Raw genomic sequence first — 56,865 nt, forward strand, 5'->3', positions numbered from 1 at the left:
GCAGTAATGTATGGAGCGGACTGATACTAATAGGCCGAGGGCTTGACCTAAAGAATTAGGTGTAACCTCGATGAAGAATAGCGATTGCGAGTAAGATTGTTCAGTTTTGAAGGTGTAAAGATGAAAATCTGACACTTTCAGTTGTGAATATAGAAGGTATAGCGCGGTAGCGCTCAGTAAAGTTTTCTTTGCATACTTTCTTGTTCACAAGAAAGTATGCACCATTAGCTCAGTTGGTAGAGCAACTGACTCTTAATCAGTGGGTCCACGGTTCGAGCCCGTGATGGTGTACCAGGAAAGACGCTTGTGAGGTCAGAGATGACCTCACAGGTGAGACTTTCAAAGAGCACAAACCGAAGGTCTTGCTGTTATGGCCCGTTGGTCAAGCGGCTAAGACGGCGGCCTCTCACGCCGCAAACGGGAGTTCGATTCTCCCACGGGTCACCAAAATAACAGTTGACAAGACGTGAGGAATGTGTTAAAATCGAATAGCTTTCAGGATAAGAAGGTAAAGTGCGGAGCACTCATTGAAGTTTTCTTTGCTTACTTTCTTGTTCACAAGAAAGTAAGTGCGTGTTAATGGTGATGAGGGTACACCTGTTCCCATTCCGAACACAGTAGTTAAGCTCATTTACGGTGACAATACTTGGCTGGCGACGGCCCGGGAAGATAACTCAACGCGCACACAATTAAGACTCAGGACTTTGGTTCTGAGTCTTTTTTGCTTTTTTCACATAAAAATAGATGAACGGCATCGCATCATGATGCCGTTCGGAAAAGAAATGAAGAATGAAAATTGAAATCCGCAAATAAAGCATTTCACGGATTCCCCTTTATTATATCCTGTGCTATGGACAAAATATGTCCATTTCGCGCAAAATATGCACAGCCTGTGGAAAAATCAGCGTTCATCCAGATATTGCGCGGTACGCGCCATGACGCGGTGGAGGGTCTCAAGATCATGCAGTGTATCGGCGGTTTCGAGCGAATGATCTGCGTTTTCTACAAGAAAAAGCGGTAGTTCGAGCCGCCTGCATTCGTTTTTTACGACCTCGGTGCGCGCCCAGGGGTCTGCGGTACCGTGGAAAACCAGACCTTCGCGTCTGAAATACGCAAATGAGTTCTCGACCGGCGTGTAGTAGACCTGCTGCGGAGAGAGAGAAAACCGGGCGGCGCAGACCGCCGCAACTGCCGTTCCGAGACTTTTAGAGATAAACAGGAGCTGTCTGTGCTGATCGGGCGCAATTCCGGACAGCTGTTCGGCCGCGGCGCGGCTGCAAAGCTCAATCGCTTGCTGGATCCTCTCCGGCTTACCGCGCAGACCGGTCGGCAGCGGCGGATAGCTGACTGTGCAGACCTCGTATCCGCGCTCACGCGCCAGCTTCGCGCTGTGGTACAGCAGCGGTCTGTCGATCTGGTAGCCAACGCCCGGGAACAGGACGGCAAGTTTCTCTGACATGCAAATTCCTTCTTTCTGCTGAAAAGTATAGCACAATGCATAAGATTTTGACAGGATTTTTTACAGTTACATTTCTGAACACCGCTTGCACACAGGTGCAGTTTCGCCTATGATAAAGAAAAGGATGGCGGACACGGGGATCGTCCGCCGATAGCTGTCGAAAGGCGAAGGAGGAGAACAGCATGAAAAACATCTGTAAACGGACGCTTTGCGCAGTGCTCGCGCTTGGTATGGCGCTGCTCCCGGCAGGAGCGACCAACTGGGGTCTCTGGTACGGAAACGGCCTTCATCAGCCCCCGAACGGCGAGGATACCGTGCAGACGCTCGCAAAGTACGGCGCCTATTATATGGGGAGCGCGGACGAGAAAACGCTGTATCTTACGTTTGACTGCGGCTACGAGAACGGAAATACTGCCAAAATACTGGATACCCTCAAAAAGCAGCACGTTCCCGGCGCGTTCTTCGTCGTGGGCGATTACCTCAAGACCGCTCCGGCACTTGTCAGGCGCATGGGCGACGAGGGCCATCTCGTCGGCAACCATACGAACAATCATCCTAACATGAGCAAGGTGGGGAAGGAGCGCTTCACCTCCGAGCTGACGGCGGTCAGCTCGCAGTACAGGCAGCTGACCGGACGCCGCATCGCGCCGTTCTATCGTCCGCCGGAGGGTTCGTATACCTATGATAATCTCAGCTGGGCACAGTCGCTCGGCTACCACACGACGCTGTGGAGCGTCGCGTATGCAGACTGGGACCCGGCGTCGCAGCCGTCCTATGCTTCCGCGAAGCAGACCATCCGTGCGCGCGCGCACAACGGAGCCATCATCCTGCTGCACGCGGTCTCCTCGACTAATGCGGCAATCCTGAACGACCTCATTTCCGGCTGGAAAGCCGAGGGCTACACCTTCAAGGCGCTGAGCGCTCTGCCCGGCATCAAAAACCCGACCGTCAACGCCCTGCCGAACGATGCGGCGTTCGCTGTCGGGGAAAAAAGGGCGGCATTTACTGCGTTTCTGATCGACGATGCAAACTATATCAAGCTGCGCGATGCCGCAGCGGCCCTCTCGGGCACGGAGAAGGCGTTTGCGGTCGCGTATGACGCGGCGTCGGACAGCGTACAGCTGTCGCGCGGCGGCGCATACGAGGCGCTGGGGACCGAGCTTTCGGGTATGCGCGATGCGGCGGTCGTGCAGGCCGGCGCAGGCTCTCAGAGCATTACCCTTGACGGGGAGGCGCTGACGCTGAAAAGCTATCTGATCGACGACGCGAACTATGTCAAGCTGCGTGATCTGGCGCAGGCGCTCGACTGCGGCGTAGCCTACGATAACGCGACGCGCGCGGTCGTGCTCGACCCGGCAGCAAAATACGATACGGAATAAATCCGATAAATATTACAGAACGAAATACAAAAATACAGCCTCGGCAGAAATGTCGAGGCTGAAATTTTATCTATTTTTATTCGGCCGCTGCGGCATCGGGAGAGACCGGCGCGGTCTCGTCCGTCTGCGTACTGTCTGCGGTCTGCTGCTCTTCGGTCGGCTCTACGACCGTGATGTCGCAGTACTGGTAGGCCGTCGAGCCGTCCGTGCGCGTCACGCGGCAGGTCAGACAGGTCTGGCCGGGCTGGTATGTGCGGAAGGTGCAGTAGAAGGTCTTTCCGTTCGGGGAGACCTGCGGCACGGCTTCCGCGATGGACGGGTCGTCTACGATCCATTCCACGCTCTCGATCTCGTCGGTATAGCTCTGGTCGGTCATGACCGTGCTCTGGGTCGCCTTGTCGAAATAAAACTCGCTGCCGGAAAAAATCTGGCGCAGGACGATAACGCCGTCCTGCGTGATGTCGATCTTCGTCGGCACGGCGGTCGTTTCGGTGTTCGCGGGGAGCGTGATGTTGGTGCGGTCGAGAATCGCGTTTTCGTGCTGCTCCACCAGATCAAACACCGCGGTATCGGTATATTTGCCCCATTTGACGGTCAGCTCGACCGTGCCGGTGGAGACCTGTTCGCCGAGGGGGTCGCCCGGGATGGAGACGCTGCCGTCATCCGGGTTAAAGCGCAGCAGGGAGCGGCGACTGACCGACCATTCAAGCTCGTTTTCCGGGATGGCATCGCCGGTCGCGCGGTCGTAGGCGGACACATAGGTAACGAGCGGACAGCTGCGTGCGGCGAGCACGCGGTGGTGCACGGTCAGGACAACGCCCGCCTCGGCGTCCTCCGTGTCGGTATCGGTGTCCGCCCACGGATTGGAAAAGCTGTCCTCCCCGGTCTGCGCCTCGATCTCGGCAGAGGCTGTCTCGTCGGGGACGTTTTCGATCTTCGGCTGCGTGCCCCATGCGATGAGCGCCGCAGAGCACAGCACGAGAGCAAAAGCGGCCGCAAACGTTTCATGGCGGTGCTTCGCGAGGAGGAGCAGCAGCGGAGACTTGCCTGCTTTTTTCGCGGCGTCCCGGGCAGCGGAGCGTGCCGCCGCCTTTTCGCAGGCTGCGGCCTTCTTTTCGACGCTCGCGAGCGCGGCCTGCACGAGCCTTGCGGCGGTCTGTGCGTCGAGCTCGGTCAGTTCCGCATCGAGGCACAGAAAATGCCGCAGAAAAGGCAGAAGGGATACGCCCCGCAGCGACGGGTCGGCGGTCTCTCTCCCGCGAACGCCGCGCTCTATGGCGCTCTGCGCGCCGCCGAGGCGCGTTTTTACCGCGCTTTCGGAAATGGCAAGAGCGGCTGCGATCTCGCTGATGCTCATTTCGAGATAATAGTACATCAGCACGCATTCGCGCTGTACATCGGGCAGGGCGGCAGTGAGCGCGGCGGCGAGACAGCGGTTCTCCTCGCTGTCGAGCGCCTTGTCCGGCAGGACCTGCATCGGGCCGTCGATAAACGGCGCGGAGTCGGCCTGCTCGGGCGCGGCGTTCCTTGCCGCGGCGCGGCACAGCCTTGCGGCGGTGCTCACCGTCCGGAGCGGGAAATCCTCGTCGTTTTTCAGTTCAGAAAGGCCGTTCAGCACCTCGCAGAAGATTTTCCGTTCGGTATCCTGTGCGCGGCGCTCGTCCTTCAGCATTTTCAGGCAGTAGAAATAGAGACGCGGCTGTATCGCGCGGAGCAGTTCGCTCTGCGCCTCGGCATCTCCCCTGCGACAGCGCGCGAGCAGCAGGCGCGTGTCCTCGTTCAGCATAGTAAATCTCCCCTTGGGTTAAGGGCGGCACCGCAAAATGATATGGTGCTGCCTCAGCATTCTTTTTCATTTTACAGTATAGTTTACGCGCAAACCGTTGTCAATTTACAGGATGGAAAGTTCACAAAAAAATTATAAACTCTCGCCTGCCGGTGACGGTGAGCGAGAGTTTATAGATAACGCGCGGTTTTTATGCGTTTTCCGCGAGGGTGATGAGGCTCGGCGTGCAGACCGTGCTCTGCTCAGGCTTGCGCTCGTAGACGAGGTGCTCGAACAGCAGCCGCATGGCGAGCCGTCCCTGCTCGGCCGCGTCGCAGCTGACCGCACAGGCGACCGCGCCGCTGCGGAGGAGCGCGGCGATCTCCGGGCTGTTCTCGAAGCACAGCAGCGCGGGACGAGCGGCCGGATTTGCATCATGAATCGCGCGGCAGACCTCGGGCACGCAGCCGCAGAGGATGACGAGCGCATCGAGTCCGGGACAGCGGCTGAGCAGGGCACGGGTGTTCATGTAGGCGAGCTTGGGGGAGGGCTTGGTCTCGGCGGCCACTGCGAGCGGCAGATTTTCATCGAGCGCGTCCGCGAGCGACTGCTCCTGCGGCGTGACGCCGCCCGGGGTGCGCAGTACGCCGACCCTGCCGCTGCCGCCGAGCAGAAGCCTGAGCATTCGCGCCGCCGTGCGGCCTGCCTGCTGCACATCCTGCTCGATGCGGCACAGGCACGGCACGTTTTCCGGCGCGCTGTGGACAAGAATGAGCGGAATATCCGCATCGTGCAGGGCGCAGAGCGCGGTTTTCACCGCCTCATCATCCGCCGTGCAGGCGATGACGCCGGCCGCTCCGCTCTCGCGGAATTCCCGCAGACAGGCGGCCTGCTGCTCTGTGTCAGCGGCCTCGGTCTCGCGCAGGTCGAGCGCGATGTTGAAGCTCGCGAAATCCTGCCGCACGCGCTCGATGCCGTGCCGCAGCGCGGCGGAAGCTGCTGTGTGCGCCAGCAGAATGCCGACGGTCAGCTTCTTTTTCTGGTAATTGAGCGCCTTTGCGAGCGGGTTGGACTCGTAGCCATATTGTTCGAGCAGGGCGCGGATCTGCTCACGCTTCGCCTCGCTCACGCCCGGACGGTCGTGAATGACCTTGTCGACCGTGGATTTATGTACGCCCGCCATATCGGCGATCTGTTTGAGTGTCACTGACATAATCGTTCCTCCGTTGCTGAGAGACCGGTTTTCTTTCTCTATTATCGCGCTTTTTCGCGGTCTGCGCAAGAGAAAATTCGAAAAACGCCAGAAAAGCACCGCCCGCAGGCGGGCTGTCTGCGGGCGGTGCGGAAATTATGAGCGGGGATAGCGGAGCGTTTCCGCAATGTTTTCCTGATGCACCTTCGCCGGGCGGAAATGCAGCAGGCTGAAATTCAGATTGATGAGCGAGCCGAGACCGAGCGCGGAGATGACCGTGCCGATGCCGAACTGGCCGCCGAGCAGAAAGCCGGAGACCGTTACCAGAATATCCGCACAGATACGGCAGACACCGGCGGAGCGGCCGGTCTTTCTCGCGAGCGCGACCATCAGCGCATCGCGCGGCCCTGCGCCGAGCGCACTGCGCATATACATCCATGTGCCGAGCGCGAGCAGCTCCAGTCCTGCGAGCAGCATCGCGATGCCGCCGGGGAGCGAATGCAGCTGCGGCACCCAGTCGAGTGCGAGCATCGCGTCGATGCACACGCCGCAGCCGATGATGTTGACGATCGTGCCGACGCCGAAGCTCTCGCCGAGCAGGACAGCCAGACCGATCGCGGCGGCGCCCGCGATGACCGTGGCGAGGCCGTAGGAGATCGGCAGGACGAGCGTCAAGCCCTGCTGGAGCACGCTCCACGGCTCTAGACCGACGTTTGCCTGAAGCATGAGCACGATGCCGAGCGAGCTGACGGCGATCCCGGCTGCGAGCTGGAGCAGGCGGCGCACGTAATCACGCAGCATGGCGTCACCTCCTCATTCTTCCGGGACTTCGCTCTTGAGCTGCGCGAGATGACGGTAAATGCTCGCCTGCGAGCAGGAAAGCGCCGCGGCGACGTCCTTTACCGCGCCCTTGAGCAGGAAGATGCCGCCTTCCTTGAGAGAGGCGACGATCTTGAGGCGCTCCTCGGGCGTCAGACGGTCGGCGCTCACGCCGAGACGGGACAGCTCGTTTGCAACGGCGTCCTCAGCCACATCGCCGATGGAGTTATGAAAGCTCTCGGGCGAGACTGCGGGGGGACACGCCGGCTTGTCCGAAAACTGCGACTCGTCGATCTGCACATGCGCCTCGACGAAGCGGTCGGGGTGGCACAGCTTGAGGATAGCGTCGCTCGCTTCGCGGTATTTGGAATCGTCGAAATTGATGCACAGCATGCCGATGAGCTTACCGTTCTGCTTGATGAACATGGTCGAGGAGCGGAGGACCTTGCCCTTTGCGGACATGCCGCAGTAGTGCAGGCGGTAGTCCTGCGTCTCGTAGCTCCTGTCCATCAGAATCTTGAGCGCGACGTTGGTCAGCGGCGCACCGACATCGCGCCCGCTGATGTGGTTGTTGGCGATGGCGATGATGGAACGGTTTTTGTCGGTCATGTCGTGCAGCGCGACCTCATAGTCCGGTCCGAGGGTCAGACCGAGGAACTCGGTTACCTTGATATACTGCTGCAGCAGTGGATTTGCCATGTGATCTCACCTCATTTTTGAAATGGAAAACGACGTGTGTGTGTTTTTCTTCCGGTAGAAGTGTTACTTATATTATATAATACCGCTCAGAGCTTGTCAAAAGAAGGTGAAAAGGAATTTATCACAATTAAAAAAATACTCAGTTGTGAGAATGCACAAAACATATGGAAATAGGACACAAAAACGGGGATTTGTTTGTGGTCATTCATACAAAGTGCACAATAATGCGTTGACAAAAGGTTTTAAGTGTGATAAAGTTTATGACATGAAAAGGAGGCTGATGGAAATGAAGCAGATCATCAGTACGGAAAAGGCACCGGCAGCGATCGGCCCCTATGCACAGGGTGTTGCAGCAGGTAAGCTGATTATCACGTCCGGCCAGCTTCCGCTTGATCCCGCCACGGGCGCTTTCCCGGAGGGTATTAAAGAGCAGACCCGCCAGTCGCTGACCAACGTCAAGGCCATCCTCGAAGAGGGCGGCGCAGACATGAAGGACGTCATCAAGACGACCGTGTTCCTCAGCGACATGAACAACTTCGGCGCGATGAACGAGGTATATGCTGAGTTCTTCGGCGAGGGCGGCTATCCGTCCCGTTCGGCTGTTGAAGTTGCGCGCCTGCCCAAGGATGCTCTGGTAGAGATCGAGGTCATTGCGGTAGCACCGTAATGACGCAGCGCGAAACCCCGTTATAACCCTTTTTTACAGACAAGGTGCTGTCCGCCAGGCGGAGAGGAAACAATAAAAAGCCTCTTCGACGACCGGGGTGCCTCCAAAACACAAACGGCAACAACGCCAAAAAAATGGAGGTAATTTATTATGAGCAAGCAGTATCCGCTGAACGTACCCGCACCCCATCATTTTACTTACGCAGTCCGTGATCTTCCGGAAGTAACCGTTGAGCAGCGTGAGCGCGCTCTTCAGGCTACTCATTACAACGAGTTCGCATTCCCGTCCGGCATGCTGACCGTTGATATGCTGTCCGACTCCGGTACCACTGCAATGACCAATCATCAGTGGGCAAGCCTGTTCCTCGGCGACGAGGCTTACGGCCGCAACACCGGTTATTACGTTCTGCTCGACACCTTCCGCGACATCTTCGAGCGCGGCGGCGAGAAGAACTGGAAGAAGATCATCGACCTCGTTCGCACCGATTGCCGCGACGTTGAGAAGATGATGGACGAAGTTTATCTCTGCGAGTACGAAGGCGGCCTGTTCAATGGCGGCGCAGCTCAGATGGAGCGCCCGAACGCATTTATCATCCAGCAGGGCCGTGCAGCTGAGTCCGTTTTGATGGAAATCGTTCGCAACATCCTTGCTAAGCGTCACCCGGGCAAGAAGTTCACCATTCCGTCGAATGGTCACTTCGACACCACCGAAGGCAACATCAAGCAGATGGGTTCCATTCCGCGTAACCTGTACAACAAGACCCTGCTGTGGGAAGTACCGGAAGGCGGCCGTTACGAGAAGAACCCGTTCAAGGGCAACATGGATATCGAGAAGCTGGAGCAGCTGATTCAGGGCGTAGGTCCGGAGAACGTTCCGCTGATCTTCACCTGCATCACCAACAACCCGGTTTGCGGCCAGGCCGTTTCCATGGGCAACCTGAAGGAAATCAACCGCGTTGCGCATAAGTACAACATCCCGCTGGTATTCGATACCGCTCGCTGGGCTGAGAACGCTTACTTCATCAAGATGAATGAGGAAGGCTATGCCGACAAGTCCATCGCTGAGATCGCTACCGAGATGTTCTCCTACTGCGACGCATTCACCATGTCCGCTAAGAAGGACGGCCACGCTAACATGGGCGGCATGCTCGCATTCCGCGATAAGGGCCTGTTCTGGAAGAACTTCTCCGACTTCAACGAAGACGGCACCGTTAAGACCGACGTTGGCGTTCTGCTGAAGGTTAAGCAGATCTCCTGCTACGGCAACGATTCCTACGGCGGCATGTCCGGCCGTGACATCATGGCTCTGGCAGTTGGCCTGTACGAGTCCTGCGACTTTAACTACATGAACGAGCGTGTTGCTCAGTGTAACTACCTGGCAGAAGGCTTCTACGACGCTGGCGTTAAGGGCGTTGTACTGCCGGCAGGCGGCCACGCTGTATACATCAACATGGATGAGTTCTTCGACGGCAAGCGCGGCCACGACACCTTCGCTGGTGAGGGCTTCAGCCTTGAGCTGATCCGCCGCTACGGCATCCGTGTATCCGAGCTGGGCGACTACTCCATGGAGTATGACCTGAAGACTCCGGAGCAGCAGGCTGAAGTATGTAACGTAGTTCGCTTCGCAATCGACCGCAGCCGTCTGACCAAGGAGCACCTCGACTACGTTATCGCAGCTGTTAAGGCTCTGTACGAGGATCGTGAGAACATCCCGAACATGCGTATTGTCTGGGGCCACAATCTGCCGATGCGTCACTTCCACGCATTCCTGGAGCCGTACCCGAACGAGGAGAAGTAATTTCATCCGTTCTCACGGCATAGCATAAAAAGAGAGAGGCACCGTGACCTTCGCGGCGCGGTGCCTTTTCCGTAACAATACGGACGTAACCTGCGTCGCGCGGAAAGAGCGCAGGACTCATGCACAAGTAGATACTGACTCGCAGAGGGTTCTGTGAGAAAGGCAAGACCGGCAGCGTCCGCGGAAAACTAAACAGTTTCTGCGGACGCTGCTTTTTTCTTTCAGCATCAGCAAAACATTTTACGCAATGACCCGGTATGTTCGAGATTTAGAGAACAGTTACACAAAAGAGGGGTGTAAAATATGAGTAAAGATACGAACACGGTAGAAAAACGAGATGGCTTCCAAAGTAAGTGGGGATTTATTTTAGCTTGTATCGGTTCTGCCGTCGGCATGGGCAATATCTGGCGTTTCCCGATCATGGTTCAGCAGTACGGAGGCATGACCTTCCTGCTGCCGTATTTCCTTTTCGTTATCCTGATCGGCTCTTCCGGTGTTATTGAAGAGTTCGCGCTCGGCCGCCGCGCAAAGGCAGGCCCGGTAGGCGCGTTCGGCATGTGCACCAAGGAGCGGACCGGCAGCGACAAGGCTGGCAAGGCCATCGGCGCTATCCCGATCATCGGCGCGCTGATGCTCGCGATCGGCTACACGGTCGTTCTCGGCTGGATCTTTAAGTACGCATTCCTGTCGATCACCGGCGGCCTGTACAGCCTCGGCACCGACATGGGCGCGATCGGCGGTACGTTCGGCGTGACCGCACCGGAGGCTGAGACCCTCGGCGAAGCCCTCAAGGCAATGGCGTCGGCCGGCTTCTTCGGCATCGGCAACGGCGTATGGCAGATCATCGCTCTGGTCGTTTCTCTCGCAATCATGGTAATGGGCATCGCAGGCGGCATTGAGAAGGCAAACAAGATCATGATGCCGGTTCTGTTCGGCCTGTTCCTCGTACTGGCAGTCTACATCGCGACCCTCCCGGGCGCACAGGAAGGCTACAAGTACATCCTGACGATCAATCCGGCTGGTCTTGCAGACCCGAAGGTATGGGTATTTGCATTCGGCCAGGCGTTCTTCTCCCTGTCTGTTGCAGGCAACGGCTCGGTTATTTACGGTTCCTATCTGCCGGAAGGCGAGGATATCCCGGGCTCCGCTCGCAACGTAGCAGTCTTCGACACCATCGCAGCGCTGCTCGCAGCACTCGTTATCGTTCCGTCGATGGCAGCGGTTCTCGGCGCTGGCATCAGCGAAGTTCATGGCGGCCCTGGCCTGATGTTCGTTTACCTCGTAAACGTATTCAACGCAATGCCCGGCGGCCGTATCATCGGCGTGGTATTCTTCATCTGCGTTCTGTTCGCAGGCGTTTCCTCGATCGTCAACCTGTATGAGGCTCCGATCGCGTTCCTGCAGGAGCAGTTCAAGTTTAATCGCGCAGCAGCCGTTGGCACCATCGGCGTCATCGGCCTGATCGTTTCGATCTCCATTCAGCCGTGGACCTCTCAGTGGATGGACGTTGTATCCATTTACATCTGCCCGCTGGGCGCAGCTCTCGCAGGCGTCATGTTCTTCTGGGTACTCAGCAAGAAGTCCGCTCTCGAGGAAGTCAACAACGGCGCAAAGAAGCCGATCGGTTCCTGGTTCTACCCGCTTGGCAAGTACGTCTACATTCCGCTTTCCCTCGCGGCTCTTGTACTTGGCATCATCTACGGCGGTATCGGCTGATACACAACAACACGACACCTCCTACCTGCCCCTTTCAGTAAGCGGAATATCCTGCCCGGATCCTTCCGCAAGTCTCCGGCAAGGCCCCCTTTCTATCGTGGAAGGGGGGTTTTGCTTTCTGGAGGAGGGGAGGAAGCATGAAAAAGCCTTAAACCTGTTGACGAAAAGGGATATAAAAGGTATCATATAATGGATGTCACGGGGGAACCCTGTGAAAGAGCATAAAAAAGAGGAGTAGTAATCACTATGGGGAAAATCGTTAAAAGTCTGCCGTTCAAGCTGCTGCTTGGCGTGATCGTCGGCATTCTGCTCGGTCTCGTGGCGAACGAGGCGGTCATGAATGTCGTCGTTACCATCAAGCAGGTGCTCGGCCAGATCATCACCTTCTGCGTGCCGCTGATCGTCATCGGCTTCATCGCGCCGTCCATCACCAAGCTCGGCCACAACGCTTCGCGCATGCTGGTCGTGGCGCTCGTTCTGGCGTACTGTTCGTCGGTCGGCGCGGCGCTCGTTTCTGCTGCGGCAGGCTATGCCATCATTCCGCACCTGTCCATCGTTTCGCAGGTCGAGGGTCTGAAGGAGCTGCCCGAGGTGCTGTTCCAGCTCGAGATCCCGGCGATCATGAACGTCATGAGCGCGCTCGCGCTGTCGCTGATGGTCGGTCTTGCGATCACCTGGACCAAATCCAAGCGCCTGGAGGCGCTGCTCGACGAAATCCAGAACGTCGTTCTGGCCATCGTCTCCAAGATCATCATCCCGCTGCTGCCGTTCTTCATCGCCTCCACCTTCTGCGGTCTGGCATATGAGGGAACGATCACCAAGCAGTTCCCGGTGTTCCTCAAGGTCATCGTGATCGTCATGATCGGTCACTATCTGTGGATGCTGCTGCTGTACGCGCTCGCCGGCGCATACTCGGGCAAAAACCCGATCGAGGTCGTGCGGCACTACGGCCCGGCATACATCACCGCGGTCGGCACGATGTCCTCTGCGGCGACGCTTGCCGTCGCGCTGCGCTGCGCGAAGAAGTCCACTGTCCTGCGCAGGGACATGGTCGACTTCGGCATCCCGCTGTTCGCGAACATCCATCTGTGCGGCTCGGTCCTGACCGAGGTGTTCTTCGTCATGACGGTCTCGCAGATCCTTTACGGCAAGATTCCGTCGGTCGGCACGATGGTCCTGTTCTGCATGCTGCTCGGCATTTTCGCCATCGGCGCGCCCGGCGTTCCGGGCGGCACGGTCATGGCGTCGCTCGGCCTCATCACCGGCATCCTGCTGTTTGACGGCACGGGCACCGCGCTCATGCTGACCATCTTCGCGCTTCAGGACAGCTTCGGCACCGCCTGCAACGTCACCGGCGACGGCGCGCTGACGCTCATCCTCACCGGCTACGCGGATCGCCACAAGATCGCCGTGGCCGAAAGCACGGCCGAGGAATAAGGCTGTTTCAAATTTTAAATGTCCGCCTGCTGTGCAGGCGGACATTTTTGTTATGTTCCCGTTAAGATTTCTTGTGGGAAGTCACAAAAAAATTGAAACTATTTTATTACAAATGACGCTTGTAATTTGCTTCATATGAATTTGTAGTATAGTTAAGCAAAGGGTAGAAAAACCAGGCGCTTTTTATTTTTCAGTGTTTCGTGCACGTGCACGGAACGAAAAATGTTAAAATTGAGGCGACTTTGCACAATGAATTTTGTTTGCCTCGGGAACGTGTGTGGGTTTATAATAAAATTATGTCAAACCCTACACTAAAAATGCTCGAAAGGCTGATAAGACGACAAAAATGACAAACTTGGAATTGATCGCAAAGCTCGCAGGCGTGTCACGCGGCACAGTAGACCGCGTGCTCCACAATCGTGGTCAGGTCAGACCGGAGACCGAAGAAAAGGTTCGGGCGGTCATGCAGGAGCTGGATTTCCAGCCAAATGCGCTCGGACGGGCCTTCTACCTGTCACGAAAGAAAAACAAGATCGGCATTCTGGTCGCGTTCCGCGAACCGGATTTCCAGAAGCAGGTCATGCAGGGTGTGAACGAAGGCGTCGTTTACGCACAGCAGCATGGCGTGGAGGTGCTGATCGAATACGCGCATCCCGATGATACGGAGGGCTACCTCGCCTCGCTCCGGCGGCTGCTGGACGGAGGCGTTCGCGGACTCGCCATTCGAGGCGTCCTCTCCGACGAGATCGACCGGTGCCTCCGGGAGATTTCGCGGGAGCAGATGCAGATCGTTGTCTACAACGAGGATATCCGCGACAAAGGTCTGCGCGACTGCTTCGTCGGGCAGGACTCCTGCCGGGCAGGCGCCTGCGCCGCCTGTCTGATGGAACAGATCGCGGGGCCGGGCGGCGAGATGCTGCTCGTGGGCGTCGACGCTCGGCACGTTTCGAGCGAGGAACGCTTGAATGGATTTGCGGAGTACTTCCGTAAGCGAGGTACCGACGTATCTCATGTGATCTACGGCAAGGGCAGCCACGAGCTGACTTACCGGCAGACGCGCGACATGATCGCCGCGAGAGAGCACATCTCGGGCATCTTCGTCAGCGGCGCCGGTCTCAGCGGCGCCGCGCACGCCGTCGATGACGCCGGACTGACCGGCAGGATCAAAGTAGTAGGTTTTGACATAACCGAGTCCAATATGAGTTTTCTGAAAAAGGGCACCGTGCAGTTCCTCATCGATCAGGGACCGTACATGCAGGGCTACCGCTCTGTGCAGCTGCTCACGGAAGCAATCTTCCGCGACACGCCCGTAGAGACCTCGTTCGTGGACACCGGCATTCAAATCAAAAATCCGTACAACTGCTGAGCAATCGCCCGGCAGAAGTCAAAACCGCACTGTTCTATAAGGCGAAGAAACCGGAAAACGGTTCGCGCCGCGCGCCGAGATGATACCCCTCGGCTGCGCGGCCGGCTCTCCGGCCCTTCGCAGCATGGAACGGTGCGGTTTTTTCATACGGATTATTGAGATAACGTCCGTTCCGTATCTGCGGTGAACGGTGCGGGCAAAAAATTCTCACTTCACCTGAGGGGTGTGGTTGAAAGGAGAAAAGTCTATGAAAAAAATTATCCGCAGCACGAATGACCTCCTGCTGGCAGTGCTGATGGGCGGCCTGTCCATCTTCCTGCTGCTGAGCAAGAAGATCATCACCGGCGTGGAGAACGGTCTGGCGGCGGCTATCGGCCTCGGCAAGCGCACCAACAACATCCTTCAGGGCGCATTCTTCGCGCTGACCAAGGTCATCCCGATGGACCTCGCGATCGAGGATATGAAGAAGAACAACTATAACTCCTACTTCAAGAAGGCCGGTCAGAAGATCGTCGACATGAACAACCAGGCGGTCGATCTCGGCGTTCAGGCGTCCGTCAAGGTCGAGATCCCGGCTGCATGGGCGGACGCGACCGACGAGCCGGTTGCAGAGCCGAAGAACATGACCCCGTTCGTCCGCGACATCGTCATGCCGCTCGACAAGCAGCAGGGCGACAAGCTCCCGGTCTCCGTATTCCAGAAGTACGGCGTGCTCGACGGCACGTGGGAGAACGGCACCTCGGTCTACTCCAAGCGCGGCGTTGCGACCAAGGTTCCGAAGTGGAACCCCGACGCCTGCATCCAGTGCAACCGCTGCTCGATGTGCTGCCCGCACGCGGCAATCCGTCCGGTCCTGCTGACCGACGAGGAGAAGGCCGGTGTTCCGGATTCCTTCGTTACCGCTCCGGCAAAGGGCCTCGGCAAGGACGCGCCGAAGTACAATTTCCGCATGCAGCTTTCGCCGTATGACTGCCTCGGCTGCGGCGTGTGCCTGACCGCGTGCCCGGCAAAGGACGCGCTGACGTGGGCGCCGTTCGAGGAGATGAAGTCCGAGCAGCCGCTGTTCGACGACGTTGCCATGAACGAAAGCTACCTCAAGAAGGACGTCATCAGCGACAAGAGCGTCAAGAATGTTCAGTTCGCAAAGCCCTACTTCCAGTTCTCCGCTGCCTGCGCAGGCTGCGCCGAGACGACCTATATCAAGCTGCTCAGCCAGCTGTTCGGCGACCGCATGTACGTCGGCAACGCAGCAGGCTGCTCGTCCGCGATCAGCGGCGGCGCACCGATCCTGCCGTACTGCCGCGACTGCAAGGGTCACGGCCCGGCGTGGGAGCACTCGCTGTTCGAGGACAACGCAGAGTTCGCGTTCGGCTTCTATCACGCACAGGACGCCATCCGCAAGGAGCTGCTCATCCGCATCGAGGCGCTGAAGAACGCAGGCGTTGCGGCTGAGGAAGCAGCAGCATACCTCGCAGACTGGAACGACCGCGAGAAGTCCCGCGAAGTCTCCGACGCGCTCATCGCAGCGCTCGAGAAGGCTGAGCAGACCGACGAGGTCAAGTACATCCTCGACAACCGCGAATTCCTCGCGAAGAAGTCGGTCTGGGCGGTCGGCGGCGACGGCTGGGCCTACGACATCGGCTTCGGCGGCATCGACCACGTCATGGCGCAGAATCAGGACGTCAACCTGCTCGTGCTCGACACCGAGGTCTACTCCAACACCGGCGGCCAGTCCTCCAAGGCAACCCCGACTTCCGCTACCGCAAAGTTCGCGGCATCCGGTAAAAAGGTCGCAAAGAAGGATCTCGGCGCGATCCTGATGCAGTACGGGTACGTTTACGTTGCACAGGTCGCGATGGGCGCAGACCAGGCGCAGACCCTCAAGGCGCTGCGCGAGGCCGAGTCCTACGACGGCCCGTCCATCGTCATCTGCTACTGCCCGTGCCTTGAGCAGCATATCAAGGCCGGCATGGGCACTTCTCAGGACGAGATGAAGAAGGCGGTCGAGTGCGGCTACTGGCATCTGTACCGCTACGACCCGCGCCGCATCGCGGAAGGCAAAAACCCGTTCCAGCTCGACTCCAAGGAGCCGGACACCGACAAGGTCATGGACTTCCTGATGGGCGAGAACCGCTTCGCTTCCCTCAAGAACAACTTCCCGGACAAGGCCGACGCCCTGTACGCGAAGGAGGTCGAGGACGTCAAGGCCCGCTACGAGCGCTACAAAAAGCTCGCGGAGGACTAATCTGTTACAAAAAGCCCGCAAGCCGTAAAATGTTCTCTCTCTGAAACATTATATCCCTGTTTATGTCTCGCGCTGTGCGTTCCTGCCGATTTTGCGCAGCGCGGGACAGAACATCAATGTATATCCCTATTCATAGCCTGATTCAATGATAATCTTCCTTTCTGTAAATAATTTTTCAATGTCTGACGGCTGCGGCTTTCTGTATAAAAGCGATGCACTCCTCTGTCATACCGGCAGAGGAGTGTTATCCTGTCTTGACATATCGCCGTGTCCGTGGTACGGTTGAGGCGGAAAACAAATCCGAACAAGGAGGAAAAACGATGGATTACAGAAGATTTGGCGACACGCTGCTCGTCCGCATCGACCGCGGCGAGGAAATCCTCGAGCAGGTCAAGACGGTCGCGCTCAAGGAAAACATTCAGCTTGCGAGTGTGCAGGCGCTCGGTGCGCTCGGCAGCTTTACTGTCGGCGTGTACAAGATCGATGAGAAGAAGTATTACGCCAATTCGTTCGAGGGCAGCTTTGAAATTGTCTCGCTGACCGGCACGATCGACACGATGAACGGCGAATTTTACACCCATCTGCATCTGAGCGCCGGAAACGACAGGGGCGAGGTGTTCGGCGGTCATCTGAACCGTGCGGAGGTCAGCGCGACCTGCGAGATGGTCATCCGTCTGATCGACGGCAGGATCGACCGTCAGTACGACGATGTGACCGGACTGAACCTGTTTAAGTTCCTGTAAGAGCCTGATATGATAAAAAACCTCCCGCTTTTTCGTGAAACGGGAGGTTTTCTGCTGCCTGAATTTTATTTTTCAGCGAGCTCTGCTTTGACTTTCTGAGCGACCTTGCGGTATTCCGGGCAGGCGAGGCCGTATTTGTCGGCCAGACGGACGACCTGATAGATGAGTCCGTCGACCTCGGAGTTTTTTCCGGCTTCAATGTCGCGCTGCATCGAGGTGGATGCGGACTCGGCGAGATCGTCGAGAATTTTCAGATGGGACTGCATGAGCGGCGCGTCCGGCTTGTCATCCAGCTCGATGCCCATCGCGCGCGCAAGCTCGAGAATTTCACCGACGAGGCGGATGAAGCACTCGCGGATTTCGCCCGGCTTCTGCATCGCGCCGGCCTTCACGTGATAATACTGACCGCAGGCCGCCATGGGGGAGACGTGCGAGAACTTGAGCAGGGTGTCCTTCTCGACAAAGGGGGAGTAAAGCGTGTCGATACCGGCGGCGGTGAGGTCGGCGGCGACCTGACAGAGCACCGGATTGTCCGTGCGGTGGTCGGGCGTGCCGAAGATCATGCGGAAGATCGAGCCGTGACGCTGGATCACGCCGGGAGCGGCGAGATTGGACGAGATGTAGATGCAGCCGTCGGTCACGAGCAGACCGGGGAGCTGCGCCTGCATCGTGCGTCCCGTGCCGTAGATGTTGAGAATGGGGATGACAACGGTTTTTTCGCCGGCCGCGCTGCGGATAAATGGGATGGTATCGTCGAGCGAATAACCCTTGACGCAGACAAAGATCACATCGGGCGAGGGAGCGCCCTGCGCCTTCGCGGCGAGGAAGCCGTCCATGTCGAAGGCCTTCACCGGAACGGTCCAGGTTTCGCCGTCGCTCTGCTCGAAGCGCAGGCCTTTTTCCTGCATGGCGGCGAGATGCGCACCGCGCGCGATGAGCGTTACATCCGCACTGTTTTTTGCCAGAAAAGCACCGAGCGGAGCGCCTGTCCCGTCCGCACCGATGACCATATAGCGAAGAGTCATATTCTTTCCTCCTTGAAGCTCTTTGTGCAATAATTGTACCATGAAATTCATGGAAATGCAACGATAGGCCGCGTATTCGTCGGAGAAAAGTTCGAAAATGATGCACGGAATGCACGGCGGAAAATTCCCGTTCCGCCCTTTTCTTTTTTGCAGCTGCGTGGTAAAATACTATCAGCCGAAAATGGCGGAGGAGGGCTTGCTTTTGAAATGGCTTCAGCATTTGCGCACGGTGCAGCATCACCGGTTTCTGGTCCTGCGGCACTGCTGGCGCGTCGGCCTGTACCGTCAGGGGCTCACGCATGACCTGAGCAAATTCAGTCCGGTCGAGTTTGCAGCGGGGGCACGGTATTATCAGGGAAACCGCAGTCCGAACGAGATCGAGCGGCGCGAAAAGGGATACAGCGCCGCATGGCTGCACCACAAGGGCCGCAACCGTCATCATCTGGAATACTGGATCGACTATGCGGCGGACGGCTCGGGCATGTGCGGCATGAAAATGCCGTTGAAATACGTGCTGGAAATGTTCTGCGACCGCGTGGCCGCGAGCAAGACCTATCGAGGCGCGGCCTACCGCGACAGCGACCCCTATGACTATTACGCGCGGTCGGTCGATCACTACATCATCCATCCCGAAACCGCGCAAACGCTCGAGTATCTGCTGCGCGTCCTGCGCGACGAGGGCGAGGACAGGGCGTTCGCGGAGGCGCGGAGAATGCTCCGGGAGCAAAAGAAAAACAGATGAAAAGAGCCGTTTTCATGAGGAAAACGGCTCGCAGCTTGCCGAAAACGCCAGCTTTTCGACAGCAAAGCCGCCCGGCAGAATCGAATGCCGGGCGGCTGTGTTTTTACTCGATCGGGATGGAAACGTCGCCGATGGTGACGGAAGCGATGTCATCCAGCGGGATAACGGTATCAAACGTGCCTTGACGGGTGCAGACGGTCTTGCCGTCATGCGGGTCCATGCTGCCGCCGAAGTCCGAGAAGTCGAGCACGGTGCCGTCGGTTTTAGTGATCAGCAGCTTCGCGGCGTAGGATTCCCATGTGCTGCACACACCGGCCGGTTCGCGGCCGTTCTCCTGCGGAATCTCTTCGCCGTTCTCGTCGTACAGCGTGTCGAACGTCGCTTCGCCGTCCACCGTGTACACCACATGGTAGCCGATGGGCGAGAGAACGATGGTATCGACAGCGGCGCTCCGTCCGTTCACATCGATATTTTGACCCGCAGGCAGCTCAACCGCGCTGTTGTCGGCTTCCAGCTTGAACTTGAGGCGCCATGCGCCCTTGGCGATAGTTGTCGGCTCGCCGTTTTCACTGTTCAGCACGCACAGGTCGCCGAGCGTGATCTTAACCGTGCCGCCAGTCTGCACCGCATCGTTGTACGACATGGTTTCGACATACTGGATGGCGTTGTCGCTCGGATTTTCGTCATAGAAGTAGCTGCTGCCGGACGCACCGTCTACGCCGCGCCCGATGGTGCTGTCCGAACGCTTCCAGTACAGGTCATACAGACCGGTATCCGGGTTTTTCGTGCAGTCGAACGCGCTGCCGTCGTCTTTTTCCAAGGTGTAGGAAATGAGGTAGTTATATCCGTCGAACAGGATCGCGTCCGCGGTGACGGTCACGCCGTTCGAGGTGTCGCTCGCGCCGATGGGACGGCCGATCTGGTCGATGATCTCGGTGTCCGCCGTCGGGCCGAACACACCGGCAAAGACCTCGCTCGCTGATTTCAGCACGCCGGACGCGCCCGCGCCGATGCTGAGCACGAGGGCCGCCGCGACGCCGACCGCCGCGATGCGCGGGAAACGGCGGACACGGCGGGGCGCAGGCTGCTCTGCGCGCTCCATCAGCCGCTCGACCATGCGGTTTTTCGCTTCTTCCGAGAAATGCAGCTCGTCCAGCGCATTTTTATACTCTCTGTTATCGTTATACTCTTTGTTCATAAAACTCGCCTCCAAGTGTTTGCCGCAGGCTTTTCCGGCCGCGGCTGAGATGGGCGGAGACCGCGGCCTCGCTCCTGCCGAGCAGGGCGGCGACCTCGCGCACGGAATAGCCTTCGTAGTAGTACAGGTACACTGCTTCGCGGTATTTTTCGGGCAGCGCCATCACGGCGTCGAGCACGGCGGAGTCGGGCGGCTCGGGAGCGGCGGCCTCCGCGACCGCCTCCAGTCCCACGCACCGCCGGTGAGCGGCGCGGAGCGCATCCTTGCAGGCGTTCGCCGCCGTGCGGAGAATCCAGGCCTTTTCGTGCTCGGGCGAGTCAAAGACCATGCCGCCGGTCAGCAGCTTGAGGAAAACGGTCTGACAGATGTCCTCCGCGTCCTGCGTGGATTTCAGATAGGTGTAGGACAGACGCAGGATCATGTCGGAATAGGTCTGCACCAGACGTTCCGCCTCCGTCCTGTCGATTGGTTTCATTTTGGGGTTTCAGCTCCTTTCAGCAACGTTGCTTTCACCTGTAATACGAATGAGGGGCGCGATTTCTGACAGTTATTTTCGTTGACTTTTGATTTTTCGGACGATATAATAACAGTGTAAACGAGTAGCACAACTGCGTAAATCCAGTTTTCGTGCGGCTCGTTTTATTTTTTTGTTTTTTGAGCGTGCAGCATTCCGCGTAAGTCCAGCTTGACAAAAGCAGCTTATTCGGGGAGCAGCACGCTCTTTTTGTGCAAGAAAAAGGAGGAATTCATAAAAATGACGGAAAACAACAGAATGAAGGAGATGCCGGTAAACCGGCTGATGATGCGGATGGGGCTGCCGATGATCCTGTCCATGGCGCTGCAGGCGGTATACAACATCGTGGACAGCGCGTTCGTCGGAAATATGCGCGAGGGAGGCGAGGCGGCGCTCAACGCGATGACGCTGGCCTTTCCGGTGCAGATGCTCATGGTGGCGCTCGCCATCGGAACTGGCGTGGGCGTGAACGCGCTGCTCGCGCGCACGCTCGGGCAGGGAAACCGCGAAAAGGCGGCAAAGGTTGCCGGGAACGGTCTGTTCCTCGGCGCGGTCATTTATCTCATCTGTCTGCTGTTCGGCCTGGCAGGGGCAGGGGCGTATATCGCGTCGCAGACAGCGGACGCGCAGGTCATCGGCATGACGCACGACTACCTGTTCATCTGCTGCACATTCTCGTTCGGCGTTGTCTTTTTCTCGCTGTTCGAGAAGCTGCTTCAGGCAACAGGGCGTTCGCTGTACTCGACCATCGGCCAGATCACGGGCGCGGTCATCAATATCGTGCTCGACCCGGTTATGATCTACGGTCTCGGTCCGGTGCCGGAGCTGGGCGTCAGGGGCGCGGCGTGGGCGACCGTTATCGGTCAGGTCGCGTCAGCGGTGCTGCTTTTCGTATTCCATCTGCGCCTCAACCGCGAGTTTGACCGCGGCATCCGACAGCTGAAGCCGAAGACCGCAGTCATCCGGGATATTTACACCATCGGCCTGCCGGCGATCATCGCGCAGGCGCTCATGTCGGTCATGGTGTATGCGATGAATCTGATTTTGAAATTCGACGCCGCCGCCCAGACCGCCTACGGCCTGTTCTACAAGGTGCAGCAGTTCGTGCTGTTCCTCGCGTTCGGCCTGCGTGACGCGATCACGCCGATCGTCGCCTACGGCTGCGGCATGGGCAGCCGGAAGCGCGTCGAGGACGGCATCAGATACGGTCTGTTCTACACGGCTGTGCTCATGGCGGCCGGATTTGCGCTGACCGAGCTGTTCCCGGGCGCGTTCGCCTCGCTGTTCAATGCGGGTCAGTCGAGGGCGTATTTTATCGGCGCGATGCGCGTGATCTCGCTCAGCTTTGTGTTCGCCGGTATCAACATAGCGCTTCAGGGCGTTTATCAGGCGCTTGGCGGCGGCATGGAGTCGCTCGTGCTCTCGCTGCTGCGTCAGTTCGTCATCGTCCTGCCGCTCGCGTATGCGTTCTCTCTGGTGGTGCGCAGCGGCTTGGCCGGTGTTTCGCTCATCTGGTGGGCGATCCCGATCGCGGAGGCGCTGTCGTGCGCGGCAGGCTGCGTGCTCCTGAGGCGTATCCGGCGGAAAAATTTCTCTTGACATTCACGGCAGGCTGCGTATAATGATTACCAAAGATAATTATCTAGGGTAATCACTGGAGGGACATACATGACCATTGCGATGATAAAATCGCTGCTCGATGCGTGCTATCAGGCCAAGCGCATCCGCGACCTGCTGCCGCCGCTGCCGAAGGGCGTCGCGCCGGCATATATTCACTATCTGGACGTTATCGACCAGCTCGAACGGCAGGGCGTGCGCGTCAGGGTCTCCGACATCGGAGACACGCTCGACATCCCGCGCCCGGGCGTGACGCGGACGGTCAAGGAGATGGAGGCAAAGGGCTATCTGCGCAAGACCGCATCCGAGGAGGACGGCCGCGTGACCTACATCACCGCAACCGAAGCGGGAAAGCTGCTCTCGCAGCGGTACAACGAGCACTATTTTTCCCTGCTCGCGCCGCAGCTCGCAGATATTTCGGACGAGGACGCGGCGTGCACCGTCCGCACCATCGAGAGGATGCACTGCGTGATGAGCGAGAGGAGGGGACGCATCGATGAGTAACACAGCAGACTTTACGCAGGGCAGCATTCTGAAAAAGCTGTGCCGGTTCATGCTGCCGGTGCTCGGCGCACTGATCTTACAGGCGGCCTACGGCGCGGTCGACCTGCTCGTTGTCGGACGCTTCGGTTCGACCTCGGGTCTGTCGGCGGTCTCGACCGGCAGTCAGGTGCTCAATCTCGTGACATTCGTCGTGACGCAGCTTGCGATGGGCGTTACCGTGCTGATCGCGCGGTATATCGGCGAAAAACGCGAAAAGGAGATCGGCGCGGTGCTCGGCGGCGCGGCCGTCGTGTTCACCATTCTCGCAGGCTGTCTGTTCGTGCTGCTCGTGCTGTTCGCACGGCCGATCTCGGTGCTCATGCAGGCACCGCAGGAGGCGCTCGCGCTCACGGCAAGCTATGTGCGCATCTGCGGCTGCGGCATCCTGTTCATCGTTGCATACAACGTGCTCTCGGCGGTGTTCCGCGGTTTGGGAGACAGCCGTTCGCCGCTGCTGTTCGTGCTCGTGGCCTGCCTGGTCAATGTCGCAGGCGATCTGGTGCTCGTGGCCGGTCTGCATCTGGATGCGGCCGGTGCGGCGCTCGCGACCGTGCTCGCGCAGGCGGTCAGCGTTGGGTGCGCGCTCGCCATCCTGCGCCGCAAAAAGCTGCCGTTTACGTTCCGAAAGAGCGATGTGCGGCTCAATGAGCAGTGCAGACGCTTTCTCGCGATCGGTCTGCCGCTCGCCCTGCAGGAATTTCTGACGCAGCTCTCCTTCCTCGCGCTCTGCGCATTCGTCAACCGTCTGGGGCTTGCGGCCTCGTCCGGCTACGGCGTCGCGAGCAAGATCGTCAGCTTTGTCATGCTCGTGCCGAGTGCACTGATGCAGTCGATGGCGTCGTTCGTTGCGCAGAATATCGGCGCCGGCAACGTGAAGCGTGCAAAAAAGTCCATGTTTACCGGCATCGCGGTGGGCGTGGCGTTCGGCATCGTGATGTTCGCGCTCGTGCTGCGGAAGGGCGACGTTCTGGCCGGTCTGTTTTCGACCGATGCGGAGGTCGTGCGCAGGGGCTTTGAATATCTGCGCGGCTTCGCGCCCGAGACCATCGTGACCGCCGTTCTGTTCAGCATGGTCGGCTATTTCAACGGCAGCAATCGGACGCTGTGGGTCATGATACAGGGTCTCATCCAGACGCTGCTCGTCCGGCTTCCCCTTGCATATTACATGAGTATCCAGCCGAATGCAAGTCTGACGAAGATCGGCATGTCGGCGCCGGTCGCAACTGTGGTCGGCATTGTGCTGAACATCGGGTGCTTTCTCTATCTGAACCGGAGGGATGCAGCAAAACGAGGCGCGGAATAAACGGCTTTTACCGTTCTGCCGGTCTCTGCCCGCTCAAAAAAACGCGAAACGCAAAAGCCACCCTCGCGGGTGGCTCAGTCTGTCGATAAAGTTTGTTTTCACGCCAAAACAGCAGTCGCGCGGCAGCGCGCATTCAAAAGCGTTTGCTGCGCAAACGCATGAAAACCGGGGGCGTGTACCTCGGTTTTCATACTTTAAGAGGGAGAAAGTTTCCGTATGGGAACTTTCGGACGTCCGTGTTTTGCGAAGTCAAAACACAGATTGTCGGAAAAACGATAGTTTTTCGACAGTCTCAGCCACCCTTGCGGGTGGCTTTTTGCTGTTTCAGATAATATAGTCGTACTCGTCCGGGTTGGTGTGGATGAGGTCGGCGATCGTGATGTTGTCGAGGTAGTCGTTGATGACCTTGTCCAGACCCTTCCAGAGCGTCAGCGTGCGGCATTCGGATGCGTGCTCGCAGGCCTTGGCGCCCGGCTCCAGACAGGCGACCGGCGCCATCGAGTCCTCGGTCAGCCGCAGGATGCTGCCGACGGTGTATTCCTCGGGCGAGCGGGTGAGACGGTAGCCGCCGCCCTTGCCGCGCAGACCGGTCAGCAGTCTGGCGCGGACGAGCAGCTTGATGATGCTTTCCAGATATTTTTCCGAGATGCCCTGCCGCTCTGCGATGAGCTTGAGGGGGATATAGCCGTCCGTTGGATGCTCCGCAAGGTCGATCATGACGCGCAGCGCATAGCGGCCCTTGGTTGAGACCAGCATACTTTCTTTTCCTCCTTCATTCAATAAACCTATTATACGACACGGAAAATAGGAAAATCAACGAAAAAATTTTTCTAAAACCTATTGACAACATAGGAATGGTAGGATATAATTCAGATAAACCTACAGGAAAGGTTGGTATAAAAATGCGATACCAGATGACCTTCCGATGTCCGCGATGTTGACCATGGCAGACACGGAACACAGTTTATCATATAAAAAATAACAACGAGATATATCGGGAGGAAATTATCATGAGCAAGATTTACACATCCGCAGACCAGCTGATCGGTCACACTCCGCTTCTGGAGCTGGTGCATATCGAGAAGGAGGAGAAGCTCGAAGCAAAGGTTCTGGCGAAGCTCGAGTACTTCAATCCGGCCGGCAGCGTCAAGGACCGCATCGCAAAGGCAATGATCGACGACGCTGAAGCAAAGGGCCTGCTCAAGCCGGGCTCGGTCATCATCGAGCCGACCTCCGGCAACACCGGCATCGGTCTGGCGAGCGTTGCAGCCGCACGCGGCTACCGCATCATCATCGTAATGCCGGAGACCATGAGCGTGGAGCGCCGACAGCTGATGAAGGCTTACGGTGCAGAGCTTGTGCTGACCGAGGGCGCAAAGGGCATGAAGGGCGCGATTGCAAAGGCGGACGAGCTTGCGAAGGAGCTGCCGAACAGCTTTATCCCGGGTCAGTTCGTAAACCCGGCAAACCCGGCCGTGCACAAGGCGACCACCGGCCCGGAGATCTGGGAGGATACTGACGGCAATGTTGACATCTTTGTTGCGGGCGTAGGCACCGGCGGCACTGTTACCGGCACCGGCGAGTATCTCAAGAGCCAGAATCCGAACGTCAAGGTCGTTGCCGTTGAGCCGGCAAGTTCTCCGGTGCTCAGCCAGGGTCACGCGGGCGCGCATAAGATCCAGGGCATCGGCGCAGGCTTTGTTCCGGACGTTCTGGACACCAAAATCTACGACGAGATCATCACCGTGGAAAATGATGATGCCTTTGCGACCGGCAGGCTGATCGGCAAGCACGAGGGCGTTCTGGTCGGCATTTCCTCCGGCGCAGCTGTCTGGGCGGCGATCGAGCTTGCAAAGCGTCCGGAGAACAAGGGCAAGACCATCGTAGCGCTGCTGCCGGATACCGGCGACCGCTACCTGTCCACGCCGCTGTTCGCTGACTGATCACAGCATACCTATTTCAAAGCTCCAAATGTATTTTACAGCCTTAGGGAGACCTGTACGGTCTCCCTTTTGCATAAACAGACGAGAAGGAGGATGTAGTTATGATACCGACCCCGGAACAGGCATGGGAGCTGCTGCGCGAATATAACAAGGGGGATTTTCACAGAAAGCACGGACGCATCGTGGGCGATGTGCTGCGCTGGTACGCGAATGAGCTCGGCTATGGAGACGAGGCGGATTTTTGGCAGGCCGTCGGCATTCTGCACGATCTGGATTTCGAGCAGTGGCCCGAGCAGCACTGCACAAAGGAGCAGGAGCTGCTGCGCGAGCGCGGCATCGACGAGCGCCTCATTCATGCGGTCGCAAGCCACGGCTACGCGCTGACCGTGGACATCGCGCCGGAACATGAGATGGAAAAGGTGCTCTATGCGGCGGACGAGCTGACCGGCCTGATCGGCGCGGTCGCGCTCATGCGCCCGTCGAAGAGCGTTAGCGACATGGAAGTGAAATCGGTCAGAAAAAAGTACAAGGACAGGAAATTCGCCGCAGGCTGCTCGCGCAAGGTCATTGAGCGCGGCGCGGCGATGCTCAGCTGGGAGCTGAACACGCTTATCGAAAAGACCATTCTGGCGATGCGTGCGAGCGATGCTGTTGATTGAAAACAGGCGAAACTGCTGATAAAACGGCGGGAGAAGCACGGATAATTGGACGATGTGACGGAATTAGCAATTCATACAATTCCGATGTTGACACTGGGGAATGAGAGTGCTATTATATAACCAACAAAAACAGTAGGTTAACGGAAAGGAGCAGAAAAGCATGTTTATTCGGAACGAACGAATGTCGGGCTGCATGTGTATGTTTATGCCGCAGTATGCTCATCTGCTGTCTGCCCGATCGGATACGGGAACGGACGGACGCGGTCTTATTTGACGCCGCGCACTGTTCCGGATCATGGATCGTCCTGAAGCGGGGAGCTGTGGGCTCTCCGCTTTTTTGTGTAACAGGGAGGAATTGTTTTGATAGAACTGACACATATCTCCAAGAATTTCGTCTCCGGCGGACGCACGGTGCACGCCGTGCAGGACGTCAGCCTTTCGATCGGCAAGGGCGAGATCTTCGGCATCATCGGCTTCTCCGGCGCCGGCAAGTCCACGCTCGTGCGATGCATCAATCTGCTCGAGCGGCCGACCTCCGGCTCGGTCACAGTGGACGGAAAGGAAATGACCGCGCTCTCCGCGAGGGAGCTGCGGCAGGCGCGTAAAAAGATCGGCATGATTTTTCAGCATTTCAATCTGATGCCGTCGCGCACCGTATTCGGAAACGTCGCGTATCCGCTGCGCGGCAGCGGTCTTTCCAGAGAGCAGATCGCGGACAAGGTGCACAGGCTGCTTGAGCTGGTCGGCATCGGAGACAAGGCAGAGGCGTATCCGAAACAGCTCTCCGGCGGCCAGAAGCAGCGCGTTGCCATCGCGCGGGCACTCGCAAACGACCCGAATGTGCTGCTGTGCGACGAGGCGACCTCGGCGCTCGACCCCCAGACCACCAAGGCGATCCTGCGGCTGCTGAAGAACCTGAACGAGAAGCTCGGCATCACGGTCGTCATCATCACGCACGAGATGGCCGTGGTCAAGGAGATCTGCGACCGCGTAGCGGTCATGGAGCACGGCAGGGTCGTCGAGCAGGGCGAGGTATTCAATGTGTTCGCAGATCCCCGGCAGGAGATCACCCGGAGCTTTATCCATACGACATCCAATCTCCGTAAGATCGAGGAGCTCATCGAGGAGGACTCTCCGGTGGTGCAGCTGAAGCCGGGCGAGCTCATCGTGCGCCTGAGCTACATTCAGCGCAACGTTTCCGAGCCGCTGATCTCGACGGTATCGCGCAAGTTCGATATTGTGCTCAACATTATCTTTTCCGATATTGCCATCGTGCAGAATGCGCCGATCGGCGGCACGGTCGCCATCATCAGCGGCGAGCGTGAACAGATCACGCAGGCAATCGCATATCTCATTGAGAAAAACGTAGGAGTGGAGGTGATCCGTGATGCAAGAATTTCTGAATAACATCATTCCGAACGTAATGGCAAAGCTGCCGGACTTCTACGCGGCGATCGGCGATACGCTGCTCATGGTGGTCTGGTCGGGTGCGATCTCGTTCGTGCTCGGTCTGGCGCTCGGCGTGCTGCTCACGGTCACAAAGCCGGGCGGCATTCTGGAAAACAAAGTCGTCTACCAGATCGTCGACAAGCTGGTCAGCCTGTTCCGCTCCATCCCGTTCATCATCCTGCTGACGTGGGTCATGCCGTTCTCCCGCGTCATCATGGGCACGGCGCTGTATGTGCGCGGCGCGATCGTTCCTCTGGTGTTCGGCGCGGTGCCGTTCTTCACCCGGCAGGTCGAGGGCGCGCTCGCGGAGCTGGACGGCGGTCTGATCGAGGCGGCGCTCTCCATGGGCTCGACGCCGCTTGAGATCATCTTCCGCGTCTACCTCAAGGAAAGCGTCGCGGCGATCGCACGCGGCACGACCATCACGGCCATCAGCCTGCTCAACCTCACTGCAATGGCGGGCGTTGTCGGCGCAGGCGGTCTGGGCGATTTCGCCATCCGCTATGGCCACGACCGCAACATGGTCGACATCACCAACGTCACGGTGCTGGTCCTGGTCATTATCGTTTGCATTATGGAGTTCATTGGCGGCCAGGTCGTCAGGAAGAACACGCATTAAGGAGAGTCTGACATGAGTATTTCCAATCGTAAAGTTGTTATCGTGGGCGCAGGCCATGTCGGCTCCCATGTCGGCTATGCGCTGATCTCGCAGAGCCTCGCAGACGAGATCGTCTACATCGACTCCGACCGCGCAAAGGCTGTTGCACAGGCGCTCGATCTGACCGACGCGACCAACTATCTGCCGGTCCGCACCAAAGTCACCGCCGGTGATTACAGCGATGCCGCCGATGCGCAGATCATGATCATCGCGGCAGGCCCGCTGCCGAGCGGCAGTCAGACCCGCATGGATACGCTGGGGCAGACCATCGAGATCCTGAAGGAAGTTACCGCATCCATCAAAAAATCCGGCTTTGACGGCATTATCGTCAATATCTCCAACCCGGCGGACGTTATCACGCATTATATTCAGCACACGCTGAACTGGGTACCGGAGCGTATCTTTTCCACGAGCACCACGCTCGATTCCGCAAGACTGCGCCGCGCGATCGCGCAGGAGACCGGCATCGACCAGAAATCCATCACTGCATACGCGCTCGGCGAGCACGGCGAGAGCCAGATGGTCGCGTGGTCGGCTGTCACCATTGCCGGCAAGCCGCTCAGCCAGTGGCGCGACGAGTACCCGGACACGTTCGGAAAGCTCGACCTCGATGCCCTCGCCGATGCGGGCCGCGAGGGCGGCTGGACCATCCTGCGCGGCAAGGGCTGTACCGAGTTCGGTATCGGCGCGTCTGCGGCGGAGGTCGTCCGCGCCATCTTCTACAACGAGAACCGCGTCCTTTCGGTCTCTGTCCTGCTGGACGGTCAGTACGGTCAGCACGATGTCTATGCGAGCGTCCCGGCGATCGTGGGTCGCGACGGCATCGCGCACATCATCGAGCTGCATCTCACCCCGGAGGAGCAGGAGAAGTTCGACGCCTCCTGCCGGACCATGAGCGACAATTATCAGCTTTCGCTCACCCTCTAACATCAGTTAATTAAAAAGTTCACATCATAAATGGAGGTAATCCCAATGAAGCTCAAAAGAATTATCGCACTTTCCCTGTCCGCCGCCAGCCTCGCGCTCGCTCTGACCGCATGCGGCTCTTCGAGCAGTGCTTCCGATGATGCCGCACAGGCATCCGGCAGCAGCGACGCACAGACCACCGTAAAGCTCGGCGTTGTCGGCGCGATCTACGAGGATATCTGGGCGCCGGCGAAGGAGAAGCTCGCAGACGAGGGCATCGACCTCGAGTTCGTACAGTTTTCCGATTATGTAACCCCGAACAATGCGCTCGCCAACGGCGAGATCGACCTCAACGCCTTCCAGCACCGCATCTATCTCCAGAGCGAGATCGACAGCTACGGCTACGAGATCGAGAACATCGGCAACACCTTCATCATCCCGCTCAACCTGTACTCCGACAAGGTGAAGTCGGTCGATGAGCTCAAGGACGGCGATACCGTCGCTATCCCGGACGACGCGACCAACGGCGGCCGCGCACTCAAGGTGCTGGAGGCTGCCGGCCTCATCAAGCTCAAGGACGGCGCGGATTTCAACCCGACCGTTGATGACATCGAGACCTATAACAAGCAGATCAAGATTGAGGAGCTGAAGGCGAACATCATCCCGTCCACGCTCGCGGATGTGACCGCAGGCGTTGTAAACGGCAACTATGCTCTCGATTTCGGCCTCAAGACCGAGGACGCGATCTACAAGGACGACAAGCTGGACATTGAGGAATACTGGAACCTTATCGCAGCGCGCACCGAGGATCTGTCCGACCCGGCGAAGGTCGAGACCTATAGGAAGGTCGTTGCGGCGTTCCAGTCGGACGAGACCGAGGCGGTATTCAACGATCAGTTCGGCGGCTACTTCATCAAGGCAGGCTGGGATCAGGACCTGCTCGCTGACAAGTAAAATGCAACCGTACAGTGCCGCCGTTTCGGCGGCACTTTCCACAGGAAGGAAATGACCATGCAAATCAACAGACAGGCTCTGCGGAGCATCATCCCGGACGAGGCGCGCCTGCTTTTTGCGGAACAGATTCCGCCGGAATACCAGAGCGACGCGCTCGGGCGCAGAACCGGCACGGCATTTCCAAGCGTCCGTATTTCCTGCGCGAGACGCCGAAGGAAAATCTCGCCGTGATGAACCGCATCAAGACGGCGCTCGACCCGAAACATATCTTGAACGATCAGAAATCTTACATTGTGGGAGGAAAATAAAATGCAGAGCTTATCCGAACGCACGGCCGGCTTCACCGACTCGGTCATCCGCCGCATGACGCGCGTTTCCATGCAGTACGGCGCGGTCAACGTGTCGCAGGGCTTCCCGGACTTTGAACCGCCGAAGGAGATCCTCGACCGCATGGCGCAGGTCGCCTATGAGGATTTTCATCAGTATTCCATCACCTGGGGCTCGCAGAACTTTCGCGAGGCGCTCGCCGCCAAGCAGTCGCGCTGTATGGGCCGGAAGATCGACCCGAACACCGAGATCGTCACGACCTGCGGCAGCACCGAGGCGATGATGGCGGCGATGATGACCGTCACCAATCCGGGCGACAAGGTCATCATTTTCTCCCCGTTCTACGAAAACTACGGCGCGGATACCATCCTGTCGGGCGCAGAGCCGATCTATGTGCCGCTCGTGCCGCCGGATTTCCATTTTGACCCGGCCGTCCTCGAGGATGCGTTCCGCCAGCACCCCAAGGCGATGATCCTGTGCAACCCCTCCAATCCCTGCGGCAAGGTGTTCACGCGCGAGGAGCTGGAATTTATCGCGACGCTCGCGGAAAAGTACGATACCTATGTCATCACTGACGAGGTCTACGAGCACATCGTCTACGCGCCGCACAAGCATACCTACTTCGCGACCCTGCCGGGCATGTGGGATCGCACGCTGTCGTGCTCGTCGCTGTCCAAGACCTACTCGATCACCGGCTGGCGTCTCGGCTACATCATCGCGCCGCCGAACATCATCGACCGCGCGAAAAAGGTGCACGATTTCCTGACGGTCGGCGCGGCGGCGCCGCTTCAGGAGGCCGTTGTCACCGGACTGAAGTTCGGGCCGGGATACTATGACGACCTGCTCGCCAAGTACACTCATAAAAAGGAGCTGTTCCTCAAGGGTCTGGACGAGCTGAACATCACGCACACCGACCCGGAGGGCGCGTATTATGTGCTGCTCGACATTTCCGAGTTCGGCTACGAGAGCGATCTCGAATTCTGCGAGGATTTGGCGCATTATGCCGGCGTGGGCGCGGTCCCGGGCTCGAGCTTTTTCCGCGAGCCGGTCAACCACCTCATCCGCCTGCATTTTGCGAAGAAGGACGAGACGCTGCTCGAGGCGCTGAACCGTCTGGAGGGTCTGCGCACGAAGATCAAGCCGAAAAAGTAAGGAGGACGTATCATGGACGTAAGGAAAGCGGCGGAGGCGGCGCACGACTATCTCGTTTCCATCCGCCGGGAATTTCATCAGCATCCCGAGCTGAGCATGCAGGAATTCCGCACCGCGCAGAGGATCGAAGAGGAGCTTGACCGGCTCGGCATCCCGCACACCCGTGTCGGGGAGACCGGCGTGCTCGGCACGCTGCGCGGCGAAAAGGAGGGCGGAGGAGCCGTCGTCCTGCGCGCGGACATCGATGCGCTCCCCATCGAGGAGACGCATGAATGCGCGTACCGCTCGCAGAATCCCGGCGTCATGCACGCCTGCGGCCATGATGCGCACGCGGCCTGCCTGCTCGGCGGTGCGAAGATCCTCGCGGAGCACCGGGACGCCTTCGGGGGCGAGGTGCGGCTGGTGTTTCAGCCGGCAGAGGAGATCGGGCAGGGCGCAAAGCCGTTCATCGCGGCGGGCGTGCTGGACGGCGCGGAGCGCGTGTTCGGCCTGCATACCGCGCACGATCTGAGATCCGGCACGGTCGGCCTCAAGCCGGGTCTGAACAACGCCGCCGTCGACCATTTCCGCATCGAGGTGCACGGTAAATCCACCCATGTCTCCACGCCGCACCTCGGCACGGACGCGCTCTATATCGCAAGCCAGATCGTCGTCGCGGTGCAGGGACTGGTCACGCGCATGACCTCGCCGACCGAGCCGGTCATCATCGGCATCGGCTGCCTGAACGCCGGCACGACCTACAACGCCGTGGCGGAGCACGCCGTCATGGAGGGCACGACGCGCACGGTGTCGCAGGAGAGCCGCGACCGCATCCGCAGACTGGTAACTGAGACGGCGGACAGCATCGCCGCCATTTACGGCGGCACGGCCGAGATCGTCTGGACGGACTTTGCCGCCGCGCTCATCAATGACGCAGAGGTGTGTCGCGAGGCGGCGGCTGTCGCGGACAGTCTGCTCGGCGAGGGGCATGTCGTTACCGACCGCGAGCTGTCGCTGAGCGGCGATAACTTCGCGGAATTCGAGCTGTACAGGCCGGGCGCCTATGCCTACCTCGGCACGGGCAACCCGGACAAGCCGCACACGGTCGTTTCCAACCACAACGGCGGCTTTGATGTGGATGAGGATGCGCTCGTGACCGGCGCGGCGCTCTACGCCGGCTACGCGCTCGCAAGACTGGGATAAAGACAAGGAGGGAACGTCATGGACAATCCACTGCGCTATCAGATGACCGAATATGACTGCGGCCCGACGAGCATGCTCAATGCAGTCAGCTACCTGTTCCGCCGCGACGAGATACCGCCCGAGCTGACCCGGAACATCATGCTGTACTGTCTGGACTGCTTCGGCGAGGACGGCAGCACGGGCAGGCGCGGCACCTCGCGGATGGCGATGATGTTCCTCAGCAACTGGCTCAACGGCTATGGCGAGACCGGCCATCTGGCGGTATCGAGCCGCTATCTGTCCGGCCGGGAGGTGAACTTCTCCCAGAACGGCCCGCTCCGGGACGCTCTGCGGCGCGGCGGCGCGGCGGTCGTGCGGCTCGACCTGGAGGGCTGGCACTATGTGCTGCTGACCCGTATCGAGGGCGGGGACGTTTATCTGTTCGACCCGTATTACCATGAGGGGCCGTTCGACAACGCTGCGCTGCGCGTCACCGACGAGCATCCCTGCTCCTATAACCGTATCGTTCCCGTTCACTATTTCGAGCGGGAGGAGATCAGCGTCTATTCGCTCGGGCCCTTCGATACCCGGGAGGCCATCCTGCTGTTCAATACGGACACCGAGCTGACCGAGGACAAGACGGTCGAGTATTTCATCTGAGATTGCCGCGAAGCTGTGTTTTTTCGTCACTCTCTTGCCAAGACCGCCCTGTGTGCGTATAATGAAAGTGCATAACGGAATTCAGACAAGGGAGTGAGTGATATGGAACGGGATTTCCTCAAGCAGAGCATTCGTAGAGAACTGGATTACTATCGGGACGGCCTGTTCAATGAGGACGGGGACGAAGAGTGGGTGCGCGCATGGTCTGCGCCGGATGATGATGACTCGATGGCGGAAAACGGCTTTCTGAATGTCGCGATGGCGCATCTCACAGGCGACGAGTGCGACGAGATCGTGCTGCTCGGCACGGAATACGGCTATCATCAGCCAGATTACGACAGCTATATCGACATCGGCGCCGCTTTTGTCAACGATATGAGCACCGGCTTTCTTCAGACCGAGGGAAGCGAGGAGGACTGGGAACAGCTGATCGACAGTATCGCGGATATTCTGGGGAAAAGCCTGTCGCGAGACTGACGCTTCGGTGACGGGCAGGACAGGAGCCGCACAGAGGGCGTGAACAGAAAAAGTAAAATTTTTTTAAAATACCTATTGACAATCTGCACCCTGCATGATATTATATATAAGCACTCTGAAGTGAAGCTTCGCTGACAGAGTGAGAAATGAATATCGCGGGGTAGAGCAGTTGGTAGCTCGTCGGGCTCATAACCCGGAGGCCGCAGGTTCAAGTCCTGTCCCCGCAACCATGTTTAACCGCTGATTTCGTAAGAAATCAGCGGTTTTTTTTATTTTTTAGAGGTTTGGAGGGATACGGACAGGCGCTCTGGCCCCAATTGTACCCCAACGGGGTGTCAAATAAGGAAGATAATTTTTGTGCAGTTTATAGAAAATCAAAGAATATTTTATAAGAAAGTCTGGGAAATTTCTGGATTCAATGATGCTGTAGAAGAATATATGGATGATTTGAATGGTTCTATTTCGAGCAAGTTCATAGATGTTCAAGAGGATGTTGAACGCGAAGTCAATGGAGCATTAGAGGATTTTGGAAAGCAATTGAAGAAAGCAATCGACGAGAAACTGACACAATTGAAACAGTATGTATAAATCCCGGTAAATGTAAGGAGTTGATAGACGATGCTTTGTCCTAAATGCGGCATATCCAACAATAAGAAGCTGTTGATTGCATAAGCTCAAGTCAAAACCACCAGCTAAGCTGGCTGTCAGCATGTCCAGACACCCGGTCATTGTGCCCCATTTTTCCCCGTTTCAGCATCCCTCACCACTCATTTTTCCCGTTTACAAACGAAAAAGCCCAGCTTTCGCTGGACTTTTTCGACAGACTGGGGCATCCAAAAGGGTGCCCTTTTTTCATTTCTGCAGGCCATGTACAGCCCACTCTGCTTCTGCCCTGTTCGTATCTAGGATACTCAACTGGCACTTCGATTTGCAGGATGCATGGATCTGGGCGCTTTACTCCCCATCCACAGGCTTGCCAACCATGTATACCCAGCCATGAGGAGGACAGACAGAATATGTCCAGTACCCGATGACCACACCGTCAAAGGGAGCAATGACCCGATCCACTTCCTCTCCGAACAGGTTCGTAATGATGGAAAGCGTGTCGCCCTTACGCACAGAATCCATTGCCTTCTTCACAGGCACATGAATCCCGCCGTTGCGGTTATAGATATAATCAATGTCATAGTGGTGTACGCCCTCATTGGCGGGCACGCTGCCCTCCAGAATCCCCAGCAGGGTCATCACATTGCGAATTCCGGTCTCCAACATCTGCTTGTGCTCATCCCGCTGATACATGCGGGTGCACTGTCCGCCGATCTCGGGTGTAATGCAGGGAATGCCCATCTGATAGGCATACTCATCCTCAATTCCGCTGTTCTCCGCGTAGCGGGTGTTCTTCCACAAGACCTTAAAGCCAAAGCACTGGGCCATTTCACGGGACTTATACGCCACAGGAGACTCCTCTCCGCAGTACAGCACAACAGGCTCCAGATACTCGCTGTTGCCGCCGCCGTGGATGCAGATCACCGCGTCAGCCTTCTTGATGATGTTCTCACAGTACCAGCTGCACACATAAGCCGTCATGGGGTCGGTTCCGCCCGGATAGATGCGATTCAGATCCTGGGGCACAAAGTCCAGGGTATTATAGCGCTTCATTTCGGCAAAGGCCTCTGCATTCAGGGCAGGGATTCCAATGAAGCTTCCCTTCATCTTGGATACATCCAGCCCCTCAAAGGTCTTGATAATTCCCTCAGTACCCTCATACTCGTCGCCGTGGTTGCAGGCATCCACCACCAACGTGGGACCGTCCTGGGCGCCCACCGCCAGCATAATGGGAATATTCACCCATGAACCGTTGGCCCGCTGGGCCAAATGAATAAAACCATATTCCTTGGTGCCCTTCTTTTGGAGTGCCTGGGTAAGATCAAACGATTCGTCATACTCTTTGATATTGGTCTGCATAATCCATATCCCTTTTCTCTATCATACCACACTGTCCGCGTCGCTGTTCAGTGCTTGGACAATGCTTGTGCACTCAGATACAAAGCGGTTCACCTGCCGGCGGAAGGCTGTCCGCCAATACAAAAATTCCTGAGGTGGCAGGTCGTTGCGGTGCTTGCCCCTGACCAGCTGCAGACCGGGCAGCAGGCCCACTGCAAATGTGTTGTCAAAGTGATATTCATCACAGGCACTGCACAGCAGTCTCGTCAGCCGGCCTCCTGCCTCCTTCGCCTGTCTGTCACTGGAAAAGCAGATACGCCCGGCACAGGCCTTGTCCAGCTCCTCCAGTGCCCGTTCTACAGGAGCGAAATCAAAGTCATCGCCGCAATGGGTCCGGATGTCTGCCACAGTATCTCTCATTTGCGCCAGACACCCTGCCGCGTCAAAGGGAAGATGCGCTTCATCGGCAAACTCTTTTACCAGCTCCACCAGCACCCGTGTATCCCTCATCAGAAGCTGGGGGTCCACCTTATCCATGGTATCCTCCACGGAATGCCACCACCAGCCTCCGCCGCTGCCTGCACAGTGCCAGCGGCCACGGTTGGGCGGCGCCTGATAAAAGTCAAAGGACACCTGGATGGGAATGCGCGGCCCGAAAAATGACAGGTCTGATCCCCGCCCCAGCGGGCGGATCACCACCTCAGCCTGCCCGGTGCACCGACGCAGGATATCCCCAAGGGTATCCCCTGCCACACCGGACGTGGAAAACCCGATCTCCTGCGCTCCCATACAGCCGGGAGAGTCCATGTTGACCAGCGCCACACAACGGGCATCCAGGTCCTCAAACTGCTCATCGCAGTACCAAGTGCTCCCGGCATACCGTCCGTTGGAGTGGGCCGGCCACCACGCGATTTTGACACCCCGCCGCAGCTGCTTCTGGGACAGTACCCGTGCCAGTTCCAACACAGCGGCATTCCCGGTGGCATTATCCGTCACACCATAATCCCAGGAGTCATAGTGGCTGCCCACCAGCACATACTCCGGCGTTTCACCGGCCAGCTCGGCTACAGGGATCTGAAGACGCACACATCCACACTGTAGTACGCTGCGCACCGTCGCGGTACGGCTGCAGGCTCCAGGCGTCAGCAAGGGCAGTATGGATTCTCTGTCACAGCTTCTCAGGCCCACCACCGGAAAATCAGGATAGGTTTTTCCGTTTTCAGGCTCCGCGGTGCCCCACACAGGGCTGACCGTCTCGTAGTGAAGCACAGGCTCCTCGCTGGTCCACAGATGGATCAGGCCCTTTACACCGTATCCCCGCAGCTTTTGAACATAGTCCTCATAAAAATTGTCCCCAATCACGATGCAGCCCCGCGCCCCCGCGTACCAATCCTGCTCCTGTCTGGGCTTCAGCTGGTCGTGGGCATGGACATCATAAAACAAGGGAGCGGTCACTCCGTCCGGACAATGGGCGGAGAAGGAACGGGGAAGGGCTTCAAAGGTCTGATCCATCCCCTCTACAGTAACTGACGCTTCTATAGGAGTGGAGACATATCCGTCACACTCATACACGCGGCATGGAATGCCCCATTCCTGCAGCTTCTTGATCAGATAGCCGCAGGCACGGTGCTCATCTTCCGAACCGCCGATGCGCTTCAGCCCGGAAAACACATCCAGTGTCTCCATCAGGCATTCCCGTGAGAGTTCTTCCATTCCTCAATTCTCCTTTTGGTGTGCAAGGAAACACTGGTACACATCCTGCCAGGCAGCCTCATCCGTCACAAGGCGGAAGGCAGCCAGTGCACAGCACACAGCACCGTCATAGATGCCCTGATGAGCCCGCGCCTCTTTCCCGGTCTTTACCCATGCGTCCGTGTGAGGAGGATCATCTGTCTCGATGGTCTTTACCCGCAGGCAGCAGCTGGGCAGCCGGTGGGTCACCGCGCCGAAATCGGTAGAACCGCAGTCCTTCCGGGGCGGAGCAATTCCGTCACACGCAAATTTTTCTGCACACTCCATCAGCAGCGCACCCATGGCATCATTGATGGTGGTGTTGTAAATATGCGCCACAGGGGTAATTTGTACCTGTGTCTGGGTAGCCATGGCAGCAGCCTGGGCAATCTCCCGGGTCCACTGCTCCACGCTCTCCAGATACGCCATGGAGGAGTGGCGGATCTCTACCTTAACCTTGGCAAAATCGGGCACGGAGTTGACTGCCGTCCCCCCAGCCAGCACAATATTGCTCACCCGGCTGGAATCCTTGAGGTGATTGCGCATGAGCCCAAGCCCTGTCTGCAGCATGGTCACCGCATCCACTGCGCTGCGCCCAGCATAAGGCGCAATACCCGCGTGGGCGGTTTTGCCGTGAAATTCCACATCCATCTCGATCAGAGCCAGAGAGGGCGTCTCCAGCTGGGTCAATGTGCTGCCGTGCACCATGAAGGCCACATCAATATGGTCAAACCCGCCGTGGGCGGCCATCTCGTTTTTGCCTCCGTCCAGCGACTCCTCGCTGGGCGTCCCGATCACATGGATCTCAAAGGGCTGGTCCGAAGACTCCAGCACTCCCCGCAGGGCCATTGCCGCGCCGATCATGGCAGGGGTCTGCATATGGTGGGCGCAGCCATGTCCCTGGCCCCGCAGCGCATCATATTCCCCTAAAAATCCTACTGCGCGCCCTCCGGCAGCCCGCCCTCCCTTGTGGCGGTACACGGCACAAAAAGCCGTATCCAGCCCGGCGTAGGGAATGGTTACTTCAAAATCGTGGGCTCGCAGCCACTTTGTCAGCGCAGCTGAGGAGCGGTACTCCTCATAGCCCGGCTCGGCGTAATCAAAAATTTCGTCGCTCAGCGCGCACAGCTGCGGCATCAGCTCTGAAACGATATTCGCAATTTGCTTCTGAATTTCTTCCATGGCATGTCCCATCCTATATCTTTGAAATTTATAATATCCTGCCGTCGCGCCATGCAGTTGCGGCGGCCAGCTCTAAACGGATCAGTAACCGATCACCACAGCCAAAGCCAGGAAGGCCATAGAAACCAGGCTGAGCAAAATCACCAGCTTAATGACGTACTTCAGCCACACGGAATAGGGAATCTTGGACGCAGCCAAAAATCCCAGCATGGTGGACGAAGTGGGGTAGATGGCATTGGTCAGGCCGTCACCCAGCTGGAAGGCCAGCACAGTGCTCTGGCGGGTCAGGCCCACCAGATCGCCCACAGGCGCCATGATCGGCATGGTGGCTGCCGCCTGGCCCGTACCAGAGTTGATGGGCAGGTTGATGATGTTCTGCACCAGGAACATACCGATGATCTTTACCGAGCTGGGCAGTGCCACAATCGCATTGGCCAAGGCATTGATAATGGTATCAATGATCATGCCGTCCACCATAACGGTATTGATCGTACCGGCCACTCCCACAATCATCGCACCGAAGGTGATATTGGCCATGCCCTGCACATACAGATCGCAGATCTTGTTGCCGCTGAACCCGGCCAGAATACCGCATACCACACCCAGCACCAAAAACAAAGTAGCCATTTCGGTGATAAACCATCCCAAGTAGGCCACGCCGTAAATCAAAACGGCCAACGCGATGACAACGGCCAGAAGGATCAGCTTGTGCCGTCCGGTCACTTCAATCGCAGATACATCCACATCCTCCAGGTTGGAATCCTCGTTCCCCATCAGGTTCTTGGAGGGATTCTTCTTTACCTTCTCCGCGTAATGAATAATATACAGGCTGGTCACAACAATAAACGCCACCAGGATAATCCAGCGATACCAGGCTCCGGAGAACATGGGAGTCACACCCGCGATGGACTGAGCCACACCCACATTAAAGGGATTATAGATGCCCGCCGTAAAGCCCACGATGGAGCCCATGGCGATCATGGCTGTACCTGTGATGGTATCATAGCCCACTGCCTTGGCCACTGCAATCCCAATAGGCACAAACACCAGAACCTCCACAGACATTCCCATGGTGAAGCCACCTACGGCAAAGGCCGTAATGAAGATGGGGATGAGCAGCTTTTCTTTTCCCGCAAACATCTTGCCCAGCTTGGCACAAAAGGCGGTGATCATCCCTGTCTGCATAATCAGCTCAAAGGCGCCGCCGATGATGAAAATAAAGAAGATGATCTCGTTTACGCTGGAGCTGCCCAGAGTTCGCACAAAAGCCATGGGGATTTCCAGCGGTGAAACCGGTGACGATTCCACCTGAGTGTATGTACCCGGTACAATCAGCATACGGCCGCTGGCATCCTCCTGGCGCTCAAACTGGCCGGCAGGAATCACGTAGGTCAGCAGGCAGACAACCAACACGATCAGAAACAGAATAATGTACGTGTGGGGCATCTGGATGCCTTTTTTCTTTTTCGACGTTTCAATGGACATTCTTCTCTGCACTCCTCACAATCAAGTGTCTAATAATTATACATTTATTTTTTCCTTTATGCAAGGGCAAACCGAGATTTATCGAGGAATCTGAATTTATCGTAAAAAACTCCCTTGAGCCGCCAGCGGCTCAAGGGAGTCTATGGATGTTTTGACCACTGTATCCACAAAAACTGATTAAAGTTCCAGCCCATTCCACGCTTCTGTCAGCCGACACAGCCGTTACAGAAGCGTGTGTGCTGCTGAAGTTTCCACTGGGCAGGCTGACACGGGCATAGCGGCCATCCCAAATTCAGTGTAAACTCCTCAGCTTGGAAGCGCGCAAAGTTTATCTGCAGCCACAGCAGATTCATCCCGCTGCCGCCTTCTCCTATACGATGTTCCCCCTCACAGACTGAGGGTACAGATGTAACGGATGGGTCGAATATGTCCTGCAACCGTGCGGTCTATGCGCCGATAATTCATAGTTCGTATGGGCACCATCTTCTTAATAGTGAGCATAACCTCCTGCATTTTTCGCTCCCGATCCAGTTCTGCCGCACCGTGTGCATTGGTAGATGACGAATCCTATATTCCGAGCAATGATGTTGTTGTACTGGTTGCACCGGATATGCTGTCTGAAAGCGGAATACAGGAATTGAATGTCATTCCATCGGGAACCTGTCAGATGCAGAATAGCAGTGGATTTGCGAAAGAGTATCCTAAATATGCAATCATTGATGACGAGTGGATCGCGCAAGTACAGGCAGATACGCAGGCGGTAGAAAACATCAAAGCACAGATGCAGGAAGCCAAAAATCAAATCGACCAGCTGCTTCAAAACCAGCCCCAATAATACCCCAACTCACACTCATTATTTTGTGTGAGTGTGGGAGGATAGAAATCCTAAATAAGAAATAGCATCATAAATGCTGCTAAAATGGCGAAAATAAGAACTTATTTTACGCAAAAATCCACCACCGATTTCTCATAACCCGGAGGCCACAGGTTCAAGTCCTGTCCCTGCAACCATGTTTAACCGCTGATTTCGTAAGAAATCAGCGGTTTTTTATACTTTTTCGAGCACTTAGAAAACCTCCGGGCAGGCGACCCCGAAAATGGAAAGTCGTATGGAAAGGCAGTGGTATCAAAAAAATGCACGACGTGAAGGTGCTTTTTTTGATACCTGAAACGAAAATTTTGACCGCGTCAAGTAATGTTCGCAAAAAGGGCTCCTGAAAAAATGAAGTTAGGCAGCAACGAGCAGAGTTGCCGCAATGGATTCCTGGCTTAGATAAGCTCTGGAGACAGACCAGTCCTCAACGTATTCCATGCAATTCAAAATTAGCGCACAAGAGCCGTAAAGACACGAATCCCCTGCTGAGAATATTTCTCGGCAGGGGATTTTCGTACATCGCCTATTTGAGCAATCTCCGCTATCATAGAATCACAAAACAAAGCGGAGGTTGTTACAATGGAAAAATTCATAACGGACGAACACACAGGACTTACGAACTGGTCGGAGATTATTATTTGGTTGCCGGTGATGAAGAACCGGAGCTGGAACCAATCGGCATCTACGGTCAGCGCCATCGGCGCTATCTATCGCTGCAACGGATCTCAGAGGTTCCGTGTTCATTCGTCGGCGTTACATTTGCATTTTTGTTTGTCGAAAGCCGTGTTTTCTCGTCTTTTACTCCATGCGGAGCGGCCGGAGCGCCTCGTTTACTTGCTCGATATTGCGGACAACGCGGTCTTTCTGGCGGATGGCAAGGCTGACATACAGCGAATCGATCAGCGAGAACTGTGCAACACGCGGCGAAACAAAGAGCTGGTCAGGCGAATAAAGCTCAAGACAGAGGTCGCTCGATGCTTTGAGCGGGGTGTCTGGGAAGCCGGTGATGCCGATGGTCTGCGCGCCGTGCTCTTTCGCCGTACGGACGGCGGAAACGATCTCACGTGTCTTGCCGGTGTGCGAGATCGCGATCACGGCGGTATTCGGCATACACAGGCTTGCTTGAATCTGCATCAGATGCGAGTCGGTCAGCGACACCGCACGGAAACCGATGCGCATCAGACGGATGTAGAAGTCCTCTGCGATGGTGCCGGATGCGCCGACACCGAGAATGAGGATGTTTTCGGCGCGACTGAGCACATCGACCGCCTGCTCGATCTTCTGGAAGTCGAGCAGCTGGAGCGCACGCTCGAGCGTGTCGATGTTGCGGCCAAACACACTCTCGGAAATGGTCTGAATACTATCGGTTTCAGACAAATCTTCGAATATTGTTCGAACCGATTTGGGCGAATACTTCGCGAGCAGCAGCTTCATCTCGCTGAACCCGGCGCAGCCGAGGATCTTGCAAAATCGAATAATACTCGATTCTGCGATGCCCAGCTCGGCGGCCATCTGCTGAATGCTGATCGAGGTAATATGTACCGGATCGGCTATGATATGGTCGGCAATCCGCTTTCCAACCTTGGAAAAAGTCGCATATTGCGACTGAATTGCAGCATAAACGTTTTTATCCATACGCTCACCTTTTATCTGTGTCATATTTGTTTTCATTGTAACACAATTCTTCCGGTTTGTGAAGAATGTACAAAAATGAACATTATTCTTTTTACAACATGAATTATTGAATTTTATTCCGCGTGGTGCTATACTTGATTACGGTCAATGGATTGGAGTTCCATTGAAAGGGTAAAAGCTGAAGCAAGAGATTACGTCCGGACAACTTCTCAAACTGCGGTTCCCCGAAAAAGCACATTCAGTGCTCGATAACGGGCCGTGCAGCTCCAACTGGCAGAAAAGAAAAATAAAAAAGGACTGAGCAAAAACCATGGGCAAATCCAGCAACCCGACTTTCGCGGGTGATAAGGAATTTGAGAAGATCCATCTCAAAGAAAAGTTTTCCTACGGCCTCGGCGACGTTGCCTGTAACGTTGTCTACGCCCTGACAACCTCGCTGCTGATTTACTTCTACACCAACGTAGTCGGCATCTCCGCAGCAATGATCGGTACCATCATGCTGTTCTCGCGTTTCTTCGATGGTATTTCCGACGTACTGATCGGTCACCTGGTTGACCGCACGCATTCCAAGCACGGCAAGTCCCGTGCATGGATCCTCTGGATGATGATTCCGTACGGCATCGCAGCAATCCTGCTGTTCACCGTTCCGCCTGCTACGCCGATCGTAAAGGGCATTTACGTTTTCATTACTTATAACTTCTGCACCACCGTTGTTTACACCGCACTGAACCTCCCGTATGCAACGCTGGCAACGCTGATGACCCGCGACACCGACCAGCGCGCCGTTGTCAACCTGTTCCGTACCGGCATGTCCGCCCTCGGCAACATGGTCATCACCGCAGTAACCTTCCCGCTGGTTACCCGTCTGGGTGACACCCAGCAGGCATGGATTGAGGTTTCCATCCTCTACGCCATCGTTTCCATCATCATGCTGTTCATCTGCTTCAAGAACTGCCACGAGCGCGTCAAGGAAGAGACCAAGACCAAGGACGGCAAGAACGTTCCGCTCTGGATGGGCATCAAGCTCTGCGTCACCAACAAGTACTTCATCATGTTCTTCATGCTCGCTGTGTTCCTGTCCTTCTATGAGGCAGTTACCGGCACCTGCAACGCATACTACGCACAGTACATTCTCGGCAACCGCGACCTGCTCGGTGCACTCGCATCGTTCGAGTCCATTCCGCAGATCGTTACCGTTCTTGTTCTGTCTCCGTTCATCGCAAAGTTCGGCAAGCGCAACGTAGCGCTGATCGGTGCGATCGTCGCCGTTATCGGCACGGTCTCCCTGTTCATCAACCCGAGCGCCCTCAATCTTGCACTGTTTGCCTGCGTCATGCGCGGCATCGGCAAGGGCTGCTTCCGCGGCGTCAAGTACTCCATGCTCGCTGACGTTATCGAGTACGGCGCATGGAAGAGCGGCATCCGTGTACAGGGCCTGATGGTATCTGCTACCACCGCCGGCCAGAAGTTCGGCTCCGGCATGACCAGCGCAATCTTCGGCGCTCTGATGAGCCTCGTAGGTTTCGCCGGCACCGTGACGATCAACGCAGCACAGTCTCAGATGCTGATCGGTATCTACATCATCGGCAACATCATTGCCTGGGGCGGCATCGGCGTTCTGCTGATCTTCTACAAGCTCGATAAGATCTATCCGCGCATTATTACCGAGATGAAGCAGCGCGAGGCTGCTGAGGCAGAAAAGGCCGCTGCAAACGCATAACTCAGACATACTCTGACACTCATTAATCATCTTTTTCTTCCCTTATATGGCAACAGCCGGCGGAGTCATGTATTCTGCCGGCTGCCCCCTTATTACGCATGACCCTATCCCGGCGCATAACAAACTTGAAAGGCGTGTAACAAACAAATGGAAACTATGTCCTATGAAAACCGTATCGCCCTCGGCAATCTGGTACCGACGCTCGGTCAGTTCAAGGTAATGGATAAAATTCCGCAGTACCAGCAGTGCGAGGTGCACAATCTGGTCGAGGCACCGGCTGAGGTGCCCGAGGTGCTGCGCCATGTCGTGTTCAACATCGAACGCGGTCAGACGCTGCACGAGACCATCGACTTCCTCAACATGTGTCCGGACTTCAAGAACATTGACATCATCTACGCGAACGAGCTCGATGACGGCGCGGTCCGCTCGGGCAACTGCAACGTGGCGTATGAGATCGCCAAGTCCATCGGTATGAACTATGCCTACGGTCTGGAGTTCATCGAGCTGGTCAACCCGGACGACAACAAGGGTTTCCACGGCAACGCCCTGTTCTCGCGCTGGCCGATCCGCTGGGCGAAGGTCGTTCACATGCCCGAGCAGTACAACTGGTACTATGACCGTCAGAAGCGCATCGGCGCGCGCGTTGCCATTGTCTGCTCGCTCGACATCGGCGGCCGGGAAGTCGGCGCGGTCAGCGTCCATCTGGAGAACCGCGCGGACAGCGAGGGCCGCGAAGCGCAGATGGCAGTCGTGTATGATGAAATCAAAAAGTCGTTCGCGCCGGACACGCCGGTCATGATCGGCGGCGACCTGAACACCAATACGTTTGACGGCAACGACATCCCGGGCTTCACCAAGCTGTTCAACGACCCGGAGCGCCTTGCCAAGCACATGGCGGCGGTCGAAAAGTACGAGCGCGTCCTGCCGCAGGCAGAGGAGAACGGCTTCTCCTACCGCGAGTTCAGCAGCACCGAAGGCACGCGCCGCAAGCCGATGCCGGGCGGCAAGAGTATGCTGCTCAAGCTGGACTGGCTGATGGCGCGCGGCATGGAATGCGTCGACCACGGCACGGTTTCGACTGAAACGAAGGACTGCACCTGGGCCGAGCCGGGCAGCGCGCTGGCGAAGTTCACAGGTCCCGAGCTGTCCGACCACAACGCCTGCTGGGCAGACTGTCGATTCGTAAAGTAAATACTGAAATCTATTGTAGAAAGCTGCACACGCTGCATACATATTGGCAGCGTGTGCACTTTTTATCGAGTGAGGAGAACCTACATCAAATGAGTGGAATGATACAATACCTGCGCGAATTTCATTTCGCCTCGGTCGTAGTGCGGCTCGCCCTTGCGATGCTGCTCGGCGGCTGCATCGGTCTGGAGCGCGGACGCAAGCGCCGTCCGGCCGGTTTCCGCACCTATATGCTCGTCTGTCTTGGCGCGGCGCTGACCGTGCTGCTCAGCCTGTACGAATTTACCATGGTGACAGGGCCGTGGTCGGATATTTGCGCAGAGATCGGCATAAAAACCGACGTTTCGCGTTTCGGCGCACAGGTTATCAACGGCATCGGCTTTCTGGGCGCAGGAACCATTCTCGTTACCGGCCGCCAGCAGGTCAAGGGCCTGACCACTGCCGCGGGTCTGTGGGCGTCGGCCTGCACCGGCCTTGCGGTCGGCGCAGGATTTTACGAGTGCGTGCTCATCGCATTCGCGATGATATTTCTCAGCATCCGCCTGTTCCCAATTGTGGATGCGTACATACAGGAGAACGCGCGTGACATCAATCTGTACATGGAGTTCTATTCGCTCGGGGACATCAGTACCATCATCAATCAGCTGAAATCGCAGAACGTGCAGATCTACGACATCGATATCGAGCGGAACAAAAGTGGCGAGGCGCTGCACCCAAGTGCGATCTTCTCGATCCGCCTCAATGAAAAAATACCGCACACGCAGCTTCTCTCCGATCTGGCGGAGTTGGACTGCCTTTGCGTGATCGAAGAGCTGTAAGGAGTGGACTGCTATGTTATCTGTTTTTGACGGCCTGCGCGACGTGACGACGCTTTCCGTGTTCGTGCGTCTGGCCTGCGCGCTCATCTGCGGCGGCATTATCGGTATCGAGCGCTCGTACAAGCGCCGCCCGGCCGGCTTCCGCACGCACATCCTCATCTGCATCGGCGCGGCCATCACCACGCTGACGAGTCAGTATCTGTATCTGAATATGCACTATTTTACAGATATGGCGCGCCTCGGTGCACAAGTTGTTGCGGGTATCGGCTTCATCGGTGCGGGCACCATCATCGTTACCAAGCGGCAGCGCGTCAAGGGTCTGACCACGGCGGCTGGTCTCTGGACCTCGGCCATCATCGGCCTCACCTTTGGCGGCGGCTTCTACGAGGGCGGCATTCTCGCGACCGTGTTCATCATGCTCGCCGAGCTTGTGTTCTCGCGTATCGAGTACCGCGTGCTCGAAAATGTGCCGGAGATCAATCTGTATATGGAATACGAGGGCAAGCACTGTCTGGATGATGTGCTTCAGCTCTACCGCAGCTGCAATATTAAAGTGCTGAACATCCAGATTACGCGCTCGGCAGAAAACGGTGAGCATAACGCCTGCGCTATCTTTACGCTGCGCCTGCCGCGCAGCTGCGGCGTAGAAAAGCTGCTGACACTTGTCGGCAGGCGTGAGGGAATTGTGTCGGTGGAAGAGCTGTAAACTACACCGAATTTCAAAAAACAGAAAACCAAAGCGGTGATGCGCCTCGTATTTGGAGGCTGCATTGCTGCTTTCTTTCGTTTTTACCCGATGTGCCGTCGCGCAAGATGCATCACGTTGTATTCGTCCCGGTGAAGCCCTATAGCTGCGTTGTCGGCTCGCGCCGAGTCTTAAATTTTGTTACAACCATTCCCATCGCGAATATCCGCCCATTCGAGGACAACCCGTACAAGGTGCAGGACAACGAGGAAATGCAGTTCCTGTGCGAGAGAATATCCTTCCGTCTGAGAAAGCCTTTGCGTACAAACTGAAAATGGAAGCGCTGTCCCATCAAGGTGCTGCTTCAACGAGTGGTATGCCGAGCAGACCAGCCAGAAAATCTGTGCAGACCGCCCGCTTACTGCCGCAGAAAATACACCAGACACGGCCGGCCGCCGGTGCGGTAGTCCATTTCGCTGCCGATGATCTGCCGGTCGGTCAGATAATTCATGTACCGGCGCACGGTTACGACCGACAGCCCGACGTGCGAGGCGATTTCATCGCTCGTGTGCCGCTCGTCCGGCGCGGCGCGCAGATAGGCCTCGATCCGCGCAAGAGTCTGGCTTTGCAGACCCTTCGGGGGAGCAGCAGACGGCGCCGGCGCCGTTTGCCGGAACAGCGTGTGATCGAGCGCATCCTGACTGAAGCTGTCGCGCTGCACGCTTTCCCGGCGGCGGCAGAACACCTCGAGCGCCTGCTGAAACCGCTCATAGGCAAAGGGCTTGACCAGATAATCCACGGCGCCCAGCCGCACCGCGTCATTGACTGTTTTGGCATCGTTTGCAGACGTTACCATGATCACATCTGCGTCCACGCCCTTTGCGCGGAGCTGCATCAGCAGCTCGGTGCCGCTCATCTGCGGCATGTAAACGTCCAGGATGATCAGGTCGATCGGATTGCGCTGAAGCCAGAACAGAGCCGGATGCGCCGCCGAAAAGGTCTGTACGACGGCAAAACGGCTGTCCTGCTCCACATAACGGCGGTTCAGCCGCGTGATCATCGGATCATCTTCAATAATGACCACTGTATACATTGCAGATCGTTCCTCCTTAGGTCTGTGCGCGGCTTTCCGCGTCGGAAAACGTGATGATGAATGAGCTGCCGATGCCCGGCTCGGACTCCACGCGGATCGTGCCGCCGAAGGCGTCTACGGTCTCCTTGACGAGCGAAAGTCCCGTGCCGCGTCCCTCGCCCTTGGTCGAGAAGCCGCGCTCAAAAATACGGTCGAGCTGCGGCGCTGCCATGCCTGCGCCGCTGTCATCCACGCTGAGGAGCATGCCGTGCTCGCCCTCGCGGATGCTGACGGTCACTTCCTTCTGCGCATTCTCCGGTGCGCTGCGCAGGGCGTCGAACGCATTTTCCGTCAGATTGCCGAGAATGGTGATCAGGCTGCTGGCCGGCAGGTACTGTCCGTCCCCGCGCAGCTCGCTGGCCGGGTCGAGGGCGAACCGGATGCCTAGCTCGGCGGCGCGGTATGACTTGCCGATCAGGAGAGCCGCGACCGACGGCTCCTGAATGCGCTCGGAGATATAGCTGATCGAGTGTGCGCGCGTCTTCGTCAGACGCAGAACGTATTCCTCGGCCTGCCTGTTTTCCCCGAGCTGGAGCAGACCGAGAATGACATGCAGCTTGTTGGTGAACTCGTGCGTATACGCCCGCAGCGCCTCCACGATATGCTGTACGCCGGTCAGATCCTGCGCCAGCCTTGTGACCTCGGTGCGGTTGCGGAAAATAGCGATCGCGCCTTCGATCTCCCCGTCGCGCCAGAGCGGCATGCGGTCGGATATGACCGAAACATGCTTGATGGATTCCAGACTGATGTTGTACTCGCTTTTTCCGGTCTGCATGACGCGCGCGATGGTCGAACGCGGATAGATCGCCCTGAGCGGCTGTCCGAGCGCATCACTCGTGCGGATGCTGAGGATGTCCGCCGCCGCACGGTTGATATAGGTGATCGTGCTGTGCGAATCAATGGCCAGCAGACCCTCGTCGAGCGCGTCGAGGATATCCATGCGCTGCAAAAACAGCTGACGGAACGCATCCGGCTCATAGCCGAGCAGCTCCTGCTTGATATGATTGGAGAAGCGCACGCTGAGCAGACTGCCGACACCGAGCGCGAGCAGAGTGATCAGACAGTAGAACAGCAGCACGCGCAGCACCGTCCGGCGATAGGAGCGCAGATACAGACCCGCCATCACGATGCCTAACGCCTGTCCGTTTTCATCGCGCACCACGGCGTAGGCGCAGCGGTCGGCGCCCTCCGGCATCTCATCGCTGGAAAGCAGCGGTATCTGCTCGCTGTACAGGCGGCGGACCGTATCGGCCCGCAGGGTCGGCAGCACGGACGCCTCTCCTTCGCCGGCGGCGAGATCGTAGAATACCAAAGGTTTGCCCTGCACGTCATATATGCCGAGCATATCCACCGCGGCGACGCGCCGGACGGTACGTTCGAGATACTGCTGCGCGGTATCGGTCTGGATCGTATCCGTCAGGAGCGGCGCGTCGGCCGCCATCTGCGCGGCGTTGGACAGCAGCTGATCGCGTGCGTACACATCCTGATACAGGCCGATGCCGAGCCCGACCGAGGTCGAGAGCAGCACCACGATGGCGATGCACTGGATCAGCATCCGGCGCACACGCCGGTGCAGCGAGCCGGATGAGTGTGCATTTGTCAATTTCATTCCCCCCTTGGAAAAGCTATTTTATATCATAGCACGCTGGTCAAAGTTCATCAAATCCCTTTCGAAAATTTTATGAAACCCGTCAAATTGCGCGGGTTTATTTTTTTTATTTTCGTAAGCTTGCGCAGAACCCGTCGGATTTCTACAATAGGAACGCAAAGCAAAACAAACGAGGTGATGCCCTTTGGGAGAAATCAAAGCGGAATTGAATGCCGAGCTGCAAACCCACATTGCGTTCGAGATTCCGCTGTTTGGCGGGATACCGGTACCGGAATCCGCCGTGGTAAGCTGGGTCATCATAGCGGTGCTGACCCTGCTCGCCGTCTGGCTGACGCACGGGCTGCGAAAACGGCCGGGACGCCGGCAGGCGGCCGCCGAAATGCTGGTGGGCTTCATCAACGGCTTCTGCCGCGACACGCTGGGCGACAAATACTGGCGTGCGTTCGCGCCGTATCTCGGCACGGTCGGTCTGTATCTCGCGCTGGCGAACATGGCCGGGCTGTTCGGCGTTACCCCGCCGACCAAGGACCTGAACGTGACCGCCGGTCTGGCGATCATGAGCGCCCTGCTGATCTACGGCGCGCAGTTCCGCTTCCACGGTCTGCGCGGCGGTCTGAAGAAGTTCAGCGAGCCGGTCGCGGTCGTCACGCCGCTCAACATCATGGAGATCGGCATCCGGCCGCTGTCGCTCTGCATGCGATTGTTCGGCAACATCTTCGCCGGCTTCGTCATCATGGAGCTGGTCAAGATGGTCGTTCCGGTCGTTGTGCCCATCCCGCTGAGCCTGTATTTCGATGTGTTCGACGGCATGATACAGGCAGTCGTATTCGTCTTCCTGACAACGCTTTTCCTGTCGGAATCGCTTGAGTAACCACTGTTTTATTTGAGAAAGGACTACAAAAAATGAGTATTGCAATTGGTGCAGCTATCGCAGTTCTGACCGGCATCGGCGCCGGTCTCGGTATCGGCTACGCGACCGCGAAATCCTCGGAGGCCATCGCACGTCAGCCGGAGGCCTCGGGCCAGATCAGCAAGAACCTGATCCTCGGCTGTGCGCTGGCTGAGGCAACCGCCATCTACGGCTTCCTGATCGCTATCCTGCTCATCTTCATGAATTGATCGGGGTGAGATCGAATGATCCTCAATCTAAATGCACAGATCATCTGGGTGTTTGTTGACCTGCTGATCCTGTTCGTGCTGATGAAGAAGTTCCTGTTCGGGCCGATCACCAGAATGCTGGACGACCGCGCACAGGAGGTATCGGACACGCTCGATCAGGCGGACAGGCGTCTGGCCGAGGCCGAGCAGCAGCAGACCGCGCATGCGGCGCAGCTCGCCTCTGCGAAGGCGGAGGCCGCGCAGATCATAGAGGACGCCCGCGCACGCGGTCAGCAGGAATACGACCGCCTGGTCGCGGAGGCCCGCACTGCCGTGCAGCGTCTGGAGGAGCAGTCGGCGCAGCGCCGTGAATCCGAGCGGGCGCAGATGCTCCGCGAGGCGAAAAAGGAGCTCGCGGCTCTCGTTCTGCTGACCACCGCAAAGGTATCCCGGCAGACGCTCGACAGCGACACTGACCGCGCCATGATCGACGATTTCCTGCGCGAAGAAACGGAGGCTGCACGATGAATTCGACCGCCGTACAGTATGCCGGGGCGCTGCGCCATGCCGGGTGCACGCTGAGCGAGCTGCGGCGCACCGCCGACTGCCTGACCGGCTGTGCGGAGCTGTGGGACGCCCTGTGCTCGCCCGCCGTGTCGGCACGGGAGAAAAAGGCCGTGCTGGCCCGTCTGCCCGCTTTTGACGCGCGGGGAGAGCTGCGGCATTTCTATCTGCTGCTGGCGGACAAAAACCGCTTTGCGCTCCTGCCCGAGATCGTCCGGCAGTTCCGTCTGCTCGAGCTGCGCGAAAACGGCGAGGGTCTGTGCGTATTCCGCAGCGCCCGTGAGCCGGAGGAGCAGTCGCTCGGCGCACTGGCCCGCCTGCTGTGCGCACGGCACGGCTACCGCGCGGTTACGTTCGAGATCGTGACGGACGAAACGCTGCTCGGCGGCTTTACCGCCGAGATCGACGGCGTAACATACGATAAAAGCGTGCGCGGACAGCTTCGCGCACTGGCGCATGACCTGTAAGGGGTGAAAACCATTGAACCATTCAGACGAGATTTTATCCATTCTCCGCGAGGAGATCGAACAGTATGACAACCGAACGCGCTGTGACGAGACCGGTACGGTCATCGAGGTCGGCGACGGCATCGCCACCGTATACGGACTGAACCGCGCGGTCTACGGCGAACTGGTGCAGTTCGACACCGGCGTGCGCGGCATCGTGCTCGACCTCAAGCGCGACAGCGCGGGCGTGGTGCTGCTCGGCAGCGAGGACGGCCTGCATGAAGGCTCGACCGTTTCGCGCACCGGACGCGCGGCTGACGTTCCGGTCGGTGAGGCGCTGATCGGACGCACGGTCAACGCCCTCGGCGAGCCGATCGACGGGCTCGGCCCGATCGAAACGACCGAGCGCCGCCCGATCGAACGCGAGGCCTCGGGCGTGGTATCGCGCGAGCCGGTCAACCAGCCTATGCAGACCGGCATCCTTGCCATCGACGCGATGGTGCCGATCGGACGCGGTCAGCGCGAGCTGATCATCGGCGACCGCCAGACCGGCAAGACCTCCATCGCCATCGACACCATCCTGAACCAGAAGGGACAGGACATGATCTGCATCTATGTGGCCATCGGTCAGAAGGCGTCCACGGTCGCGCGTCTGCGCGGCACGCTGGAGAAATACGGCGCGCTTGATTACAGCATCATCGTTTCCGCCACTGCGGCGGACGGTGCGCCGCAGCAGTATATCGCGCCGTATGCCGGCGCGGCGATCGGTGAGTATTTCATGAGCAAGGGACGCGATGTGCTCATCGTCTACGACGATCTGTCCAAGCACGCAGTCGCCTACCGCACGCTGTCGCTGCTGCTGCGCCGCTCTCCCGGCCGCGAGGCATATCCGGGCGACGTATTTTATCTGCATTCCCGCCTGCTCGAGCGCGCGTGCCGGCTGACGCCGGAGTACGGCGGCGGCTCGATGACCGCCCTGCCGATCATCGAAACGCTCGCGGGCGATGTCTCCGCCTATATCCCGACCAACGTCATTTCCATCACCGACGGTCAGATCTATCTGGAAAACGACCTGTTCTTCGCCGGTCAGCGCCCGGCGATCAACGTCGGTCTGTCGGTATCCCGCGTCGGCGGCGCCGCTCAGACCAAGGCCATCAAAAAGACCGCCGGTACGCTGCGCATCGATCTTGCCCGCTTCCGCGAGCTGGAGGTATTCACCCAGTTCAGCTCGGATCTGGACAGGGACACCCAGCAGACGCTCGAGCACGGCAAACGGCTGATGGAGATACTCAAGCAGCCGCTGTGTCATCCGATGCCGGTATGGCGGCAGGCGGTCATTCTGTATGCGGCCACCAACGGCCTGCTCCGCGATGTACCGCTCGACCGCGTGCGCGGCTTTGTGCAGGACTTCGCGGACAGCCTGCCGGATGCGCTGCTGACCGAGATCCAGTCCACCGGCACCCTGACCGGAACGGCCGCCGAGCAGATCCGGGAGGCACTCGAGACCTATAAAGAACAGGTGAGCGCAGCATGGCAGGCATAAAGGAGATCCGAACCCGTATTGACAGCGTGCAGCAGACGCTCAAGATCACGAACGCGATGTATCTGATCTCGTCCTCCAAGATGCGCAAGGCAAGGCAGCAGCTGAACAATGTACAGCCGTATTTTCTCAAGATCAGCTCTACAATCGCGGATATTCTGCACCATTCTCCCGAGATCGAGCATATTTATTTCGACAAGCGTCCCGAGGTCAAGCGCCGCAAAGCCGGCTACATCGTTATCACGGGCGACAAGGGACTGGCCGGCGCGTACAACCACAATGTGCTCCGGCTGGCCGAGGAGCAGCTGGCGCAGGAGGACGACCCCACGCTGTTCCTGATCGGTCAGATGGGACGCGCCTACTTTGCCGAGCGCGACATCCGCGTGGACGGCGAGTTCATGTTCACGGTGCAGGACCCGACGATCGCCCGCGCCCGTGATATTGCAGATATTTTCATCCGTCTGTTCCGCGAAGGACAGCTGGACGACGTGTACGTTGTTTACACCGAAATGGTAACGCCCATGCGGCTCGAGCCGCGCGTGCAGAAGCTGCTCCCGCTGGACATCGATGCGTTCCCGTGGGAGCCGCGTCCGGGCGAGAACGGCCTGTATCATCAGACGGTGCAGTATGTGCCATCGGCTGATCGGGTGCTCGAGCATCTGGTGCCGGGCTGCATCAAGGGCGAGCTGTTCGGCGCACTGGTCGAGTCGTTCTGTGCCGAGCAGAATGCCCGCATGACGGCTATGGATGCCGCGACGGACAACGCGCGTGATATGCTCAAATCGCTTTCGCTGCGCTACAACCGCGCACGGCAGTCCGCTATCACGCAGGAGATCACCGAGATCGTCGGCGGCACGCAGGGCAGCGCGACAGAGACGCCGCAGCCGCGCCGTTCGATTCCGACGCGAACCGTCCGTTTTCTGGCGGACGGCAGCCGCGCATAGAAAGTGAGGAAAAAACTATGAAACGCAAAGGTACCGTAGTGCAGGTGACCGGCCCGGTCGTAGATGTTGCCTTTGAGGGCGGCAGTCTGCCGGAGATCAACGAGGCTCTGTCTGTTGCACCGGACGGGCAGGTGCGCATGATGGAGGTCGCACAGCATATCGGCGGTGACACGGTGCGCTGCATTATGCTCTCCCCGAGTGAAGGAATCGGCCGCGGCGACGAGGTGCTGTCCACCGGCCGCACCATCGAAGCGCCGGTCGGTGAAGCGACGCTGGGACGAATGTTCAATGTGCTGGGGCAGGCCATCGACGAAAAGGGAACGGTCGAGGCGCAGGAAAAGTGGTCGATCCACCGCGCTCCGCCGGCGTTTGCCCAGCAGAACCCGACGACCGAGATCCTCGAAACCGGCATCAAGGTTATCGACCTGCTCGCGCCGTATGCCAGAGGCGGCAAGATCGGCCTGTTCGGCGGCGCGGGTGTCGGAAAGACCGTCCTGATTCAGGAGCTGATCCACAATATCGCCACCGAGCACGGCGGCTACTCGATCTTCACCGGCGTCGGCGAGCGTACCCGCGAGGGCAACGATCTGTGGCGCGAGATGGCGGAATCCGGCGTGCTGAGCAAGACCGCGCTGGTGTTCGGCCAGATGAACGAGCCGCCCGGAGCACGTATGCGCGTGGCGCTGACTGGTCTGACCATGGCGGAATACTTCCGCGATGTGAAAAAGCAGAACGTGCTGCTGTTTATCGATAATATCTTCCGTTATGTACAGGCCGGCTCGGAGATCTCCGCGCTGATGGGCCGCATGCCCTCGGCGGTCGGCTATCAGCCGACGCTGGCCGATGAGGTCGGCGCGCTGCAGGAGCGTATCGCCTCCACAAAGGACGGCGCGATCACGTCGGTTCAGGCGGTCTATGTCCCGGCGGACGACCTGACCGACCCGGCTCCGGCCACGACCTTCACGCATCTGGACGCAAAGACCGTGCTATCCCGCAAGATCGTCGAGCAGGGCATCTACCCGGCGGTAGATCCGCTGGATTCCACCTCGCGCATTCTGGAGCCGGACATTGTCGGCGAGCGGCATTACAAGGTCGCGCGCGGCGCGCAGGAGCTTTTGCAGCGCTATCGTGAGCTTCAGGACATCATCGCCATCCTCGGCATGGAGGAGCTGGGAGCGGACGACCGACGCATCGTCGATCGCGCCCGCCGGATGCAGCAGTATTTCTCGCAGCCGTTCTCGGTAGCGGAGCAGTTCACCGGCCTTGAGGGCCGCTATGTGACCCTGGAGGACACGATCAGCGGCTTTGAAGCCCTGCTCGGCGGAGAACTGGATCAGTATCCGGAGGCTGCCTTCTCCATGGTCGGTACAGTGGACGAGGTTCGCCGGAAAGCGCAGGATATGGGGGCGCTTTGATGGAAAACACCTTCTATCTGGAGATCATCACGCCGGATCGGCAGTTTTATACCGGCCCGGCAGACAGTCTGGTCATGCCTGCGCTCGACGGTGAATACGGCGTGCAGCCGGGGCATGAACCGGTCGTTACCGCACTTCGTCCGGGCACCGTCCGGTTTCACGCCGAGGGCGTCCGGCACGAGGTGGTCGTCAGCGACGGCTTTGCCGAGATCATGCCGGACTATGTCATCCTGCTGGTATCCAGCGCAGAGCGGCCCGAGGAGATCGACCGCAAGCGTGCCGA

Annotated in this window: 54 protein-coding genes, 3 tRNA genes and 1 rRNA gene (1 of these 58 only partly in view); 42 read left to right on the forward strand and 16 right to left on the reverse strand. The window is 57.9% G+C overall.

Annotated elements, in window-relative coordinates; all coding sequences use genetic code 11:
- Nucleotides 1–218 precede the first annotated feature (218 nt).
- The 3 genes from H8S02_RS03500 to rrf all read left to right on the forward strand — a co-directional run bounded on the left by H8S02_RS03500 (nt 219) and on the right by rrf (nt 686).
- Nucleotides 219–294 (forward strand) — tRNA-Lys (locus tag H8S02_RS03500).
- A gap of 78 nt (nt 295–372) precedes the next feature.
- Nucleotides 373–447, forward strand: a tRNA-Glu gene (locus H8S02_RS03505).
- A 122-nt stretch (nt 448–569) separates the two neighbouring features.
- Nucleotides 570–686 (forward strand): 5S ribosomal RNA (gene rrf / locus H8S02_RS03510).
- 215 nt (nt 687–901) lie between these two features.
- On the opposite strand, the gene H8S02_RS03515 is transcribed toward rrf, so the two are convergent.
- The gene (locus H8S02_RS03515; protein ID WP_186969326.1) at nt 902–1,459 is read right to left on the reverse strand and encodes an alpha/beta hydrolase; all 558 of its coding nucleotides are present in this window, start codon (nt 1,457–1,459) and stop codon (nt 902–904) included.
- A 182-nt stretch (nt 1,460–1,641) separates the two neighbouring features.
- Here H8S02_RS03515 and H8S02_RS03520 point away from each other — a divergent pair, with 182 nt between their 5' ends.
- The gene (locus tag H8S02_RS03520; RefSeq protein WP_186969327.1) at nt 1,642–2,838 is read left to right on the forward strand and encodes a polysaccharide deacetylase family protein; all 1,197 of its coding nucleotides are present in this window, start codon (nt 1,642–1,644) and stop codon (nt 2,836–2,838) included.
- Between the two features lie 76 nt (nt 2,839–2,914).
- Here H8S02_RS03520 and H8S02_RS03525 read toward each other — a convergent pair whose 3' ends face one another.
- The 4 genes from H8S02_RS03525 to H8S02_RS03540 all read right to left on the reverse strand — a co-directional run bounded on the left by H8S02_RS03525 (nt 2,915) and on the right by H8S02_RS03540 (nt 7,313).
- On the reverse strand, nt 2,915–4,624 hold the full coding sequence (locus tag H8S02_RS03525) for an RNA polymerase sigma factor (RefSeq protein WP_186969328.1): 1,710 nt from the start codon (nt 4,622–4,624) through the stop codon (nt 2,915–2,917).
- A gap of 190 nt (nt 4,625–4,814) precedes the next feature.
- The gene (locus H8S02_RS03530) at nt 4,815–5,816 is read right to left on the reverse strand and encodes a substrate-binding domain-containing protein (RefSeq protein WP_186969329.1); all 1,002 of its coding nucleotides are present in this window, start codon (nt 5,814–5,816) and stop codon (nt 4,815–4,817) included.
- Between the two features lie 135 nt (nt 5,817–5,951).
- Nucleotides 5,952–6,596, reverse strand: coding sequence for a YczE/YyaS/YitT family protein (locus tag H8S02_RS03535; RefSeq protein WP_186969330.1), 645 nt, complete (start codon nt 6,594–6,596; stop codon nt 5,952–5,954).
- A 12-nt stretch (nt 6,597–6,608) separates the two neighbouring features.
- Nucleotides 6,609–7,313: a helix-turn-helix transcriptional regulator gene (locus tag H8S02_RS03540; protein WP_186969331.1), complete on the reverse strand. Its 705-nt coding sequence runs from the start codon at nt 7,311–7,313 to the stop codon at nt 6,609–6,611.
- A 286-nt stretch (nt 7,314–7,599) separates the two neighbouring features.
- Between H8S02_RS03540 and H8S02_RS03545 the strand changes: the two genes are divergently transcribed.
- The 7 genes from H8S02_RS03545 (at nt 7,600) to H8S02_RS03575 (ending at nt 17,284) form a co-directional block, all read left to right on the forward strand.
- Complete coding sequence (locus H8S02_RS03545; protein ID WP_118686640.1) at nt 7,600–7,980, forward strand: RidA family protein; 381 nt, start codon at nt 7,600–7,602, stop codon at nt 7,978–7,980.
- Nucleotides 7,981–8,130: 150 nt separating this feature from the next.
- Nucleotides 8,131–9,777, forward strand: a complete 1,647-nt coding sequence (locus H8S02_RS03550; protein WP_117751469.1) for a tryptophanase — start codon at nt 8,131–8,133, stop codon at nt 9,775–9,777.
- 303 nt (nt 9,778–10,080) lie between these two features.
- Nucleotides 10,081–11,493: a sodium-dependent transporter gene (locus H8S02_RS03555; protein WP_186969332.1), complete on the forward strand. Its 1,413-nt coding sequence runs from the start codon at nt 10,081–10,083 to the stop codon at nt 11,491–11,493.
- Between the two features lie 246 nt (nt 11,494–11,739).
- A complete protein-coding gene (locus tag H8S02_RS03560) occupies nt 11,740–12,930 on the forward strand; it encodes a dicarboxylate/amino acid:cation symporter (RefSeq protein WP_186969333.1) in 1,191 nt (396 codons plus the stop codon).
- A gap of 346 nt (nt 12,931–13,276) precedes the next feature.
- Nucleotides 13,277–14,296, forward strand: coding sequence for a LacI family DNA-binding transcriptional regulator (locus H8S02_RS03565; RefSeq protein ID WP_186969334.1), 1,020 nt, complete (start codon nt 13,277–13,279; stop codon nt 14,294–14,296).
- Nucleotides 14,297–14,543: 247 nt separating this feature from the next.
- Nucleotides 14,544–16,541 carry a thiamine pyrophosphate-dependent enzyme gene (locus tag H8S02_RS03570; protein ID WP_186969335.1) on the forward strand — a complete coding sequence of 666 codons (1,998 nt, stop codon included), beginning with the start codon at nt 14,544–14,546 and terminating at the stop codon, nt 16,539–16,541.
- 320 nt (nt 16,542–16,861) lie between these two features.
- Nucleotides 16,862–17,284, forward strand: coding sequence for a PPC domain-containing DNA-binding protein (locus H8S02_RS03575; RefSeq protein WP_186969336.1), 423 nt, complete (start codon nt 16,862–16,864; stop codon nt 17,282–17,284).
- Nucleotides 17,285–17,349: 65 nt separating this feature from the next.
- Here the strand turns inward: H8S02_RS03575 and H8S02_RS03580 are convergent, their stop codons facing one another.
- A complete protein-coding gene (locus tag H8S02_RS03580) occupies nt 17,350–18,309 on the reverse strand; it encodes a ketopantoate reductase family protein (protein ID WP_186969337.1) in 960 nt (319 codons plus the stop codon).
- A 181-nt stretch (nt 18,310–18,490) separates the two neighbouring features.
- On the opposite strand from H8S02_RS03580, the gene H8S02_RS03585 reads away from it, so the two are divergent.
- The gene (locus H8S02_RS03585; RefSeq protein ID WP_186969568.1) at nt 18,491–19,051 is read left to right on the forward strand and encodes a DUF5662 family protein; all 561 of its coding nucleotides are present in this window, start codon (nt 18,491–18,493) and stop codon (nt 19,049–19,051) included.
- A gap of 103 nt (nt 19,052–19,154) precedes the next feature.
- Here the strand turns inward: H8S02_RS03585 and H8S02_RS03590 are convergent, their stop codons facing one another.
- Both H8S02_RS03590 and H8S02_RS03595 read right to left on the reverse strand, forming a co-directional pair.
- Nucleotides 19,155–20,249, reverse strand: coding sequence for a DUF4179 domain-containing protein (locus H8S02_RS03590; protein WP_186969338.1), 1,095 nt, complete (start codon nt 20,247–20,249; stop codon nt 19,155–19,157).
- Nucleotides 20,233–20,724, reverse strand: a complete 492-nt coding sequence (locus H8S02_RS03595) for an RNA polymerase sigma factor (protein ID WP_186969339.1) — start codon at nt 20,722–20,724, stop codon at nt 20,233–20,235. The genes H8S02_RS03590 and H8S02_RS03595 overlap by 17 nt, the downstream gene beginning before the upstream one ends.
- Before the next feature lie 279 nt (nt 20,725–21,003).
- On the opposite strand from H8S02_RS03595, the gene H8S02_RS03600 reads away from it, so the two are divergent.
- From H8S02_RS03600 to H8S02_RS03610, 3 genes are all read left to right on the forward strand, one after another.
- Nucleotides 21,004–22,362 (forward strand): MATE family efflux transporter, encoded by a 1,359-nt coding sequence (locus H8S02_RS03600; RefSeq protein ID WP_186969340.1) that lies wholly within the window; start codon nt 21,004–21,006, stop codon nt 22,360–22,362.
- Between the two features lie 69 nt (nt 22,363–22,431).
- Entirely contained in the window at nt 22,432–22,884 is a 453-nt protein-coding gene (locus H8S02_RS03605; RefSeq protein ID WP_186969341.1) for a MarR family winged helix-turn-helix transcriptional regulator, read from the forward strand.
- Complete coding sequence (locus H8S02_RS03610) at nt 22,877–24,226, forward strand: MATE family efflux transporter (RefSeq protein ID WP_186969342.1); 1,350 nt, start codon at nt 22,877–22,879, stop codon at nt 24,224–24,226. Before H8S02_RS03605 ends, H8S02_RS03610 begins: the two co-directional genes overlap by 8 nt.
- A gap of 324 nt (nt 24,227–24,550) precedes the next feature.
- Here the strand turns inward: H8S02_RS03610 and H8S02_RS03615 are convergent, their stop codons facing one another.
- Nucleotides 24,551–24,982, reverse strand: a complete 432-nt coding sequence (locus tag H8S02_RS03615) for an RrF2 family transcriptional regulator (RefSeq protein WP_186969343.1) — start codon at nt 24,980–24,982, stop codon at nt 24,551–24,553.
- Nucleotides 24,983–25,236: 254 nt separating this feature from the next.
- Between H8S02_RS03615 and cysK the strand changes: the two genes are divergently transcribed.
- From cysK to H8S02_RS03680, 14 genes are all read left to right on the forward strand, one after another.
- The gene (gene cysK, locus H8S02_RS03620) at nt 25,237–26,169 is read left to right on the forward strand and encodes a cysteine synthase A (RefSeq protein WP_186969344.1); all 933 of its coding nucleotides are present in this window, start codon (nt 25,237–25,239) and stop codon (nt 26,167–26,169) included.
- A gap of 101 nt (nt 26,170–26,270) precedes the next feature.
- Nucleotides 26,271–26,828, forward strand: a complete 558-nt coding sequence (locus H8S02_RS03625; RefSeq protein WP_186969345.1) for a hydrolase — start codon at nt 26,271–26,273, stop codon at nt 26,826–26,828.
- 360 nt (nt 26,829–27,188) lie between these two features.
- Nucleotides 27,189–28,235: a methionine ABC transporter ATP-binding protein gene (locus tag H8S02_RS03630; RefSeq protein WP_186969346.1), complete on the forward strand. Its 1,047-nt coding sequence runs from the start codon at nt 27,189–27,191 to the stop codon at nt 28,233–28,235.
- Complete coding sequence (locus H8S02_RS03635; protein ID WP_186969347.1) at nt 28,216–28,896, forward strand: methionine ABC transporter permease; 681 nt, start codon at nt 28,216–28,218, stop codon at nt 28,894–28,896. Before H8S02_RS03630 ends, H8S02_RS03635 begins: the two co-directional genes overlap by 20 nt.
- A 12-nt stretch (nt 28,897–28,908) precedes the next feature.
- The gene (locus tag H8S02_RS03640) at nt 28,909–29,862 is read left to right on the forward strand and encodes an L-lactate dehydrogenase (RefSeq protein ID WP_186969348.1); all 954 of its coding nucleotides are present in this window, start codon (nt 28,909–28,911) and stop codon (nt 29,860–29,862) included.
- A 45-nt stretch (nt 29,863–29,907) separates the two neighbouring features.
- Complete coding sequence (locus H8S02_RS03645) at nt 29,908–30,795, forward strand: MetQ/NlpA family ABC transporter substrate-binding protein (RefSeq protein WP_186969349.1); 888 nt, start codon at nt 29,908–29,910, stop codon at nt 30,793–30,795.
- 57 nt (nt 30,796–30,852) lie between these two features.
- Nucleotides 30,853–31,026 carry a hypothetical protein gene (locus H8S02_RS12400; RefSeq protein ID WP_207722067.1) on the forward strand — a complete coding sequence of 58 codons (174 nt, stop codon included), beginning with the start codon at nt 30,853–30,855 and terminating at the stop codon, nt 31,024–31,026.
- Complete coding sequence (locus H8S02_RS12405; protein ID WP_207722061.1) at nt 30,993–31,103, forward strand: FAD-linked oxidase C-terminal domain-containing protein; 111 nt, start codon at nt 30,993–30,995, stop codon at nt 31,101–31,103. Before H8S02_RS12400 ends, H8S02_RS12405 begins: the two co-directional genes overlap by 34 nt.
- Nucleotide 31,104: 1 nt before the next feature.
- A complete protein-coding gene (locus tag H8S02_RS03655) occupies nt 31,105–32,274 on the forward strand; it encodes a pyridoxal phosphate-dependent aminotransferase (RefSeq protein WP_186969351.1) in 1,170 nt (389 codons plus the stop codon).
- A gap of 12 nt (nt 32,275–32,286) precedes the next feature.
- Complete coding sequence (locus tag H8S02_RS03660; RefSeq protein ID WP_186969352.1) at nt 32,287–33,456, forward strand: M20 metallopeptidase family protein; 1,170 nt, start codon at nt 32,287–32,289, stop codon at nt 33,454–33,456.
- An 18-nt stretch (nt 33,457–33,474) separates the two neighbouring features.
- On the forward strand, nt 33,475–34,095 hold the full coding sequence (locus H8S02_RS03665; protein WP_186969353.1) for a peptidase C39: 621 nt from the start codon (nt 33,475–33,477) through the stop codon (nt 34,093–34,095).
- Between the two features lie 102 nt (nt 34,096–34,197).
- On the forward strand, nt 34,198–34,572 hold the full coding sequence (locus tag H8S02_RS03670) for a hypothetical protein (protein ID WP_186969354.1): 375 nt from the start codon (nt 34,198–34,200) through the stop codon (nt 34,570–34,572).
- 154 nt (nt 34,573–34,726) lie between these two features.
- Nucleotides 34,727–34,802 (forward strand) — tRNA-Met (locus H8S02_RS03675).
- A 127-nt stretch (nt 34,803–34,929) separates the two neighbouring features.
- Nucleotides 34,930–35,160 (forward strand): hypothetical protein, encoded by a 231-nt coding sequence (locus tag H8S02_RS03680; RefSeq protein WP_186969355.1) that lies wholly within the window; start codon nt 34,930–34,932, stop codon nt 35,158–35,160.
- 366 nt (nt 35,161–35,526) lie between these two features.
- Here H8S02_RS03680 and H8S02_RS03685 read toward each other — a convergent pair whose 3' ends face one another.
- The 4 genes from H8S02_RS03685 to H8S02_RS03700 form a co-directional block, all read right to left on the reverse strand.
- Nucleotides 35,527–36,537 carry a succinylglutamate desuccinylase/aspartoacylase family protein gene (locus H8S02_RS03685; RefSeq protein WP_186969356.1) on the reverse strand — a complete coding sequence of 337 codons (1,011 nt, stop codon included), beginning with the start codon at nt 36,535–36,537 and terminating at the stop codon, nt 35,527–35,529.
- 21 nt (nt 36,538–36,558) lie between these two features.
- Nucleotides 36,559–38,229, reverse strand: coding sequence for a M28 family peptidase (locus H8S02_RS03690; protein WP_116705284.1), 1,671 nt, complete (start codon nt 38,227–38,229; stop codon nt 36,559–36,561).
- Between the two features lie 3 nt (nt 38,230–38,232).
- Complete coding sequence (locus H8S02_RS03695) at nt 38,233–39,429, reverse strand: amidohydrolase (protein WP_158574692.1); 1,197 nt, start codon at nt 39,427–39,429, stop codon at nt 38,233–38,235.
- An 81-nt stretch (nt 39,430–39,510) separates the two neighbouring features.
- Nucleotides 39,511–40,914, reverse strand: coding sequence for a YfcC family protein (locus tag H8S02_RS03700; protein ID WP_186969357.1), 1,404 nt, complete (start codon nt 40,912–40,914; stop codon nt 39,511–39,513).
- A 550-nt stretch (nt 40,915–41,464) separates the two neighbouring features.
- Here H8S02_RS03700 and H8S02_RS03705 point away from each other — a divergent pair.
- On the forward strand, nt 41,465–41,749 hold the full coding sequence (locus H8S02_RS03705) for a hypothetical protein (protein ID WP_186969358.1): 285 nt from the start codon (nt 41,465–41,467) through the stop codon (nt 41,747–41,749).
- A gap of 837 nt (nt 41,750–42,586) precedes the next feature.
- Here H8S02_RS03705 and H8S02_RS03715 read toward each other — a convergent pair.
- On the reverse strand, nt 42,587–43,447 hold the full coding sequence (locus H8S02_RS03715; RefSeq protein WP_118686017.1) for a MurR/RpiR family transcriptional regulator: 861 nt from the start codon (nt 43,445–43,447) through the stop codon (nt 42,587–42,589).
- A gap of 286 nt (nt 43,448–43,733) precedes the next feature.
- Here H8S02_RS03715 and H8S02_RS03720 point away from each other — a divergent pair, with 286 nt between their 5' ends.
- The 4 genes from H8S02_RS03720 (at nt 43,734) to H8S02_RS03735 (ending at nt 47,855) form a co-directional block, all read left to right on the forward strand.
- The gene (locus H8S02_RS03720; protein WP_117488152.1) at nt 43,734–45,143 is read left to right on the forward strand and encodes an MFS transporter; all 1,410 of its coding nucleotides are present in this window, start codon (nt 43,734–43,736) and stop codon (nt 45,141–45,143) included.
- A 156-nt stretch (nt 45,144–45,299) separates the two neighbouring features.
- Nucleotides 45,300–46,334 carry an endonuclease/exonuclease/phosphatase family protein gene (locus H8S02_RS03725; protein ID WP_186969361.1) on the forward strand — a complete coding sequence of 345 codons (1,035 nt, stop codon included), beginning with the start codon at nt 45,300–45,302 and terminating at the stop codon, nt 46,332–46,334.
- Between the two features lie 89 nt (nt 46,335–46,423).
- Nucleotides 46,424–47,149: an MgtC/SapB family protein gene (locus H8S02_RS03730; RefSeq protein ID WP_186969362.1), complete on the forward strand. Its 726-nt coding sequence runs from the start codon at nt 46,424–46,426 to the stop codon at nt 47,147–47,149.
- A gap of 13 nt (nt 47,150–47,162) precedes the next feature.
- Nucleotides 47,163–47,855 carry an MgtC/SapB family protein gene (locus tag H8S02_RS03735; RefSeq protein ID WP_118686013.1) on the forward strand — a complete coding sequence of 231 codons (693 nt, stop codon included), beginning with the start codon at nt 47,163–47,165 and terminating at the stop codon, nt 47,853–47,855.
- Between the two features lie 397 nt (nt 47,856–48,252).
- On the opposite strand, the gene H8S02_RS03740 is transcribed toward H8S02_RS03735, so the two are convergent.
- Together H8S02_RS03740 and H8S02_RS03745 are read right to left on the reverse strand one after the other, a co-directional pair.
- Nucleotides 48,253–48,927 (reverse strand): response regulator, encoded by a 675-nt coding sequence (locus tag H8S02_RS03740; protein ID WP_186969363.1) that lies wholly within the window; start codon nt 48,925–48,927, stop codon nt 48,253–48,255.
- A gap of 16 nt (nt 48,928–48,943) precedes the next feature.
- Nucleotides 48,944–50,569, reverse strand: coding sequence for an ATP-binding protein (locus tag H8S02_RS03745; RefSeq protein WP_186969364.1), 1,626 nt, complete (start codon nt 50,567–50,569; stop codon nt 48,944–48,946).
- A gap of 190 nt (nt 50,570–50,759) precedes the next feature.
- Here H8S02_RS03745 and H8S02_RS03750 point away from each other — a divergent pair, with 190 nt between their 5' ends.
- The 8 genes in view from H8S02_RS03750 to H8S02_RS03785 are tightly spaced (at most 32 nt apart) and all read left to right on the forward strand, a layout consistent with a single transcriptional unit that may run on beyond the window.
- Nucleotides 50,760–51,446, forward strand: coding sequence for a F0F1 ATP synthase subunit A (locus H8S02_RS03750; RefSeq protein WP_186969365.1), 687 nt, complete (start codon nt 50,760–50,762; stop codon nt 51,444–51,446).
- Between the two features lie 32 nt (nt 51,447–51,478).
- A complete protein-coding gene (gene atpE, locus H8S02_RS03755; protein WP_118686009.1) occupies nt 51,479–51,694 on the forward strand; it encodes an ATP synthase F0 subunit C in 216 nt (71 codons plus the stop codon).
- Nucleotides 51,695–51,709: 15 nt separating this feature from the next.
- Nucleotides 51,710–52,201 (forward strand): F0F1 ATP synthase subunit B, encoded by a 492-nt coding sequence (atpF, locus tag H8S02_RS03760; RefSeq protein WP_118723198.1) that lies wholly within the window; start codon nt 51,710–51,712, stop codon nt 52,199–52,201.
- A complete protein-coding gene (gene atpH, locus H8S02_RS03765; RefSeq protein ID WP_186969366.1) occupies nt 52,198–52,704 on the forward strand; it encodes an ATP synthase F1 subunit delta in 507 nt (168 codons plus the stop codon). Before atpF ends, atpH begins: the two co-directional genes overlap by 4 nt.
- A gap of 13 nt (nt 52,705–52,717) precedes the next feature.
- On the forward strand, nt 52,718–54,226 hold the full coding sequence (gene atpA, locus H8S02_RS03770; RefSeq protein WP_186969367.1) for a F0F1 ATP synthase subunit alpha: 1,509 nt from the start codon (nt 52,718–52,720) through the stop codon (nt 54,224–54,226).
- The gene (atpG, locus tag H8S02_RS03775) at nt 54,214–55,167 is read left to right on the forward strand and encodes an ATP synthase F1 subunit gamma (RefSeq protein ID WP_186969368.1); all 954 of its coding nucleotides are present in this window, start codon (nt 54,214–54,216) and stop codon (nt 55,165–55,167) included. Before atpA ends, atpG begins: the two co-directional genes overlap by 13 nt.
- A 17-nt stretch (nt 55,168–55,184) precedes the next feature.
- Nucleotides 55,185–56,582, forward strand: coding sequence for a F0F1 ATP synthase subunit beta (atpD, locus tag H8S02_RS03780; protein ID WP_186969369.1), 1,398 nt, complete (start codon nt 55,185–55,187; stop codon nt 56,580–56,582).
- On the forward strand, nt 56,582–56,865 hold the 5' portion of the coding sequence (locus tag H8S02_RS03785; protein ID WP_118686003.1) for a F0F1 ATP synthase subunit epsilon. The gene runs 115 nt beyond the window's last position; 284 of the gene's 399 nt are visible here — the first part of the coding sequence; it begins with the start codon at nt 56,582–56,584; its stop codon lies beyond the right edge, outside the window. The genes atpD and H8S02_RS03785 overlap by 1 nt, the downstream gene beginning before the upstream one ends.

Source organism: Agathobaculum hominis (genome assembly GCF_014288055.1).
Classification (GTDB): Bacteria; Bacillota; Clostridia; order Oscillospirales; family Butyricicoccaceae; genus Agathobaculum; species Agathobaculum hominis.

Bases quoted from the DNA above. Each gene is read 5' to 3' on its own strand.
- H8S02_RS03655 (WP_186969351.1), top strand. From the start codon at position 31,105: ATGCAGAGCTTATCCGAACGCACGGCCGGCTTCACCGACTCGGTCATC.
- H8S02_RS03610 (WP_186969342.1), top strand. From the start codon at position 22,877: ATGAGTAACACAGCAGACTTTACGCAGGGCAGCATTCTGAAAAAGCTG.
- H8S02_RS03740 (WP_186969363.1), bottom strand. From the start codon at position 48,927: ATGTATACAGTGGTCATTATTGAAGATGATCCGATGATCACGCGGCTG.
- H8S02_RS03590 (WP_186969338.1), bottom strand. From the start codon at position 20,249: ATGAACAAAGAGTATAACGATAACAGAGAGTATAAAAATGCGCTGGAC.
- H8S02_RS03665 (WP_186969353.1), top strand. From the start codon at position 33,475: ATGGACAATCCACTGCGCTATCAGATGACCGAATATGACTGCGGCCCG.
- H8S02_RS03580 (WP_186969337.1), bottom strand. From the start codon at position 18,309: ATGACTCTTCGCTATATGGTCATCGGTGCGGACGGGACAGGCGCTCCG.
- H8S02_RS03605 (WP_186969341.1), top strand. From the start codon at position 22,432: ATGACCATTGCGATGATAAAATCGCTGCTCGATGCGTGCTATCAGGCC.
- H8S02_RS03700 (WP_186969357.1), bottom strand. From the start codon at position 40,914: ATGTCCATTGAAACGTCGAAAAAGAAAAAAGGCATCCAGATGCCCCAC.
- atpH (WP_186969366.1), top strand. From the start codon at position 52,198: ATGAATTCGACCGCCGTACAGTATGCCGGGGCGCTGCGCCATGCCGGG.
- H8S02_RS03575 (WP_186969336.1), top strand. From the start codon at position 16,862: ATGGATTACAGAAGATTTGGCGACACGCTGCTCGTCCGCATCGACCGC.
- H8S02_RS03625 (WP_186969345.1), top strand. From the start codon at position 26,271: ATGATACCGACCCCGGAACAGGCATGGGAGCTGCTGCGCGAATATAAC.
- H8S02_RS03720 (WP_117488152.1), top strand. From the start codon at position 43,734: ATGGGCAAATCCAGCAACCCGACTTTCGCGGGTGATAAGGAATTTGAG.
- H8S02_RS03640 (WP_186969348.1), top strand. From the start codon at position 28,909: ATGAGTATTTCCAATCGTAAAGTTGTTATCGTGGGCGCAGGCCATGTC.
- H8S02_RS03735 (WP_118686013.1), top strand. From the start codon at position 47,163: ATGTTATCTGTTTTTGACGGCCTGCGCGACGTGACGACGCTTTCCGTG.
- cysK (WP_186969344.1), top strand. From the start codon at position 25,237: ATGAGCAAGATTTACACATCCGCAGACCAGCTGATCGGTCACACTCCG.
- H8S02_RS03565 (WP_186969334.1), top strand. From the start codon at position 13,277: ATGACAAACTTGGAATTGATCGCAAAGCTCGCAGGCGTGTCACGCGGC.
- H8S02_RS03725 (WP_186969361.1), top strand. From the start codon at position 45,300: ATGTCCTATGAAAACCGTATCGCCCTCGGCAATCTGGTACCGACGCTC.
- atpD (WP_186969369.1), top strand. From the start codon at position 55,185: ATGAAACGCAAAGGTACCGTAGTGCAGGTGACCGGCCCGGTCGTAGAT.
- H8S02_RS03570 (WP_186969335.1), top strand. From the start codon at position 14,544: ATGAAAAAAATTATCCGCAGCACGAATGACCTCCTGCTGGCAGTGCTG.
- H8S02_RS03520 (WP_186969327.1), top strand. From the start codon at position 1,642: ATGAAAAACATCTGTAAACGGACGCTTTGCGCAGTGCTCGCGCTTGGT.
- atpF (WP_118723198.1), top strand. From the start codon at position 51,710: ATGATCCTCAATCTAAATGCACAGATCATCTGGGTGTTTGTTGACCTG.
- H8S02_RS03635 (WP_186969347.1), top strand. From the start codon at position 28,216: ATGCAAGAATTTCTGAATAACATCATTCCGAACGTAATGGCAAAGCTG.
- H8S02_RS12400 (WP_207722067.1), top strand. From the start codon at position 30,853: ATGCAAATCAACAGACAGGCTCTGCGGAGCATCATCCCGGACGAGGCG.
- H8S02_RS03525 (WP_186969328.1), bottom strand. From the start codon at position 4,624: ATGCTGAACGAGGACACGCGCCTGCTGCTCGCGCGCTGTCGCAGGGGA.
- H8S02_RS03685 (WP_186969356.1), bottom strand. From the start codon at position 36,537: ATGCAGACCAATATCAAAGAGTATGACGAATCGTTTGATCTTACCCAG.
- atpE (WP_118686009.1), top strand. From the start codon at position 51,479: ATGAGTATTGCAATTGGTGCAGCTATCGCAGTTCTGACCGGCATCGGC.
- H8S02_RS03585 (WP_186969568.1), top strand. From the start codon at position 18,491: ATGGCGGAGGAGGGCTTGCTTTTGAAATGGCTTCAGCATTTGCGCACG.
- H8S02_RS03595 (WP_186969339.1), bottom strand. From the start codon at position 20,724: ATGAAACCAATCGACAGGACGGAGGCGGAACGTCTGGTGCAGACCTAT.
- H8S02_RS03535 (WP_186969330.1), bottom strand. From the start codon at position 6,596: ATGCTGCGTGATTACGTGCGCCGCCTGCTCCAGCTCGCAGCCGGGATC.
- H8S02_RS03715 (WP_118686017.1), bottom strand. From the start codon at position 43,447: ATGACACAGATAAAAGGTGAGCGTATGGATAAAAACGTTTATGCTGCA.
- H8S02_RS03730 (WP_186969362.1), top strand. From the start codon at position 46,424: ATGAGTGGAATGATACAATACCTGCGCGAATTTCATTTCGCCTCGGTC.
- H8S02_RS03690 (WP_116705284.1), bottom strand. From the start codon at position 38,229: ATGGAAGAACTCTCACGGGAATGCCTGATGGAGACACTGGATGTGTTT.
- atpG (WP_186969368.1), top strand. From the start codon at position 54,214: ATGGCAGGCATAAAGGAGATCCGAACCCGTATTGACAGCGTGCAGCAG.
- H8S02_RS03600 (WP_186969340.1), top strand. From the start codon at position 21,004: ATGACGGAAAACAACAGAATGAAGGAGATGCCGGTAAACCGGCTGATG.
- H8S02_RS03615 (WP_186969343.1), bottom strand. From the start codon at position 24,982: ATGCTGGTCTCAACCAAGGGCCGCTATGCGCTGCGCGTCATGATCGAC.
- H8S02_RS03660 (WP_186969352.1), top strand. From the start codon at position 32,287: ATGGACGTAAGGAAAGCGGCGGAGGCGGCGCACGACTATCTCGTTTCC.
- H8S02_RS03545 (WP_118686640.1), top strand. From the start codon at position 7,600: ATGAAGCAGATCATCAGTACGGAAAAGGCACCGGCAGCGATCGGCCCC.
- H8S02_RS03560 (WP_186969333.1), top strand. From the start codon at position 11,740: ATGGGGAAAATCGTTAAAAGTCTGCCGTTCAAGCTGCTGCTTGGCGTG.
- H8S02_RS03555 (WP_186969332.1), top strand. From the start codon at position 10,081: ATGAGTAAAGATACGAACACGGTAGAAAAACGAGATGGCTTCCAAAGT.
- H8S02_RS03540 (WP_186969331.1), bottom strand. From the start codon at position 7,313: ATGGCAAATCCACTGCTGCAGCAGTATATCAAGGTAACCGAGTTCCTC.
- H8S02_RS03670 (WP_186969354.1), top strand. From the start codon at position 34,198: ATGGAACGGGATTTCCTCAAGCAGAGCATTCGTAGAGAACTGGATTAC.
- H8S02_RS03530 (WP_186969329.1), bottom strand. From the start codon at position 5,816: ATGTCAGTGACACTCAAACAGATCGCCGATATGGCGGGCGTACATAAA.
- H8S02_RS03550 (WP_117751469.1), top strand. From the start codon at position 8,131: ATGAGCAAGCAGTATCCGCTGAACGTACCCGCACCCCATCATTTTACT.
- H8S02_RS03695 (WP_158574692.1), bottom strand. From the start codon at position 39,429: ATGGAAGAAATTCAGAAGCAAATTGCGAATATCGTTTCAGAGCTGATG.
- H8S02_RS03645 (WP_186969349.1), top strand. From the start codon at position 29,908: ATGAAGCTCAAAAGAATTATCGCACTTTCCCTGTCCGCCGCCAGCCTC.
- H8S02_RS03515 (WP_186969326.1), bottom strand. From the start codon at position 1,459: ATGTCAGAGAAACTTGCCGTCCTGTTCCCGGGCGTTGGCTACCAGATC.